This window comes from Amycolatopsis sp. 3B14 (assembly GCF_050958625.1).
In the GTDB taxonomy this organism is placed as follows: Bacteria; Actinomycetota; Actinomycetes; order Mycobacteriales; family Pseudonocardiaceae; genus Amycolatopsis_E; species Amycolatopsis_E thermoflava.
The window spans coordinates 56,364-110,978 of sequence record NZ_JBHZEN010000016.1 but is presented as its reverse complement, the minus strand read 5'-3'; the positions used below and the strand labels follow the sequence as shown (position 1 = coordinate 110,978).

The 54,615-nt window shown below is 73.1% G+C and carries 55 protein-coding genes and 1 tRNA gene (2 of these 56 running past the window's edge); 29 read left to right on the top strand and 27 right to left on the bottom strand.

The window, feature by feature from the left end; translation table 11 throughout:
* Positions 1-591 carry the 3' portion of an inorganic phosphate transporter gene (locus tag ACCP09_RS09080; protein ID WP_123683740.1) on the top strand. The gene continues 531 nt to the left of window position 1, outside the view, so 591 of the gene's 1,122 nt are visible here — the last part of the coding sequence; the start codon falls outside the window, past its left edge; the stop codon is at positions 589-591.
* An 11-nt stretch (positions 592-602) separates the two neighbouring features.
* On the top strand, positions 603-827 hold the full coding sequence (locus ACCP09_RS09075; protein ID WP_027932252.1) for a hypothetical protein: 225 nt from the start codon (positions 603-605) through the stop codon (positions 825-827).
* On the opposite strand, the gene ACCP09_RS09070 is transcribed toward ACCP09_RS09075, so the two are convergent.
* Genes ACCP09_RS09070 through ACCP09_RS09060 form a run of 3 tightly spaced genes read right to left on the bottom strand, consistent with a single transcriptional unit; the run spans position 806 to position 2,027 of the window.
* Complete coding sequence (locus ACCP09_RS09070; RefSeq protein WP_433744914.1) at positions 806-1,162, bottom strand: VOC family protein; 357 nt, start codon at positions 1,160-1,162, stop codon at positions 806-808. The two genes, ACCP09_RS09075 and ACCP09_RS09070, sit on opposite strands and share 22 nt — an antisense overlap.
* Before the next feature lie 53 nt (positions 1,163-1,215).
* Positions 1,216-1,821, bottom strand: a complete 606-nt coding sequence (locus tag ACCP09_RS09065; RefSeq protein ID WP_123683738.1) for a hypothetical protein — start codon at positions 1,819-1,821, stop codon at positions 1,216-1,218.
* On the bottom strand, positions 1,818-2,027 hold the full coding sequence (locus ACCP09_RS09060) for a hypothetical protein (protein WP_027932249.1): 210 nt from the start codon (positions 2,025-2,027) through the stop codon (positions 1,818-1,820). The genes ACCP09_RS09065 and ACCP09_RS09060 overlap by 4 nt, the downstream gene beginning before the upstream one ends.
* Before the next feature lie 27 nt (positions 2,028-2,054).
* Between ACCP09_RS09060 and ACCP09_RS09055 the strand changes: the two genes are divergently transcribed.
* The 3 genes from ACCP09_RS09055 to ACCP09_RS09045 are packed head-to-tail and all read left to right on the top strand — an operon-like array spanning position 2,055 to position 5,146.
* A complete protein-coding gene (locus tag ACCP09_RS09055; RefSeq protein ID WP_123683737.1) occupies positions 2,055-2,777 on the top strand; it encodes a dienelactone hydrolase family protein in 723 nt (240 codons plus the stop codon).
* Between the two features lie 42 nt (positions 2,778-2,819).
* On the top strand, positions 2,820-4,499 hold the full coding sequence (locus ACCP09_RS09050; protein ID WP_433744910.1) for a sensor histidine kinase: 1,680 nt from the start codon (positions 2,820-2,822) through the stop codon (positions 4,497-4,499).
* Positions 4,496-5,146, top strand: a complete 651-nt coding sequence (locus ACCP09_RS09045) for a response regulator transcription factor (RefSeq protein ID WP_433744907.1) — start codon at positions 4,496-4,498, stop codon at positions 5,144-5,146. The genes ACCP09_RS09050 and ACCP09_RS09045 overlap by 4 nt, the downstream gene beginning before the upstream one ends.
* Positions 5,147-5,148: 2 nt before the next feature.
* Here the strand turns inward: ACCP09_RS09045 and ACCP09_RS09040 are convergent, their stop codons facing one another.
* Entirely contained in the window at positions 5,149-5,907 is a 759-nt protein-coding gene (locus ACCP09_RS09040; protein ID WP_433744904.1) for an ABC transporter permease, read from the bottom strand.
* Positions 5,904-6,818, bottom strand: a complete 915-nt coding sequence (locus ACCP09_RS09035; RefSeq protein WP_433744901.1) for an ABC transporter ATP-binding protein — start codon at positions 6,816-6,818, stop codon at positions 5,904-5,906. The genes ACCP09_RS09040 and ACCP09_RS09035 overlap by 4 nt, the downstream gene beginning before the upstream one ends.
* Before the next feature lie 89 nt (positions 6,819-6,907).
* Between ACCP09_RS09035 and ACCP09_RS09030 the strand changes: the two genes are divergently transcribed.
* Entirely contained in the window at positions 6,908-7,687 is a 780-nt protein-coding gene (locus ACCP09_RS09030) for a hypothetical protein (protein ID WP_027932245.1), read from the top strand.
* Here the strand turns inward: ACCP09_RS09030 and hrpB are convergent.
* The gene (gene hrpB, locus ACCP09_RS09025; protein WP_433744897.1) at positions 7,675-10,038 is read right to left on the bottom strand and encodes an ATP-dependent helicase HrpB; all 2,364 of its coding nucleotides are present in this window, start codon (positions 10,036-10,038) and stop codon (positions 7,675-7,677) included. The two genes, ACCP09_RS09030 and hrpB, sit on opposite strands and share 13 nt — an antisense overlap.
* A gap of 119 nt (positions 10,039-10,157) precedes the next feature.
* Here hrpB and ACCP09_RS09020 point away from each other — a divergent pair, with 119 nt between their 5' ends.
* From ACCP09_RS09020 to ACCP09_RS09010, 3 genes are all read left to right on the top strand, one after another.
* Positions 10,158-10,664 (top strand): MauE/DoxX family redox-associated membrane protein, encoded by a 507-nt coding sequence (locus tag ACCP09_RS09020; protein ID WP_378361857.1) that lies wholly within the window; start codon positions 10,158-10,160, stop codon positions 10,662-10,664.
* A gap of 5 nt (positions 10,665-10,669) precedes the next feature.
* On the top strand, positions 10,670-11,449 hold the full coding sequence (locus ACCP09_RS09015) for a DsbA family protein (RefSeq protein ID WP_378335205.1): 780 nt from the start codon (positions 10,670-10,672) through the stop codon (positions 11,447-11,449).
* A gap of 103 nt (positions 11,450-11,552) precedes the next feature.
* A tRNA-Ala gene (locus ACCP09_RS09010) sits at positions 11,553-11,625 on the top strand.
* A 216-nt stretch (positions 11,626-11,841) separates the two neighbouring features.
* Here the strand turns inward: ACCP09_RS09010 and ACCP09_RS09005 are convergent.
* On the bottom strand, positions 11,842-12,432 hold the full coding sequence (locus tag ACCP09_RS09005) for a TetR family transcriptional regulator (protein ID WP_123683730.1): 591 nt from the start codon (positions 12,430-12,432) through the stop codon (positions 11,842-11,844).
* A gap of 105 nt (positions 12,433-12,537) precedes the next feature.
* On the opposite strand from ACCP09_RS09005, the gene ACCP09_RS09000 reads away from it, so the two are divergent.
* Together ACCP09_RS09000 and ACCP09_RS08995 are read left to right on the top strand one after the other, a co-directional pair.
* Positions 12,538-13,521 (top strand): SDR family oxidoreductase, encoded by a 984-nt coding sequence (locus ACCP09_RS09000; protein ID WP_433744893.1) that lies wholly within the window; start codon positions 12,538-12,540, stop codon positions 13,519-13,521.
* Between the two features lie 53 nt (positions 13,522-13,574).
* On the top strand, positions 13,575-14,651 hold the full coding sequence (locus ACCP09_RS08995) for a winged helix DNA-binding domain-containing protein (RefSeq protein WP_433744891.1): 1,077 nt from the start codon (positions 13,575-13,577) through the stop codon (positions 14,649-14,651).
* 140 nt (positions 14,652-14,791) lie between these two features.
* On the opposite strand, the gene ACCP09_RS08990 is transcribed toward ACCP09_RS08995, so the two are convergent.
* Positions 14,792-16,378: a LuxR C-terminal-related transcriptional regulator gene (locus tag ACCP09_RS08990; RefSeq protein WP_433744888.1), complete on the bottom strand. Its 1,587-nt coding sequence runs from the start codon at positions 16,376-16,378 to the stop codon at positions 14,792-14,794.
* Between the two features lie 143 nt (positions 16,379-16,521).
* Between ACCP09_RS08990 and ACCP09_RS08985 the strand changes: the two genes are divergently transcribed.
* Genes ACCP09_RS08985 through ACCP09_RS08975 form a run of 3 tightly spaced genes read left to right on the top strand, consistent with a single transcriptional unit; the run spans position 16,522 to position 18,845 of the window.
* The gene (locus ACCP09_RS08985) at positions 16,522-17,100 is read left to right on the top strand and encodes a response regulator transcription factor (RefSeq protein WP_433744886.1); all 579 of its coding nucleotides are present in this window, start codon (positions 16,522-16,524) and stop codon (positions 17,098-17,100) included.
* A 56-nt stretch (positions 17,101-17,156) separates the two neighbouring features.
* Positions 17,157-18,107, top strand: a complete 951-nt coding sequence (locus ACCP09_RS08980; protein WP_433744883.1) for a C40 family peptidase — start codon at positions 17,157-17,159, stop codon at positions 18,105-18,107.
* 27 nt (positions 18,108-18,134) lie between these two features.
* Positions 18,135-18,845 (top strand): response regulator transcription factor, encoded by a 711-nt coding sequence (locus ACCP09_RS08975; protein ID WP_433744880.1) that lies wholly within the window; start codon positions 18,135-18,137, stop codon positions 18,843-18,845.
* Between the two features lie 5 nt (positions 18,846-18,850).
* Here ACCP09_RS08975 and ACCP09_RS08970 read toward each other — a convergent pair whose 3' ends face one another.
* From ACCP09_RS08970 to ACCP09_RS08960, 3 genes are all read right to left on the bottom strand, one after another.
* On the bottom strand, positions 18,851-19,501 hold the full coding sequence (locus ACCP09_RS08970) for an NADPH-dependent F420 reductase (RefSeq protein ID WP_123683723.1): 651 nt from the start codon (positions 19,499-19,501) through the stop codon (positions 18,851-18,853).
* 113 nt (positions 19,502-19,614) lie between these two features.
* Entirely contained in the window at positions 19,615-20,187 is a 573-nt protein-coding gene (locus ACCP09_RS08965) for an RNA polymerase sigma factor (RefSeq protein WP_167499014.1), read from the bottom strand.
* A 239-nt stretch (positions 20,188-20,426) separates the two neighbouring features.
* A complete protein-coding gene (locus tag ACCP09_RS08960; protein ID WP_433744876.1) occupies positions 20,427-21,152 on the bottom strand; it encodes a hypothetical protein in 726 nt (241 codons plus the stop codon).
* 373 nt (positions 21,153-21,525) lie between these two features.
* On the opposite strand from ACCP09_RS08960, the gene ACCP09_RS08955 reads away from it, so the two are divergent.
* From ACCP09_RS08955 to ACCP09_RS08945, 3 genes are all read left to right on the top strand, one after another.
* The gene (locus ACCP09_RS08955) at positions 21,526-21,702 is read left to right on the top strand and encodes a hypothetical protein (RefSeq protein WP_157360637.1); all 177 of its coding nucleotides are present in this window, start codon (positions 21,526-21,528) and stop codon (positions 21,700-21,702) included.
* A gap of 111 nt (positions 21,703-21,813) precedes the next feature.
* Entirely contained in the window at positions 21,814-22,086 is a 273-nt protein-coding gene (locus tag ACCP09_RS08950; RefSeq protein ID WP_433744873.1) for a hypothetical protein, read from the top strand.
* Positions 22,087-22,156: 70 nt separating this feature from the next.
* Complete coding sequence (locus tag ACCP09_RS08945; protein ID WP_123683719.1) at positions 22,157-22,546, top strand: hypothetical protein; 390 nt, start codon at positions 22,157-22,159, stop codon at positions 22,544-22,546.
* Here the strand turns inward: ACCP09_RS08945 and ACCP09_RS08940 are convergent.
* On the bottom strand, positions 22,543-23,379 hold the full coding sequence (locus tag ACCP09_RS08940; protein WP_433744870.1) for a helix-turn-helix transcriptional regulator: 837 nt from the start codon (positions 23,377-23,379) through the stop codon (positions 22,543-22,545). The two genes, ACCP09_RS08945 and ACCP09_RS08940, sit on opposite strands and share 4 nt — an antisense overlap.
* 86 nt (positions 23,380-23,465) lie before the next feature.
* Here ACCP09_RS08940 and ACCP09_RS08935 point away from each other — a divergent pair, with 86 nt between their 5' ends.
* Both ACCP09_RS08935 and ACCP09_RS08930 read left to right on the top strand, forming a co-directional pair.
* The gene (locus ACCP09_RS08935) at positions 23,466-24,347 is read left to right on the top strand and encodes an SDR family NAD(P)-dependent oxidoreductase (protein WP_378361664.1); all 882 of its coding nucleotides are present in this window, start codon (positions 23,466-23,468) and stop codon (positions 24,345-24,347) included.
* Between the two features lie 48 nt (positions 24,348-24,395).
* Positions 24,396-24,908 (top strand): hypothetical protein, encoded by a 513-nt coding sequence (locus ACCP09_RS08930; RefSeq protein WP_433744866.1) that lies wholly within the window; start codon positions 24,396-24,398, stop codon positions 24,906-24,908.
* On the opposite strand, the gene ACCP09_RS08925 is transcribed toward ACCP09_RS08930, so the two are convergent.
* Complete coding sequence (locus ACCP09_RS08925; RefSeq protein WP_433744864.1) at positions 24,901-25,659, bottom strand: class I SAM-dependent methyltransferase; 759 nt, start codon at positions 25,657-25,659, stop codon at positions 24,901-24,903. The genes ACCP09_RS08930 and ACCP09_RS08925 overlap by 8 nt on opposite strands.
* Positions 25,660-25,724: 65 nt before the next feature.
* On the opposite strand from ACCP09_RS08925, the gene ACCP09_RS08920 reads away from it, so the two are divergent.
* Complete coding sequence (locus tag ACCP09_RS08920) at positions 25,725-26,081, top strand: peptidase inhibitor family I36 protein (RefSeq protein ID WP_027932157.1); 357 nt, start codon at positions 25,725-25,727, stop codon at positions 26,079-26,081.
* A 104-nt stretch (positions 26,082-26,185) separates the two neighbouring features.
* Positions 26,186-27,730, top strand: coding sequence for a substrate-binding domain-containing protein (locus ACCP09_RS08915; protein ID WP_433744861.1), 1,545 nt, complete (start codon positions 26,186-26,188; stop codon positions 27,728-27,730).
* 33 nt (positions 27,731-27,763) lie between these two features.
* Here the strand turns inward: ACCP09_RS08915 and ACCP09_RS08910 are convergent, their stop codons facing one another.
* Together ACCP09_RS08910 and ACCP09_RS08905 are read right to left on the bottom strand one after the other, a co-directional pair.
* Positions 27,764-28,111 (bottom strand): DUF1801 domain-containing protein, encoded by a 348-nt coding sequence (locus ACCP09_RS08910; RefSeq protein ID WP_433744858.1) that lies wholly within the window; start codon positions 28,109-28,111, stop codon positions 27,764-27,766.
* A gap of 11 nt (positions 28,112-28,122) precedes the next feature.
* A complete protein-coding gene (locus ACCP09_RS08905; protein ID WP_433744855.1) occupies positions 28,123-28,674 on the bottom strand; it encodes a DUF998 domain-containing protein in 552 nt (183 codons plus the stop codon).
* Between the two features lie 77 nt (positions 28,675-28,751).
* Here ACCP09_RS08905 and ACCP09_RS08900 point away from each other — a divergent pair, with 77 nt between their 5' ends.
* Both ACCP09_RS08900 and ACCP09_RS08895 read left to right on the top strand, forming a co-directional pair.
* Complete coding sequence (locus ACCP09_RS08900) at positions 28,752-29,072, top strand: YciI family protein (protein WP_433744852.1); 321 nt, start codon at positions 28,752-28,754, stop codon at positions 29,070-29,072.
* Positions 29,069-31,015 (top strand): sigma-70 family RNA polymerase sigma factor, encoded by a 1,947-nt coding sequence (locus ACCP09_RS08895; RefSeq protein ID WP_433744849.1) that lies wholly within the window; start codon positions 29,069-29,071, stop codon positions 31,013-31,015. The genes ACCP09_RS08900 and ACCP09_RS08895 overlap by 4 nt, the downstream gene beginning before the upstream one ends.
* A gap of 115 nt (positions 31,016-31,130) precedes the next feature.
* On the opposite strand, the gene ACCP09_RS08890 is transcribed toward ACCP09_RS08895, so the two are convergent.
* The 6 genes from ACCP09_RS08890 to ACCP09_RS08865 form a co-directional block, all read right to left on the bottom strand.
* The gene (locus ACCP09_RS08890; RefSeq protein ID WP_433744847.1) at positions 31,131-32,141 is read right to left on the bottom strand and encodes a lanthionine synthetase LanC family protein; all 1,011 of its coding nucleotides are present in this window, start codon (positions 32,139-32,141) and stop codon (positions 31,131-31,133) included.
* 10 nt (positions 32,142-32,151) lie between these two features.
* Complete coding sequence (locus ACCP09_RS08885; RefSeq protein WP_167344602.1) at positions 32,152-32,310, bottom strand: hypothetical protein; 159 nt, start codon at positions 32,308-32,310, stop codon at positions 32,152-32,154.
* A gap of 26 nt (positions 32,311-32,336) precedes the next feature.
* On the bottom strand, positions 32,337-34,697 hold the full coding sequence (locus ACCP09_RS08880) for a hypothetical protein (protein WP_433744844.1): 2,361 nt from the start codon (positions 34,695-34,697) through the stop codon (positions 32,337-32,339).
* Positions 34,690-35,613, bottom strand: a complete 924-nt coding sequence (locus tag ACCP09_RS08875) for a thiopeptide-type bacteriocin biosynthesis protein (RefSeq protein WP_433744841.1) — start codon at positions 35,611-35,613, stop codon at positions 34,690-34,692. Before ACCP09_RS08875 ends, ACCP09_RS08880 begins: the two co-directional genes overlap by 8 nt.
* A gap of 220 nt (positions 35,614-35,833) precedes the next feature.
* Entirely contained in the window at positions 35,834-38,182 is a 2,349-nt protein-coding gene (locus ACCP09_RS08870; protein ID WP_433744838.1) for an acetyl-CoA acetyltransferase, read from the bottom strand.
* Positions 38,183-38,227: 45 nt separating this feature from the next.
* Positions 38,228-38,638, bottom strand: a complete 411-nt coding sequence (locus tag ACCP09_RS08865) for a VOC family protein (protein WP_123683706.1) — start codon at positions 38,636-38,638, stop codon at positions 38,228-38,230.
* Between the two features lie 99 nt (positions 38,639-38,737).
* On the opposite strand from ACCP09_RS08865, the gene ACCP09_RS08860 reads away from it, so the two are divergent.
* Positions 38,738-39,355, top strand: coding sequence for a hypothetical protein (locus ACCP09_RS08860; RefSeq protein WP_027932146.1), 618 nt, complete (start codon positions 38,738-38,740; stop codon positions 39,353-39,355).
* Here ACCP09_RS08860 and ACCP09_RS08855 read toward each other — a convergent pair.
* Complete coding sequence (locus ACCP09_RS08855) at positions 39,349-40,221, bottom strand: sigma-70 family RNA polymerase sigma factor (RefSeq protein ID WP_433744834.1); 873 nt, start codon at positions 40,219-40,221, stop codon at positions 39,349-39,351. The genes ACCP09_RS08860 and ACCP09_RS08855 overlap by 7 nt on opposite strands.
* Before the next feature lie 19 nt (positions 40,222-40,240).
* Complete coding sequence (locus tag ACCP09_RS08850) at positions 40,241-42,508, bottom strand: SpoIIE family protein phosphatase (RefSeq protein ID WP_123683703.1); 2,268 nt, start codon at positions 42,506-42,508, stop codon at positions 40,241-40,243.
* 144 nt (positions 42,509-42,652) lie between these two features.
* Here ACCP09_RS08850 and ACCP09_RS08845 point away from each other — a divergent pair, with 144 nt between their 5' ends.
* Together ACCP09_RS08845 and ACCP09_RS08840 are read left to right on the top strand one after the other, a co-directional pair.
* Complete coding sequence (locus ACCP09_RS08845; protein WP_433744830.1) at positions 42,653-47,173, top strand: HAMP domain-containing protein; 4,521 nt, start codon at positions 42,653-42,655, stop codon at positions 47,171-47,173.
* A gap of 64 nt (positions 47,174-47,237) precedes the next feature.
* Positions 47,238-47,621 carry an STAS domain-containing protein gene (locus tag ACCP09_RS08840; protein ID WP_027932142.1) on the top strand — a complete coding sequence of 128 codons (384 nt, stop codon included), beginning with the start codon at positions 47,238-47,240 and terminating at the stop codon, positions 47,619-47,621.
* A gap of 62 nt (positions 47,622-47,683) precedes the next feature.
* On the opposite strand, the gene ACCP09_RS08835 is transcribed toward ACCP09_RS08840, so the two are convergent.
* Complete coding sequence (locus tag ACCP09_RS08835; protein WP_027932141.1) at positions 47,684-48,604, bottom strand: LysR family transcriptional regulator; 921 nt, start codon at positions 48,602-48,604, stop codon at positions 47,684-47,686.
* Positions 48,605-48,827: 223 nt separating this feature from the next.
* On the opposite strand from ACCP09_RS08835, the gene ACCP09_RS08830 reads away from it, so the two are divergent.
* Together ACCP09_RS08830 and ACCP09_RS08825 are read left to right on the top strand one after the other, a co-directional pair.
* Positions 48,828-50,045 carry a Glu/Leu/Phe/Val dehydrogenase dimerization domain-containing protein gene (locus ACCP09_RS08830; protein WP_433744825.1) on the top strand — a complete coding sequence of 406 codons (1,218 nt, stop codon included), beginning with the start codon at positions 48,828-48,830 and terminating at the stop codon, positions 50,043-50,045.
* Between the two features lie 327 nt (positions 50,046-50,372).
* Entirely contained in the window at positions 50,373-50,876 is a 504-nt protein-coding gene (locus tag ACCP09_RS08825; RefSeq protein WP_433744822.1) for a nitroreductase family protein, read from the top strand.
* Between the two features lie 4 nt (positions 50,877-50,880).
* On the opposite strand, the gene ACCP09_RS08820 is transcribed toward ACCP09_RS08825, so the two are convergent.
* Positions 50,881-51,669 carry an ABC transporter ATP-binding protein gene (locus tag ACCP09_RS08820; RefSeq protein ID WP_017987202.1) on the bottom strand — a complete coding sequence of 263 codons (789 nt, stop codon included), beginning with the start codon at positions 51,667-51,669 and terminating at the stop codon, positions 50,881-50,883.
* A 61-nt stretch (positions 51,670-51,730) separates the two neighbouring features.
* Between ACCP09_RS08820 and ACCP09_RS08815 the strand changes: the two genes are divergently transcribed.
* Entirely contained in the window at positions 51,731-52,624 is an 894-nt protein-coding gene (locus tag ACCP09_RS08815) for a LysR family transcriptional regulator (RefSeq protein WP_433744818.1), read from the top strand.
* Between the two features lie 638 nt (positions 52,625-53,262).
* On the opposite strand, the gene ACCP09_RS08810 is transcribed toward ACCP09_RS08815, so the two are convergent.
* Together ACCP09_RS08810 and ACCP09_RS08805 are read right to left on the bottom strand one after the other, a co-directional pair.
* Positions 53,263-54,057: an SAM-dependent methyltransferase gene (locus tag ACCP09_RS08810; protein ID WP_433744815.1), complete on the bottom strand. Its 795-nt coding sequence runs from the start codon at positions 54,055-54,057 to the stop codon at positions 53,263-53,265.
* 37 nt (positions 54,058-54,094) lie between these two features.
* Positions 54,095-54,615 carry the 3' portion of an FAD-dependent monooxygenase gene (locus ACCP09_RS08805; protein WP_433744812.1) on the bottom strand. The gene runs 625 nt beyond the window's last position, so the window shows 521 of its 1,146 coding nt (coding positions 626-1,146); its start codon lies off the right edge, out of view — the gene reads right to left on this strand; its stop codon occupies positions 54,095-54,097.

Here is a 54,615-nt window from a genome sequence, read left to right as displayed (position 1 = left end):
CTGTCGGCGTCGCTGGTCTCACTCGCGCACGGCACGAACGACGCGCAGAAGACGATGGGGGTCATCACGCTCACGCTGATCTCCTCCGGCGCGCTGGCCGCCGGGTCCGGGCCGCCGCTGTGGGTCGTGCTCAGCGCCGGGCTGGCGATCGCGCTGGGCACCTACATGGGCGGCTGGCGGATCATCCACACGATGGGCCGCAAGATCACCGACGTGCAGACACCCCAGGGGTTCGCCGCCGAGACCAGCGCGGCCGCCACGATCCTGGCGTCCTCGCACCTCGGGTTCGCGCTGTCCACCACCCACGTCTGCTCGGGCGGCATCATCGGATCCGGCGTCGGACGACGGCTGGCCGAGGTGCGCTGGAGCGTCGCGGGCCGGATGGCGCTGGCGTGGCTGCTGACCCTGCCCGCCGCGGCCGCCGTCGGCGCGGTCGCGGCGAAAGTCGCGACCATGGGCACCGTCGGCACCGTGGTCGTCGGCCTGGTGCTGGTCGCCGCGGCGCTCGGCATCTGGCTGTGGTCGCGGCGCAACCCGGTGACGCCGCAGTCCGTGGCCGAGCCCGAGCAAGCCGTTCCCGTGGCGGTCTGAGGAGGCTTTCCGTGCACATCGACTGGGCTGCGCTCGGCAGCGTGTTCGTGACGGCACTGGCGGCGGTGGCCGTGGTGACCGGGCTGTTCGCGGTCGGCGTCCGCGGTGTCGCCGCCCGCGCCGACGCCAGGGAGACGGGCGCGAGCGGCACGGCGGGGGCGGTGACGGCGGGCGTGTGCTTCGCCGCGTGCGCGGCCGTCGTGCTCTACGGCATCTACCTCATCGTCGCGGCGTGAGCGAGCACGTTCACCACTGAGCCGCTCGGATCGGCGACGAAGAAGCGCCGCACACCCCACGACTCGTCGGTGAGCGGGTAGACGACGCGCAGGCCCCGGGCGACGGCTTCGGCGTGGGCCGCGTCGACGGCGTCCGGAGTTCCCACGTCGACGCCGAAGCGCGGTTCGGGCGACCCGGGCCGCTGGACGATGATCTGCGCGGCCGGGTTGCCGGGCGAGCGCAGGTTGAGCACCGGGTCCTCCATGGCCACCTCGAGGCCGAGGACGCCGACGTAGAAGTCCCGCACCGGGGCGGGGTCCGTGGTGGTGAGGTAAGGCACTATCCGCTGGATCATGCCGTCCATGGTCGCGCCCGCGGAGGGCCGCCGGCTTGGACGAATGGGAACGGTCAGCGCAGGTGGTCCGGCAGCGCGGCCAGCCGCTCCGGCGGCAGCAGGTCGCGCACCTTGGTGATCCTGGCCGGGTCGTCGAGCAGCGCGGCGACCTCGGGCAACGCGGCGTCCGGGATGAACTCCAGGCTGGTCACGATCGTCGCGTCCGGCAGGTGGTCGACGAACCGGGCGATGGTGATCCAGTCCCGCCGCCTGCTCAGCTCGCGCGCGACCGCCACGACCACCCCCGCGGGCAGCTTCGCGATGATCCCGTGCGCCCGCCGCGGGTCCAGCTCGGCGGCCACGTCGGCGAGGAAAGCCGGGGACAGCCGCCCGGCGATCTCCGCTCCGCGGGAGGGTTCCACCAGCCCCGCGATGCGCGCGGCGAGCAGCGGCCCGAACACCCGCTCGGCCATCTTGGCCAGCACCGGGATGGGCAGCAGCTTGCTCGCGCCTGCCATCCGCTCCAGCACGCCCAGGTGCGCGTCGAACAGCACCGTCGTCGCGCGTTCCCGCAGCTCACGGAGGTCCTCGACCGGCACATCGGCGAGGTAGCCGAGGCGTTCCGCACCGACTCCGAGCACGCGGGCGAGCTTGCGGATCTCCGCTTCCTGGGGCGTCACAGGCCGACGGCCTTCCGGACGGCGGGCCGCAGCAGGGCGGGCACGAACTTAAGCGCGTCGTTGCCCGCCTTGGCCAGCGCCGCCGCCTGGCGGCGCCGGGCGGCGCGCACGGCGTCGGCGAGGTCCTGCTGGTGGGCCGGGTCCAGTGCGGCGACGCCCGCGGGCGGTTCGGCGCCGAGCTGCTCGGCCAGGGTGCGTTCGGCCATGCCGATCATCATGCCTAATGTCGCGGCATGACACAGGACATCGAAACGTCACGGCTCACCGTCAACGGCCTCAACGCCTACCTCGCGCGGCCTGCCGGCGGCAGCGAGTCCGGGATGCTGCTGTTGCCGATGGTCACCGGCATCGGCGAGCAGTTGCGCGAGTGGGCCGAGGCGATCGCCGCGATCGGAGTCACCGCGCTGGTGTGGGACCCGTTCCACGGCCCGAGCAGCGACGACACGTCGATTCCTGACCTGCTGGCGAAGATGCCCGAACTCGACGACGCGGTCGCGCTGGACGAGCAGACGCAGCTGCTGGACCACCTCCTCGGCGAGCTGGGCTGCGTCAAGGCGGGCGTCATCGGGTGGTGCCTCGGCGGGCGGTTCGCCCTGATCCTGGGTGGCAAGGATCACCGCGTGGCGAACGTCGTGGCCTACCACCCGACGGTGCCGGGGGAGACGCCGCCGAACCACACGATGGACGCGATCGCCCACGCCGGGCTGATCACGGCGCCGGTGATGACGATGTACCCGACGGCCGACGAACTGGTCCCGCGCTCGCGCTTCGACGAGCTGCAGTCGGCGTTGCAGGCGCGGGACACCGGCCCGAGCCTGATCCACGTGTACCCGGCCGCCGAGCACGGCTTCGCCAACAAGACGCGGCACGGGGAGCCGGTCAACGCCGAGGCGTTCGCGATCTCCTGGCCGCAGGTCCTGGAATTCATCCGGGTGACCACGAAAACCTGTCTTTAGATAGATACCGTCCCTCCACCTTGGTCGGTACCGTTCCCTCCCGTGGGGAGATTCTGGGGAAGAACAGCGGAGGTGCTCGCCGGGGCGCCGGTCGTCGCCTTGCTGCTGTACGAGAGCAGGCGCAACGCCCAGCCGTGGGAGCTGATCGGCGGGATGGTGGCGATCGTGGTCGCGGTCGCCACCACCCGGCGCAGCCCGTGGCTGTCGCTGACCGCCGCGGTGGCATCGAGTCTCGCCATGATGTTCAGCTTCGGCGGGCGGGTTCCGGTGTGGCCGGTGCTGCTCATGGTGCCGTTCGCCTGCCTGGCCGGGCGGCGGATGGAGTCGGTGCGCCCCGCGCTGGTGACGTTCCTGACGGTCGGGGGCATCGGCGTCCCGCTGTCGCTCGCGATCGGACGGCACGCCATGGCCGACTGGGGCGCGGTGATCGGGGTGATGCTGTTCGCCGCGGTGTTGCCATGGCAGCTTGGCCGGTACATCCGCACGCGGGACGACCTGGTGCGCTCCGGGTGGCAGCGTGCGGAGGAACTTGAGCTGCGGCAACGGATCGTCGCGGAGGAGGCGCGGCTGCGCGAGCGGGCGCGCATCGCGAGCGACATGCACGACTCGCTGGGCCACGAACTGAGCCTGATCGCCCTGCGCGCGGCCGCACTGGAGATGTCGGGGAGCGCGGAAGCCAAGGCACTGCGCGAAAGCGCCGCCGCGGCCACCGAGCGGCTGCGCGAGATCATCGGCCTGCTGCGCGAAGACGCCCCACCGGTCGACCCGGTCCTGGGAGGCGTCCCGGCGCTGGTCGAGCGCGCGCGGGCGTCCGGACTGGACATCGAGTTTTCGGAAGAGGCGGTGGTTGCCGGGGAAAGCGCCGGCACCCCAACGCAGGCTGCTTCATCGCGAGCGGTCGCCCCGCCGCAAGCCGATGCCACTTCGGGCGGCGGCGCCGTTCCGGGCACCGATAGCCCACCACCGGCTCCCAGTGAATCGTCCTCTTCGGACGGACCAACCGCAGAACCACCGATGGTCGAGCGCGCCGCCTACCGCGTGGTCCAGGAGGCGCTCACCAACGTGACCAAGCACGCCCCCGGGGCGCGGGTCGCCGTCACCATCTCCCGCGCACATCAGGAAACCGTCGTCCGGGTGTGCAACGGGCCGCCGCCCGCCGGGCCGTTGCCGGGTACCGTTTCCGGGCGCCAGGGGCTCGAAGGGTTGCGGGAGCGCGTCCGGTTGCTCGGCGGCACCCTCCGGGCCGGACCGCTCGACGGCGGTTTCGAGGTGGTGGCCCGGCTCCCACACGCCTCCGCGCCTGCGCCCGTCCAGCCCGTGCAGTCCGAGTCCGCCCGCCGGCACGTCCAGGCCCGGCGCGAGGTGCGCCGGCGGCTGCTCGCCGCGTTGATCGTGCCGCCGTCGATCATGGCGGGCCTGCTCGGCTTGGTGGGCACGGTCTACCTGTACGAGTGGCAGACCTCCGTGCTGGACCCCGCCGACTACGAGCAGCTGCGCCCCGGCCAGGTCCGCGCCGAAATCGCTGCCGTCCTACCGCAACGGCAACGCGGCCCGCACGTCAGCGAGCCCGCGCCGCCGGGCCTGACGTGCGAGTACTACGGCACCGGCCGCAGCATCACCCAGCTCCGGCTGGACGCCTACCGGCTCTGCTTCGCGGGCGACCGGCTCGTGAGCAAAGAACTCCTGACCGACGACAGTGACCGAGGAGAGGTGCCGACGTGATCCGTGTGCTGCTGGCCGACGACGAGGCCATGATCAGGGCCGGCGTCGCCGCCATCCTGTCCGCGGACGACGACATCGAGGTCGTCGCCGAGGCGGGGGACGGCCGGGAGGCCGTCGAGCAGGCCCGGCGCACCCGCCCGGACGTCGCGCTCGTCGACATCCGCATGCCCCGCCTCGACGGCCTCGCCGCGGCCGAGGAGATCCACGGCCTGCTGCCCGGCACCGGCGTCATCATGCTGACCACCTTCGGCGAGGACGCCTACATCGAGCGCGCCCTCGCCGGTGGCGCCAGCGGGTTCCTGCTGAAGTCCGGCGACCCCCGCGAACTGCTCGCCGGAGTCCGCGCCGTCGCCGACGGTGCGGCCTTCCTGTCACCCAAGGTCGCGCAGCGGGTGATCGCCCAGCTGTCCGGCGACCGCATGTCCCGGGCCGCGGTGGCCCGGGACCGCATCACCGTCCTGACCGCACGCGAGCGCGAGGTGCTCGCTCTCGTCGGCGCTGGACTGTCCAATGCGGACATCGCCGAGCGGCTGTTCGTGGTCGAGGGCACCGTGAAGGCCTACGTCAGCACGATCCTCGCCAGGCTCGACGTCCGCAACCGGGTCCAGGCGGCGATCATCGCCTACGAAGCGGGGCTGGTCACATGAGTTCAGGCATCCCGGCGCCGCAGCACTTCGTGCCCCGCGGCGAGCGCGGCGGCCGCCCACGCGGCGAGGATCAGCAGCCCGGCCCACGACGGGTACGGCGGGACCAGCCCGGAGACCGGGTTCGGCTGCCCGGACGGCACGAGCGCGGCGGCGCCCGCGACACCGGGCATGAAATTCACGACCCCGAGCCCCAGCGAACCGGCCACCATCGCGGTCATCAGCATCACCAGGAACGCCACCGTGATGCTGCCCGCCACGCTGCGCAGTGCCGTCCCGATCCCGAGGCTGAGCAAACCGGTGAGCGCGAAGAAAGCCCCGTTGGCCACGCACGCCTGGATGATCTCGCTGGTCGACGCGGCACGCCCGAAGCCGTCCATCAACGGCGTCGCCACCGCGATCGCCACCGCCGCGGCCACCACGCCGAGCACGAACAACACCGGAGCCAGCACCGCGCCCTTCGCGGTCAGGAACCGGCTCCGGACGGGCACCCACTGCAACGTCCCGCGAATGCTGCCCGTCGCGTACTCGCCCGCGATGAACAGGCTCGCCAGCGCGATCACCGCGAATTCGGCGAGGTAGAAGCTCCCGCCCGCCACCAGATCCGGCGCGGACTCCTGGGTGCCGCGGTTGTAGGCAACGGAAGTGGCCGACGGCAGCACGAACACCAGCATCAGCACCACCGCTCCGGCCAGGCCCCAGAACGTCGAGCGCACGGACCAGAACTTGACCCACTCCGAGCGGATCGCCGCGGTCGTCGTCATCGCACACCAGCCTTCCGCGCAAAGTCCGCGCCGTACTCGACCGCGTCCGCGGTCAGTTCCATGTACGCCTGCTCCAGTGACGCCCGCTCCTCGCTCAACCCGTGCAGCCGGACGCCCAGCTCGAAGGCCAGGTCGCCGATCGACTCCACGGTCGCGCCGGTCACGAGCACGGAGTCGCCCTCGACCCGCGCGCCGGGCAACTGGGCGGCCAGGCGCGCACGGCCCGCCGGTTCCGCGCACCGCGCCCGCACCACCGAGCCATCGGCGAGCAGCTCACCCAGCGGCGCGTCGGCCAGCAGGCGTCCCTTGCCGATGACGAGGAGGTGGTCGGCGGTCAGTTGCATCTCGCTCATCAGGTGGCTGGAGACCAGGATCGTGCGGCCCTCCGCGGCGAGCGAGCGCATCAGCTGCCGCACCCAGCGGACCCCGTCCGGGTCGAGACCGTTCACCGGTTCGTCGAACAGCAGCACTCCGGGGTCACCGAGCAGCGCCCCGGCGATGCCGAGCCGCTGCCCCATGCCGAGCGTGAGCTGGCCGGCCCGCTTCCCCGCGACGTCCGACAACCCGACGGTGGCCAGCACCTCCTCGACACGGCGGTCCGGGATGTCGTTGCTGCGCGCCATCGCCAGCAAGTGCTTGGCCGCCGAGCGGCCCGGGTGGAGTGCCTTGGCGTCCAGCAGCGCGCCCACCGTGCGCAGTGGCCACCGCAGGTCCCCGTACCGCTTGCCGTCCACGAGTGCCTCGCCGGAGGTCGGGCGGTCCAGCCCCAGCACCATGCGCATCGTGGTCGACTTGCCTGCGCCGTTCGGGCCGAGGAACCCGGTCACCGTGCCCGGCCGCACCGCGAAGGTGAGCTGGTCGACGGCGGTTCTCCCGCCGAAGCGCTTCGTCAGCGCGCGTACCGTGATCATGGGGTCGACGTTAGGAACCCGACACGCCGGGACGCATCGGCCGAAGGGCACCCACGCCCCTGCACTTTCGGCAGGGCAGAATGCGCCCCATGATTTCCCGGCGCAGGGTGAGCCCGCTCGACGTGGCGATGCTGGCGCTGGCCGTCGTCTCCGTCGGCCTGGTCGTCTACGTCACGTTCTTCCCGCACTCGCCCGAGACGGCGCACAGAATCTTCGTCATCGACACCTCGATCTGCGGGGTGTTCCTGATCGAGTTCCTCTGGCGGTGGTCGCGCGCCGGGTGGGACAAGCGCTTTCCGCTGCGCAACTGGTACGAGATCCTCGGCATGATCCCGATCGCGCACCCCGCGTTGCGCAGCTTCCGCCTGCTGCGGATCGTGATCGTGATCGTGCGGCTGGCGCGCACGGCCGACCGCGCGTTCGGCGAACTGTTCACCCAGCGGCTGGTCGAGCGCATGTCCCGGCCGATCGTGCTGGCCATCAAGAAGCCGATCACCATCGCGGTGCTCGACGAGGTGGTCAAGGTCATCGAGACCGGCAACTACCCGGAAAACCTGGCCAGGTCACTGGGCGAGAACCGGGAGACGTTGCGGGCCATCATCACCGAGAAGATCAAGGACGACCCGCAGGCCGGCAGGCTGTCCCGGCTCCCGTTCCACGACGAGATCCTCCAGTCCCTTGTGGACACCACGATGCGGGTCATGCTCGAGGTGCTGATCGACCCGCGGACGGAAGCGTTCTTCGCCCACGTCGTGCGGGAGAACCGCGAGCAGATCCGGCAGGCGGTGGTGCTCGGCCTGCACGAGGGGGAGGACGAGGAGCTCGAGCGCGACCTGCCTGCCCGGCCGGAGCGGTCCTACGGCGCCTGAGGATCCGCCGGCCAGGCGTGTTTGGGGTAGCGCCCGCGCAGCTCCGCCCGCACAGCCGGATAGCCGTTCGCCCAGAACGACTCCAGATCGCCGGTGACAGCGGCGGGCCGGCCGGCGGGGGAGAGCAGGTGCAGCACCACCGGCACGCGCCCGTCTGCGACCTTCGGGGTTTCCCGCCACCCGAACGCGAGCTGCAGCTTCACCGCGAGCACCGGCCGTCCGGTCGAGTAGTCGAGCCGCAGCCGCGCCCCGGAGGGCACCTCGATCCGGTCCGGCGCCAGCTCGTCCAGCCGCCCGGCCTCCGGCCAGGGCAGCAGACGGCGCAACGCCGAGGCGGTGTCGATCCGGGCGAGGTCGGCGCGACGGCGAGCACGGGACAGCTCCGGCTCCAGCCACTCGTCCACTCTGGACAACAGCGCGGCGTCGTCCACGGCCGGCCACGGGTCGCCGAGGACGTCGTGCAGGAAGGCGATCCGCGCCCGCAGGCGCTCGGCCTCGGCCGGCCACGTCAGGACGTTCCCGTCGCGGAGGCCGGTCAGCAGGGCCTCGCGCACGAGAACGGGGTCCGGGTCCCGCAGCGGCCGCTCACGCAGGACGATCGCGCCCAGCCGCCGGACCCGCCGCGCCACCACGTCGCCGTTCCAGGACACGTCGTCGTGTTCGGTCACCAGGTTCGGGGCAGCCCGCACCGCGAGCTCTTCGTCCGCGCGCGCCGCGAGCCGGATGACGCCGTGCGCGCGGCCGGGGTCACGCGTCGCCTCGGCAACGGCGAGCCATTCCGCGTCACCAAGCCCACCGCCGGCCGGCAGCTCGGCGGCGGTGCCACCGGCCATCAGGTAGACCGGCGAATCCGGCCCCCGCCGCCGGGCGAGCCGCTCCGGGTGGGCGAGCGCGACGACCAGCGCCGGGTCGGGCGCGTCCGGGCCGCCGGGCACCAGCCGCTCCAGGCGCCGGACCTCTGCGTGCCAGCGTGATCCGCGGTCCTCGCGCAGGCGGCGCAGCTCGGCCTCGACGTCGGTGAGCGTGCCACCGGCGTCCATCAGCGCCACCACCTCGGCTGCGCACCGGGCGCCGACCTGGGCGGCCCCGTCGAGCAGCGCGCGGGCGAGGCGCGGGTGCAGGCCCAGCTCGGCCATGCGCCGGCCGCGTTCGGTGACGGTGTCGCCGTCCAGGGCGCCGAGCGTGCGGAGCAGGTCCTGGCCGGCGGCGAGCGGCCCGTCCGGTGGCGGATCCCACCAGGACAGACCGGCGCCGTCGGGCGTCGACCAGCAGGCCAGCTCCAGCGCGAGCCGGCCCAGCTCGGCGGTCCGGATCTCCGGTTCGGGGTACGCGGGCAGGCCGGCCTGCTCGTGCTGCGGCCAGCAGCGATACGCCCGGCCGGGCGCCTCCCGGCCGGCTCGGCCAGCCCGCTGCTCGGCCACGGCCGCTGACACCCGGACGGTAGCCAGGCCGGGCAGGCCGCGTCGATGGTCCACCCGGGGCACGCGCGCCTGCCCGGAGTCGACGACCGCCCGCACACCCGGCACGGTCAGGCTCGACTCGGCCACCGCCGTCGCCAGCACCACGCGGCGGCGGTCGCCGGGACGCAGCGCCGCGTCCTGCCTGCCGGGCGCGAGCCGGCCGTGCAGCGGCAGCACGTCCACGCCCGGGAGGTCGAGCATCCCGCTGACCCGCGCGATCTCGCCCACCCCGGGCAGGAACGCCAGCACGTCGCCGTCGCCGTCGGCGAGCGCCCTGCGCACCGCCCGGGTGACGCACGCCTCGATCCGCTCGCCGCGGGCGGGCGGGACGTAGGTCGTCTCGACCGGGTACATGCGCGCCTGCGCGGTCACCACCGGCGCCCCGCCGAGCAGGTCCGCGAGCCGCCCGGAGGCGACGGTGGCCGACGTCGCGAGCAGCCGCAGGTCGTCCCGCAGCCCGGCACGGACGTCCAGCAGGAGGGCGAGCAGCAGGTCGGCGTCCAGGTGCCGCTCGTGGCACTCGTCGAGCAGCACGGTCGCCACACCGGGCAGTTCCGGGTCGTTCTGCACCCGCCGGACCAGCAGGCCGGAGGTGACCACCTCGACGCGCGTGCGCTTCGACACCTTCCGGTCGCCGCGCACGGCGTAGCCGACGGTCTCGCCCACCGGTTCGCCGAGCAGCGCGGCCATCCGGGCGGCCGCCGCGCGCGCGGCGAGGCGGCGCGGCTCCGCCACCACGACGCGGCCGTCCGTCCGGGTCATCAGGTCCAGCGGGACGAGCGTCGTCTTGCCGGTCCCGGGCGGTGCGACCAGCACCGCGGTGCCGTGGCCGGACAGCGCGGCGGCGAGTTCGCCGAGGACCGCGCGGACAGGGAGATCGGGCAGGTTCATGGCGTGAGCAACCGTAGACGGTGGGCGGTGGCTGAGTCCCTCGTCACCCGGACGTATGGCATTCGCGCGCTGGCCCCGGAACTCACAGGTTTCTCAGGGCAGGCCGCTAGCCTGGGTCCGTGTTCCGCCCGTCCCCCTCCGTGCTCGACGCCGTCGGCACCCTCGTGCGGCTCGGCCTGGCCGCGGTGTGGCTGGTCTCCGGGATCGCCAAGATCAGCGATTCCGGGCAGACGTACCTGGCCGTCAAGGCCTACGACGTCCTGCCCGACGCGCTGCTGCACCCGGTGGCGACCGCGCTGCCGCTGCTGGAGCTGGTCCTGGGCGCCTTCCTGCTGCTCGGGCTCGCCACGCGCTGGGTGGCCGTCGCTTCGGCCGTGCTGCTGCTGGTGTTCATCGCCGGGGTGGCCCAGTCGTGGGCGCGGGGCCTGACCATCGACTGCGGTTGTTTCGGCGGCGGTGGCGAGGTGGCGGCGGGGCAGACCCGGTACCCCCAGGAGATCGCCCGTGACGTGGGCTTCCTGGTCCTGGCCTGCTGGCTGGTCGTGCGCCCGGCGAGCCGGTTCGCGCTGGACGGCTGGCTCCGCGGCGGCGCGCCGCAGGCCGAGCTGGAAAAAGAGAGGATCTGAAGAACGTGGGTGGAGCGGAACGGTCCGCGCGCAAGCGCCGCCAGCAGCAGTCCGCGGCGGCCAAGGCGGTGACCCAGGCCCGCGGTGGTGGCGGCCCCAGCCGGAAGACGATCGTGTCGGTGGTCGCGGTGGTGGTGCTGGCCGCGGTGGTCATCGGCGGGGTGATCTGGACGAACGCGTCGAAGAACGAGACCGAGGGCACGACCATCACCCCTCAGACGGCGTCGGCGGCGCTGGACACCGCGGACGAGCGCCAGGGCGCCACGGTCGTCTCGGGCAAGGCCGACGCCAAGGTGAAGCTCGACATCTGGGCCGACTTCCTGTGCCCCTACTGCGCACAGCTCCAGCAGAAGTACGGCACGCAGATCGAGGACCAGATCAAGGCCGGGAACGTGCAGGTCACGTACCACATGATCCCGCTGCTGAACAACCGGTCGGACCCGGCGGGCTACTCGCTGGACTCGGCGAACGCCTCCCTGTGCGCCGCGGACCAGGGCAAGTTCACGCCCTTCCACGACAGCCTGTTCGCCTCCCAGCCGGAGGAGGGCAAGCGTGGCTACGACAAGGCCCAGCTGATCAAACTGGGCCAGGACCTGGGCATCACCGCGCCCGAGTTCGCGACGTGCGTGAACGGCGGCACCTACAACCAGCAGCTCGACGACGCGCTGACCGAGGTGTCGAAGGACCCGAACTTCCAGGGCACCCCCACGGTCATGCACAACGGCCAGGTCATCAACTGGACGCAGGACGGCTGGCTGACGAACCTGGTCAACCAGGCCGGATGAGTCGCCGCGGGGGGCGGTCCCGCATGACCGACCCCCCGCGCAACGGCCATCCCGGTGTCATGTAAAGTAGTCGCAGACGAGATGCGGAGTACAACTTCGCTCCGGGGCTATGGCGCAGCTGGTAGCGCACCACACTGGCAGTGTGGGGGTCAGGGGTTCGAGTCCCCTTAGCTCCACTCGATCGAAGGCGCATTCCGTTCGACGGGATGCGCCTTCGCTGTGTTCAATCCTCGTAATTCCTTCTGGGGCGCAGCCCTCAGACCCCGCTCGGGGCGGTTCCCGGCCCCCCATCGGTGTTTTTCCGTGTTCGAGCAAGGTTCCTTGAGATCGCCCGATCTGCTCACGGTGGCAGGCCGGGCGATTGTTGTTTGGTGACCCGTTGTGGATCAGGGTCAGCTCTCGGTCCGAGCCAGTCCCGATGGGACGGCCGTGATGAGAGCGCGCAGATCGTCGAACGCCCGCTGCAGACACACGGCCAGACGCTGGGCGGGGTCGTCGATCCAGGCTTGGACCGCGTGCTGGTAGGCGGCCCAGCCGGTGCGGGCGGTCAGGTCGGCCAGTCCGTCGCCGAGACCGCGCTGCCGCAACGCCTCCGCCACTGCGTCCGTCAGCCACGCGTGCTTGGCCAGCTCACGTTCGCGCAGGGCCGGCGTCGCCGCGATGATCTTCCACCGCGGCTCGGCGAACGCGCGGTTGTTCTCCAGGTTCCGCGCGGATTCGCGGAAGGCGTGCAGCAGTACCTCGAACGGCTCCAGCCCCTCAGGCGCCTCGGCCACTGCTCGCTGCAGCGTGGCTCGCAGGTCTGCTTCGCCGTCGAAGAGCACCTCGCGCTTGTCCGGGAAGTGCCGGAAGAAGGTGCGCTCGTTGACCCCGGCCCGTGCGGCGATCTGTGCCGCCGTGGTCTGGTCGAACCCGCGTTCCCGGTACAGCTCCAAGGCGGCCTGTCGCAGGCGGCGACGGGCTTCTGCTCCACTCCGTGGCACCTTGCGAGGCTACCCCATTACGTCAGTGACTGGCGTCACGTTGCGTCAGTGACTGGCGCTACGCGTAACGTAGTGCCAGTCACTGACGTTACCTGGGGAGTTTTGATGCATGTCTTCGTCACCGGTGGCACCGGGCAGACCGGTCCCGCCGTCGTCGCCGAGCTCGTCGCGGCCGGCCACACCGTCACCGGCTTGGCGCGCTCGGCCGCCGCCGCTGCCCGGTTGGAGTCGCTGGGCGCCGCACCACACCGCGGCAGCCTGGACGACTTGGACAGCCTGCGAAGCGGCGCGGAAGCTGCCGACGGCGTCCTGCACATGGCCTATGGCGGGGACTACGCCGATCCGGACGGCCTGATCCGCCGCGACTGCGCGGCCATCGAAGCGCTCGGTCAGGCACTGGCCGGGTCCGGCAAACCGTTCGTCAGCACGTCGGGCACGTTGGTGACCAAGGCCGGCCGGGTCAGCGCCGAGCAGGACGCGCCGGACCCCGATTCCGTTGCCGCCTTTCGCATTCCGGGTGAGCAGGCCTGTCTGCGCTTCGCCGATCGCGGGGTCCGAGCCAGCGTCGTGCGACTCGCGCCGACCGTTCACGGACCAGGTGACTACGGGTTCATCCCGGCGCTCATCGCGGCCGCCCGCAGGTCTGGCGCCTCCGCCTACATCGGCGACGGCGCCAACCGCTGGCCGGCCATCCACCGCGCCGACGCCGCCCGCCTCTTCCGGTTGGCGCTGGAGAAGGCTCCCGCCGGCAGCGTGCTGCACGGCGCCGGCGAAGGCGCCGTCACGATCAAGAGCATCGCGGAGGAGATCGCGCAGGTCCTCGGCATCCCCACCGCCTCACTGACCCTCGACCAGGCCACCGAGCACCTCGGAAACCCGTTCCTGGCCACGTTCTTCTCCCTCGACGTGCCGGTCTCCAGCCGGCACACCCAGGCGATGCTGGGCTGGGCGCCGACGCACGCGACCTTGCTGGAGGACCTCAAGACCGGCGACGACTTCGACCCCGAAGCCAGCAAGCGCGCGGAGGAAATCTGGTTGCCCCACTCGGGACACGCCCGCGAGGTGCGGCCGGTCGAGTGGCCGAGGTGAGTGGTCGCTGAAAAAGGACACAACCTGACCGCTTCCCCTGGGATCATGCCGCGGTGACCACTTTGGACAGCAGAGCCCTCAACCGGGCGACGTTGGCTCGTCAGTTGCTCCTCGAGCGGGCCGACCTGCCCGTCGTGGACGCGGTGTCGCACTTGTGCGGCTTGCAGGCCCAGGAGCCGCAGGAACCGTTCGTCGGGTTGTGGTCGCGGCTTCGGGGCTTCCGGCCGGCCGCCCTCGACGAGTTGCTGACCGGCAGGCACGTCGTGCGCACGCACCTCATGCGCCGCACCATTCACCTCGTCACGGCGGACGACGTCCGGGCCTGGCGGAGCCGCCACGACGCGATGCTGCGCCAGCGGGTGTTCGGCGTCTACCGCCGCGAGTTGGACGGCGTGGACCCCGGCGAAGTGGCCGCGGCCGCACAGGCGGAGCTGGCCCGTGACGAGCCGCGCACGATGGCCGAGATCGGGCGGGCGCTCGCCGGGCGCTGGCCGTCCGCGGGGCCACGGCCGCTGGGTGAACTCGCGATCGCCGCCCTCGTGCCGACGGTGCAGGTACCACCCCGGGGGTTGTGGCGCGCCAAGGCCGGCGTCCGCAACGTCCGGCTGTCCTCCTGGCTGGGACGCGACGTCGACCCGCTCCCCGAGGACGGCGCGGACCCCGTCGGACAGGTGCTCGCGCGCCGCTACCTGGCCGCCTTCGGTCCGGCCACCGTGGCCGACCTGCGGGCCTGGAGCGGCCTCGCCGGCCTTCCCACCGCGGTGGCCGCCATCCGCGACGAACTGGTCGCCTTCCGCGACGAACACGGCCGCGAACTCCTCGACCTGCCCGGCGCGCCGCGCCCCGACCGCGGCACACCCGCCCCGGTCCGGTTCCTGCCCGCGTTCGACAACGCGATCCTCGGCTACCAGGACCGCAGCCGGATCATCGACGACGCCCACCGCAACCTGTCGGTGGCCGGCGAGCGCGTCGTACTGGTCGACGGCCGGGTCGCCGCCACCTGGACCGTCGAAGCGGACACCGTGACCGTCACGCCGCTGCGCCGTTTCACCCGCGCCGAGCGGACCGGGGTCGACGAGGAGGCCCGGCACCTCACCGCGTTTCTCACCGACGCAGTCCGAACTCGCTGACCGGCCCGCGTCATGTCGGCGACCCTCGCCCGGTCTGAGTGGTGCGGGGGGCCGCGAAGCTCGCCGGCGGACGCCGTCCGGCTCTGGGGTCGAAGGGGGTGGGACGGGTGGTGTTCCCGGCGAGCGTGCGCGGTTCCGGCTCAGAGCAGGCCGAGCTCGTAGGTGCGCATGATCGCCTCGTCGCGGTTGGAGGCCCCCAGCTTCCGGTAGACGCTCTGCAACTGGGAGCGGACCGTCGCCACGGAGACGACGAGGCTGCGGGCGATCTCCTGCGGCGAGTGGCCCTGCGTCAGCTCGGTCAGGACCTTGTGCTCGCGGTTGGTCAGCGCCACCAGGTCGATCCGCTCCGGGAAGAGCGGCCGCGCACGGGCCAGGCGGGCGGCCGCGGACTCTGTCAATTCGACCTCGCCGAGGAGTTCCGCGCGTTCGGCCGCGGGCAGCGTCGCCAGGGACGCCACCTCGTCCGGCTCGCGGACCGCGGACAGCATCCGGACGGCGCCGCGGGCGGCTTCCCGGTCACCCATCCGGAGCGCGGCCACTGCGTGCACGAGCAGCAGCTGGGCCTTGTCGCGGCGCGGTGTGCCCGCGTCCCACACGCTGTGCGCGGCGATCGCCCTGGCCTGCCGGTGGTCGCCCGCCAGCAGGTGCAGCCGGGCCGACGGGACCGCCAGCCAGGCAGGCACCGCGGCCGTTTCGCGGCGGAGCATCCGCAGCGCGCGGTTGCCCTGTCCGGCGGCGATCAACAGGTCGGCCCTGGCGCGGTCCAGCACCTGCTGCGCGATGCCCGGTCCGGCGGTGGCGTGCCTGCTGATCCGGATCCGTTCGAGCTGGTCCAGCCCGTCCGCCGGATCACCGAAGTGCAGCGCCGCGGCGCCGGCCAGGGCCGCCACGAACGGCCACACCTCGATCGGCTTGGTGCCGTCGCCGGTCACCGCCAGTGCGGCCGCCACGCCGTCCCGGTCGTGCCGGTCGAGTGCGAGCCAGCCTTCGGCGATCGTCGCCCCGACGGTGCCGAGGAAGGCGACCGACGGCATCGGCGGCGGGTACGACCGCATCGTCCTGATCCACCGGGCGGCCGCCTCCTGCTGGCCCTGGTGCGCGAACACCATGGCCAGGTTCGCCGCGGCGTTGATCCCGGCGAAGTGCGTGAGCGGCTCGGCCCGCGCCTGCTCGTGCGCCAGCTGGTAGAGAGCGGTGGCGCCGTCGAGGTCGCCGGCCAGCGAGCGGGTCAGACCCCGTTGCAGCGCAAGCCATCCCGGCCGCAGGGTGGACCGTTCCCGCGGCAGCGGGCGGAGTTCGTCCACCCGCCGCGCGAGCTCGTCGCCGAGCTCGTCCGCCTCGTCCAGGCTGCCCTGCGCCCGCAACTGGATGAGCTTCGCGGTGCCCAGAGCAATCAGCGTGGCAGGCGGGACGTCCGCGGTCAGGTTGAACTCGGCGGCCATCCGCGCACCCACTTCCATGTAGCGCCGGAGGAACGCGCGCAGTTCCGGGTCCGCGGGGCCGGCCAGCGCGTCGCCGTTGGTGAGCCAAGCGATGACCAGCCGTGGCCTGCCGTGCAGGACTTCGGGCGGGACCGACCCGAGCGCGGCGACGAGCATCGCGGCCAGGTCAGCAGGCAACGCCAGCCAGTGCCGGTCACAGAAGTCCTCCAGCTCGTCCCAGTCCTGCGCGCCGACGATCCGGCGCAGTTCTGCGGGGAACTCGTCGAGCGAGCTGCGGTCGTGCACTTTTCGGATAGTAATCACCGCGGGAAACGACATTGCTGGAAGCGCTTACTGCTACTGACAGTGTCCCAGTGGTTCACCCGCCCGGAACACCCAAGATCAACTAATCTCGTGTCACCAGTCGGAATACACACAGGAGTTGGTGGATGCCCGCGGCCGCCCTCGTCGCGATGTACGTCGGGGAGGATCCGGCTCGCGTGCGCGCGCTGCGGTCGGCCCAGCCGGGAGGTCCGGCGCCCCGGTGGGAGATCGCGGGCCCGGGCGTCGCGGGTCTCCGCGCGGTGCGTCAGTCCGATCCGGACATCGTGATCGTCGACGGCGACGTGGACGACCACCCCTTGTTGTGCCGCGAGGTCCGCGCGGCGGCGCCGTCCGCGGTCGTGCTGCTGCTGGCCGAGGACACCCCACCGCCGCCCGGCGTGGACGGTGTCATCAGCTGGACGTTGCTCCGCAACGGCCTGCCGGGCAACGTCTTCGGCGCGCTCGCCGAGGTTGCCGCGGTAACCAGGGCGCCCGGAGACCGGGTGACCGGCCTGACGGCGCAGGAGATCGCGGTCCTGGAATGCGCGGCGCACGGGATGACGGCGGACGAGACCGCGCCCGAACTCGGTCTCACCCCGGGCGCCGTCCGCTCCGCCCTGCGCACGGCGAAGACGAAGTTGCGTGCGTCGTCGCGGGCGCACGCGGTGGCGGTCGCGATCCGGGCCGGTCTCTTCCCGGCCTGATCCGCGGCCCCGCGTCAGGTTCGGCCGGGCCGGCCGGTCTGTTCGGTGTGGTCAGGATGACGCTGCTGGTCGTGGTGTGGCTGACGGCCGTCCTCGGGGCCGCGCCGGCACTGGCCGCACCGCACCGCGACGCGGACAACGCGTACCAGGAACTCCGGCGGGCCCAGGACGAACTCGCCGCCGTGCAGGTCGAAGTGAGCGGCAAGGAAGCCGAACTCGGGGCGGCTGAGCGGAACCTGTCTGCCGCGTGGGCCGGCAGCGGGTCCACCGGCGAGGCCTTGCGCGCGGCGCGGTCCGCTGCGGCGGAGGCCCGGTCGCGCGTGTCCGGTTTCTACTCCGGGGTCTCCGCGGAGTTCCGCCGCGGCCGGGAGTTCGCGGTGCTGGACAACCGCGCCCCGCTGGACTACCGGGCCGCCCTGCCCCTGCTGGATTTCGTCGCCGCCGACCAGTTCGCCGCGGTGCGGGCGGCCGACGAATCCGTTCGCCAGGCCGAATCCGCGGTCACCGCGTCCGCGGATGCCCTGGCACAGGCCGAGGCCGCCCGCACCGCGGCGGCCGACGCGCTCGCCGCCGCCGGAGCACGGCGGGATGCCGCCCTTCGCGGTGTCCAGGACGCACAGCGCCGGGTGGACGCGCTGCCGCCGGTCGCCGAGGGCGATGCCGGGAACGTGGTGCGGTTCGCGTTGGCGCAGCTCGGCAAACCGTACATGTGGGGCGCAGAGGGACCCGGCAGTTACGACTGTTCGGGTCTCGTGCTTGCCGCGTTCCGGTCCGTGGGCCTGACCGTGCCGCGCACGAGCGCGGCGCAGGCGGGGGTGGGTGTTCCCGTGCCTCGGGACCAGGTGCGACCCGGCGATCTCGTCTTCTTCTACCAGCCCGTCAGCCACGTCGCCGTCGCGATCGACGGATCGCGTGCGGTGCACGCGTCCCGTCCCGGTGAGCCGGTCCGGATCGCGGAGATCGACGCGATCGGCCCGGTCACCGGGATCCACCGGCTGCTGCGCTGACAACCGCAACCAAGAGGAGGAACAATCTTGTCCACGACTTCCGCCGTCCACGGCAGAACCGGCATCCGCGTCGCGGTGGCCGACTCGCTCCCGCTGTTCCGCGAGGGGCTCTTCGCGCTGGTCCGGCGCAGCACCACGATGCGGTGGACCGGGCACGCGGGCACCGCGCCGGACCTGCTCCGCCTGGTCGAGCACGCGCACCCCGACGTCGTCCTCCTCGGGGCGGGCGTGAACCGCCAGCCGCAGCTCATCCCGTTGCTGACCGGGGTGCGGAACGCGGTCGCGGTGGTGGTGCTGCTGGAGCCCGGCCAGCTGAACCGCGCCCACCTCGGCGAGTTGCTGCGCGCCGGGGCGCGCGGGGTGGTCGCGCGCGCCGCCGACCCGTTGCGCATCACCGAGGCGATCACCGCCGCGACCCGGCAGATCCACGTCGACGGGCAACTGCGGGGACTGTTGCTGCCGCGGGAGGTCGCGGGCGAGGAACCCCTCCCGGTCACGCCGCGGCCCGCTCTGAGCGGGCGCGAGTACCAGGTGCTGCAGCTCATCGCCGAAGGGCTCAGCACCACCCAGATCGCGGCGAGCCTGCTGCTTTCGGTGGAGACGATCCGGACTCACGTCCGCGGCGTGCTGCGCAAGCTCGCCGCGCGGGACCGCACCCACGCCGTCGCCCTCGCGTTCCGGGCGGGGTTACTGGTCGTGCCTGGGCAGCCCGACGGCGAGCGGCGGCAGGCGTCCTGACGCCCTCAGGCGTGCAGGACCCCGAGGTTGAAGTTGGTGTGCCCGAGGGACCTGCTCAGCCGCTGCCGCAGCGGGAACAGCATCTCCATCGACCGCGCCCCGGTGATGTCGCCGAGGTCGACGATCGCGTCCGCGGGCCAGCCGAACTCGCGCAGCAAGCCGGTCACCATCGTCTTGGCCTGCCTGCTGTCGCCGGCGAGGAACGCGACGTGCCCGCCGGGCACGCGCTTGGGGTTCACCATCACCGACGGGCTCACCGTGTTCAGCGCCTTGACCACCCTGGTGTGCGGGAACAACGCCTGGATCTCCTCACCGAGGCTGCGCTCGCCGGTCCGCATCAGGGGCGGGTCCGCCGCCGGGTCGCTGACCGGGTTCGCCACGTCGATCAGCACCTTGCCGGCGAGTTCGGCCTCGCCTGCCGCGCGCAGGGCGTCCACAGTGGCCGTTCCGGCGGTGGCGTTGACCACGATCGACGCTGATCGCGCCGCCTCCGCGTAGGTGCCGGACCGTGCCAGCTCGCCGGCCGCGCGGACCCACCGGCTGATGTGCGGCTGCCCGGGGTCGCGGCTCCCGATCACGACGCGGTGCCGGAGTTCCACCAGCCGCGCGGCCAGGGTGCGACCGACGATCCCGCTGCCCAGCACCGAAATCCGCACCGGGTTGGTCCTCCGTGGCCGTCGACGGGAATGCGCTTTCTCTTCCGGTATACCTGCGCCGGGAAGTCCGGACAATGCGGACGGTTGATGAAACGCGTGATGAAATCCGGCGGTCACGAATCGCGGGACGCGAGGAGTTCGTATTGCCGCCGCAGCGCCGTCCGCGCCCGCCACAGTAGCGAGCACGCGGCGGCGGGCGCGATGCCGAGCTCGGCGGCCACGTCCTGCGGGCGGTGTCCGAGCACCTCCACCATCCAGAGGACCTGGCGCCAGCGGGCGGGCAGGGCCGTGAACGCCTCCGCCAGGTTCCGGTCGCCCTCCAGTTGCTCGTCCAGGGACGGAGTCCTCGGCTCGACGATGACCGGGGAGAGGCCGGCCGCGACGGCGCGCCCGTTCCGCGCGCCGAGGTCGATGGCCAGGCGGCGGACCGTGGTCCGCAGGTAGGCGGGAAAGTTGGTGGCCGGGCCGCCGCCGCCCTCCAGCGCCAGCATCGTCCGCACCAGCGCGTCGGCGGTCAGGTCCTGCGCGTCCGCCGGGCAGCGGGCTACCGAGGACGCGTATCTCAGCACCGCGGCCTGGTGTCTGCGAACCAGGACCGCGAACGCTTCGCGATCACCCCCACGAGCCTCCCCGAGCAGATCGTCGTCCGACATGCCGGCCAGCTCCCGCGTCGCGGTGTCACCCATCAGCCCCTCCTCCATGCACTTCCAGGTGAAGAATGCAACTACAGGTTTGGCGAACCGATTGGGTGAACTCGGACTACTGAGAGCGGATCATTTCGCGTTCTGTGCGCTCAACGGGTGATTGACGGGTTTTACGGATAACAGCTGTGCTGGGCGGGCCGATACGGCACGACCGCATCCGGGGCCTTATCACGAAACGGTAACGCTACTCCATTTTTGCGCGCGGAACCGCGGTTCGTTGCTCAGATGAGCGGTTCGTCCACGAGGGACGGGAAGAGGTCGAGCAGCCATTCGGCCTGTCGAGCGGGATCGGCGCCCCGCGGCCACCCGGCGATCGACACCGTGAGGCTCGGCGCCCCCGGCAGGCCGCGCAGGAGCTCGCCGAGCTGCTCGGCCCGCTCCGGGCTCGTCACCAGCACCGCGATCTCGCACGGGCCGACCGATCCGGCGGATTCGCGCGGGCCCAGGTGCGGCCGGAGGTGGTCGGCGATCGTCGTCCGCGCCGACATCGTGGACCAGGGCGCCGCCGCCGGTTCCCACCGCGCCACCACGACGTGCGGGTCCACGTCGGCGTAGCCGGGGGAGGTCAGGTCGTGTACGAAGGCGGAGCGGGTTCGCAGCCCCGTCACGGGATCGGTGGCCTGCGCGAGGAGGGCGTCGCGGGCGACGATCTCCCGTAACGCGCGGGCGGCGGCGGCCACCAGGTCCGCGGGGGCGGGCCCCAGGGCGGCCCCGGGCAGGCACGAGGCGAGTGCGTCCACGTCGCGTTCGAAGTCGCCGTCCGTGGCGGCCGAGCCGAGGCGCTGGTCGGCCAGGTCGCGGAGCGCGGGGAGCAGGCCGCTGCCGGTCAGGCACGCCTCGACGACGGCGGGCGCCGCGTCGGTTTCCCAGGTGAGGTCTGCGGGCCAGCCGAGTTCGTGTGAGCGCGCCCGCCAGGTGGTCAGCAGCGTCGTCACCGCCGCGGACACCGCGTCTCCCGCTGGTCGTGAGGTCCGTTCACGTTCGTTGTCGTCGTGACGGTGCGCCGGCGGGCTCTCCACTACCGAACCACCCCTCGCGCGATCCACCTCGAATCGCCCGTGATGCTACTCACGGTGTGCGTGGCCTGTCGAGGTCAGGCCGGGACCGTGGTCAACGCTGGTTCCACGGGGAGCAGGCCGAGCGCGAGCGCCTCCTCCCGGCTGCCCGCCTGGAGCTTGCGGTACAGATCGGGCACCTCGGGCAGGCGGCAAGGTCACTGACCGAGTAGGTGACCGTCGTCGTGCCGGCGTGATTTCTGGCTTTCCCGACACGATCAGTTGATCAAGGTTTCGGGACGGCGCTGCGGACGATCATCATCGGGTGGGTGGGAACGACGCGTTGCGCGCCTTCTTCGCGCGGTGTCGTGAGTACGGCATCGACGTGCAGGAAGCCCGGCGTGCACTGGCCCGTGCCCGGACCGACGTGCGAGCCGGGCGGGTCCTCGAGGTCGACCCCTACAAGCTGGCGTGGCGGCGGCTGCGGCGCCGCAACACCTGACGGCCTCCGGCTGTGACCCGGGTCGCATCCGAACGTGTCGGTCGGTTCCGCGACATGGCGGCCGGGGCTGCGCCGTCTCCACACCGGAGGAACGAACCCGAGGGGGCACGGATGATCTGGCGCGGCAGGGTGCGGGTGACGAACGGGTCCGCTGTGCTGCGGTGCTACCGCCGCACCGTGTGCGGGTGCGGGCGCAAGCAGCGCAGGCTGCAGGTGTTCGGCACGCCCCTGCACGACGAGACCGGCGCTGTCCGTTCGCCGCGCAGCCTTCGGCGCGCCCTGCGTGCCGCGGCACGGGCGTGGCAACCGGACCGGACCTGCGACGCGTGCGCCCGCCGGTCACGAGCCGGCGTTCCGGACCGGAGCAACGTGACCGTGCGCTGACTCGCCCGGCGGAACCGGGCGCGATGCCGGCGCGTCCAGGTGAGGACAGCCCACCCGCGGAAGGATTTCCATGGCTCAGCCGTATCCCGTCCCGCCGCCGCGTCGCCGGTGGCCGCTCGTCGTGACCGCACTCGTGGTGGGGCTCGTGGTCGGCGCGGGAATCGTCGGGCTGGTCTGGATCGGGTCCGGGCCGGGCGCCGCCGCGGCCGACGCCGACGCTGCCTGCGCGGCAGTGGCGCGCACCACGTCGCTCGAGCCCGACACCCAGTACGCCGGCTTCCAGCGCTGGGGCGCGGCGTCGCAGCTCGCGGCCGCGGCGGCCGAGCAGGAGCCGCGCTACCAGGCCCTCGCCGACGCGTTGAAGGCGCCGCTCGAGATCGTCATGCGGACCTTCGAGGCGTCCGGACCGCAGTTCGACGCGGCGATGAACCGCGCCAGGTCCGTCTGCGACGACCTCTAGGACGTGGTCAGCGGTCGCCCGCCGGTCACCCGCAGCAGGTCCAGCTTGCCGTCGTCCGCGCTGCCGGCCGCCGTCGTGTAGGTGACCACCCGCAGGTCCGCGCCCGGCACCAGCAGCACGTCGCAGTCGAACAGGATGTCGCCGACCTCGGGGTGCGTGACCGTCTTGCGTTCGGACTCGTGGACGGCCGCCGTGGTCTGCGTGTCCCAGTACCGGGCGAAGGCGCGTGAGGTCCGGCGCAGCTCCCGCACCAGGCGGTCGAGCTGGGCGTCGGCCGGGTAGCGGGACACGGCGTCCTTCAGGTCGGCCACGAGCGACATCGCGAACGCCTCCGCGCCGCGCTCCGGCCGCACCGGCGGGGCGGCGCCGGTGAAGACCGCCCGCACCAGGTTGCGGTCGGGCCCCGGGTCGCCGAACAGGGCGGACCACGTCGCGTTCCACCAGACCAGCGTCCAGTCCGCGGCGAACACCCCGATCGGCACGTCGCCAAGGCGCGCGACGAGCCGCTGGACGCCCGGGGGCACGTGCGTGTTCACCGTCCCGTCCTGCGGCGGCAGGAGGCCGGCCGCGCGGTAGAGCTGGTCCCGTTCGGGCCGGGACAGCTGCAGTGCCCGCGCCAGCGCGCCGACCACCTGCGCCGACGGGTTCTTCGCGCGGCCCTGCTCCAGGCGCAGCACGTAGTCCACCGACAGCCCGGCCAGCTGGGCGAGCTCCTCGCGGCGCAGGCCGGGAGCGCGGCGGCCGGTCGTGACGGGCAGGCCGGCGTCGGCCGGGGACAGGCGGTCGCGCCAGGCGCGCACCAGCCTGCCGAAACCGGAGTGGGGGACAGCCACGGGTCCATTCTGTCCGCTCCCAGCCGGATCAGCCTGGGTACTGCTGGTCCCTGGCTGATGTCCGCGCCGGGCGGGACGGTGGTCGCATGAGCCACACCATCGTCATGACCGGCGCCAGCCGCGGCATCGGGCGCGTCGCCCTGGACGAGATCCGCCGGCGGGACCCCGATGCGCACGTGGTCGTCGTCGCGCGGACGGACCTCGGCGACGGCACGGTGACCGCGGACTTGAGTTCGCTGCGCAGCGTCCGGGACGCCGCCACCGCGATCCGCGACCGGCTGGACCGCGGCGACCTGCCGCCGCTGCGCGCGTTCGTGGGGAACGCGGGCATCCAGCACACGAACGCGCTCACGACGGGGCCGGACGGGTTCGAGTCGACCTTCACGGTCAACGTGCTCGCCAACCACGTGTTCGTCCGCGTGCTGCAGGACCGCTTCGCCACGCCAGGGCGGGTCGTGATCACCACCAGCGACACCCACTTCGGCGACTTCCGGCACAACCTGGGTCTCGTGCCCGGCCCGGTGTGGCGGTCCCCGGACGTGCTCGCGCGGCCCGGCGCATTCCCGGATCCGTCGAGCGCGGCCGCCGGGCGCACCGCGTACTCGACGAGCAAACTGGCCACCATCCACCTGGTGCACGAGTACGCGCGCCGGCTGCCGCCCGGGGTCGCCGCGGTGGCGTACAACCCCGCGTTCGTGCCCGGCACCGGACTCACCCGCGACGCCGGTCCGGTCGTCCGGTTCGCGGTGCGCCGGATCCTGCCCGCGATGACCTGGACGCCGTGGGCGACCAGTCCCGCCGCCGCCGGCCGCCACCTCGCCGACGTCGTCCTCGGGACGATCGACGCACCGAGCGGGTCCTATGTGGACCGTGGTGCGGTGGTCCCGTCGTCCCCGGAGTCCTACGACCCGCGGCGCGAGCGGGAGCTCTGGGATGCGGCCGAGCGGCTCACCGCGGTCGGGGTGTAACCTATTTGACTGCTCGGAAAGCCTTGCGCCGCAAGCTAAACTGCGCGCATGGGAGTGAAGGCGAAGATCGGGACCGCCGGGGCGGCGCTGGTGGTCGCGGCGGGTGTGGCGTGGTCGCTGGGCCCCGGGCTGGACGGGCTGAGCGACGACGCGCCGGCGATCGCGCTCGGGATCGGCGCCCGGCCGCCCGCGGTCGCGCCGCCTGCCGAGACGCCCGCGGTCCCGTCCGCGCCGGAGGTCCCCCGGCCCGTGCCGGACCAGGTCGGCGGAGTCCTGCCGGTGAACCGGCCGGGCACGGCGGCTCCGCTGGTTCCGCTGCCGCCGATGCCGGGGCCCGCGGTGCCGGGCACGCCGGTGCCCGGGATGCCAGCGCCCGAAGTGCCGCCGGGTGCGCCGCAGCAGCCGGGGGAGCCGTCCGCGCCCGCGGAACCCACCTCCCCGACGCCCACCCCGTCCCCGGCGCCCCCACCGGACGCGACGCCGACCCAGCCGGCGGGCGGCTGCGTGTCGGACACTCGGCTGGGTTCGCTGATCTGCGGGATCGCGGGCGCGCTCAGCTGATCGCTGTCCCGATCACCAGGCGGTAGCCGACGTCCAGCGAATCCCGGTCCAGGAGGTCGCGGTGCCGGCGCTGCCACGCGCCGGAGCCGAGGTCCTCGGCCAGTCTGCCCACCGCGGGGCGAACCACGTCCGACGGCAGCGCCGCGACGCCGGACATGCCCGCCCGCACGTCGTCGTCCAGGTAACTGTGCGGGCGGCGCCAGTAGGCGGCCAGGAAACCGTCGGTGCAGTCCCACGGGACGGGGACCGGCTGGACCACCACCCGCCGGTCGGGGCCGCTCAGCCCGCGGACCACCGCGTCCAGGTTCGCCAGGCCCCGTTCCCGCTCGGCGATCTCCGGCAGGTACTCGCGGACGAGCCAGTACCGCGCCATCACCTCGACGTCCCACGTGAACACCACCTGCCGCCGGGACACGCGGCGCAGTTCGGCCAGCCCGGCCGCCGGGTCGCGCCAGTGGTGCACGGTCAGCACGGCGAGCGCGGCGTCGAACCGGTCGTCGACGCAGGGCAGGTGCTCGGCGACCGCGCACACGGCCGGGGCCGAGCCGGGCGGTCGCTGGCGCAGCATCGTCGCCGACGGCTCGACCGCCAGCACGCCCCGGCCGTCCGGTTCGTACGATCCGGCGCCCGCGCCGACGTTCAGCACCGTCGCGGCCGCGCCGAGCGCGGCATGCACCTGGCGGGCGATCCGCGGATCCGGCTGCCGCACCGCGGAGTAGCCGCGGCCGAACGAGCGGTAGGGGTCAGCCATCCCGGCACCCTAGCTCGATGCGGTGATGAGCGCGTCGATCCGGGGGACGCGGGTATCGCCGAGCCATGCGTGCATCGGTGTTCCTCGCCGTACTGGCGATCGCGTTCGTGCCGGCCACCGCTGCGGCACAAGAGGTTTCCACGTTCGACGGCCGCGACTGCCCGCGGGACAGTCTGTGCCTGTACCGGGACCACGGCTTCACCGGCGGCGGTCTGGCCCTGCGACCGGGTGACCGGATCGGCGACCTGGCGACCTACGACCTCGCCGACCGGATCTCGTCCTGGACCAATGACACCGGCGTCACCTGCACCTGGTACGAGAGCCCCGACTTCTACGGCAGGGCGCACGAAATGCTCGACGGCTACCGCGTCGACCTGCCCGGCCCGGAGGACGACACCCCCTCGTCGGTCGCCTGCGGCTGACGCCCGGATGAACAACTGCCGAACAGCTCGGGGAGAAGTGATCTTCCGGCTCGCGCTCGCACAAGATGGGTGTCTCGTCCTGTGTCCCCCGCGCGGAGGCCCGGTTGTCCAACTTTCCCTGGGAAATCGTCCTGGCCGTGCTGGCCCTCGTGGTGCCGGTGTTCGCGTTCCTGTGGGAGTTCGTGTTCGTCGGGCGCAAACGGCTCGGCTACCGCGTGCAGGTCGACACCACCGCGCGGCAGGAGGTCGCGGCCGAGAACGCGGGCGCGCTGCAACGCCTCGACGACAAGGACGGCAAGGCGCTGACCGACCCGTCGTTCGTGCTGGTGCGCATCGAAAACACCGGCACGACGAACATCGACAGCCAGGACTACGCCGTCCTCGGCAACGTCCAGGCCGGCGTGAAGATCAACTTCCCGGACCGCCGCGTCGCCGGCATGGTCGTGACCGAGCTGAGCGACGACTTCCTGCGTGAGAACTTCGGCGAGAACTCCGGTCTCGGCGTGGACAACATCGTCGACAGCGACGGCCGCAACGTCGGCGTCATCCAGCTGCCGAAGGTGCCGCTGAACCAGGGCCAGCACTACAAGGTGCTCGCGGTGCTCGACCGCGCCGGGCCGAAGGTGAAGAAGTGCCCGGACCCCGAAGTGATCGCCGGCATCAAGGGCGGTGTGCGCAACGGCGCGATCCGGGAGACCAAGAGCCGCACCGGAATCCCGCGCTGGCTGACCGTCCTGGTGTACCTGCTGGTGTCGGTCGCGCTCGCCGAACCGTTCGTGATCGGGCTGGCCACGCAGGACCCGCCGCCGCTGGACTGCGCCTCCGGATCGCTCACCGTCACCGGCTCGACCGCGTTCGCCCCCGTCGTGCGAGAAGCCGCGGACTCCTACGGCCGCACCTGCCCCGGTGCGAAGTTCACCATCGAGATGAGCGGCAGCACCGACGGACTGGAACGGCTCAACGAGGCCAAGAGCGGGGACGTGCTGGCGTTCTCCGACGGGGTGAAGGGGGACCGGTCGCCGCAGTTGCTGCCGCGGCCGATCGCGTTCCTGCTGTTCACGATCGTCATCCACCCGGACGCCGGGGTGCGGGACCTGACCGCGGCGCAGGTGCGCGACGTGTTCGCCGGGCGCGTCCGGAACTGGCAGGAGCTGGGCGGCGCGGACCAGGAGGTGCGGATCGTCGACCGGGAAGCGCTTTCCGGCACGCGGACGACGTTCGAGCAGCAGGTGCTCGACGCGATCGAGCCGGGGGAGAACTCCAACGACTGCGTCGAGCCGCGGCGCCCGGGCACCGGCGCCGACGTGATCCGCTGCCGCCGCAACGACACCGAGTCGCTGCTCGACGCCGTGGCCGCGACGCCGGGCGCGATCGGCTACAGCGAACTCGGCGCCGCGGCGAAGCGGGCGGACGTGCGCACCGTCTGGATCGACGGCCAGCAGGCGAGTGTGCAGGGCGCCGACCACGGCGTGTACCCGTTCTGGCAGACCGAGTACGCCTACACCTACGGCGAGCCGAAGGCCGACTCGCTCGCGGCGAGCTTCCTGCGGTACCTGACGAACCAGGTGGGTGCCGACATCGTCCGCTCGCACGGCGACCGGCCCTGCGCCGAGCTGGCGAACCCGGTGCTGTGCCGTCCGCAGACGTGACGGAGCGCCGGGCGGGGTCGCCCGGCGCTCCGCTCAGGATTCGAGTCCGGCAGCCTGCTCGAGCCAGTTCGCGAACAGTTCGTCGTCGATCTCGGCGGGTTCCCGCAGCTTCACGCTCGCCATCCCGCGCGCTCCCGGCTGCAGCCGCCCGGACGGGTCCGTGATCTCCTGTCCGCGCCAGAAGCCGAACGTGACGTGCTTGGGGTAGGCCTTGACCAGGCACACCGCCTGCTTGCCGGGCGCGGGGCCGAGGCTCCACACCGGGTGGCCGTGCCACACGGCGCCCGTTCCGGGCAGCGCGGTCTCGATCAGGCCGAGCAGGCGCTCGGCGATCTCGCGCTGGGTGGCGGGCAGCTTCTCGACGTATTCGGTGACAGTCATGGCAAGACCTTTCAGCGGAGACGGGCGGCGACGACGGAGATCCACAGCATGGCGGCGATGGCGCCGACGGCGAGGGTGAGCGAACCGGCGGGGCCACCGGCCATCGCCCAGCCGTCGCCGACGAGCAGCGCGGTGCCGGCGAGGTGCGACAACACCGCGTCGCGACCCGAGAACCGGCGTCCCAGCACGTAGCAGGCGGCGATCAGCGACGCGAAGGTCACGGTGCCGGCGATCATGTGCCCGACGCCGTGCCAGGACAACCCGACCGCGTCCATCGGGAGGACCCCGGCGGCGACCAGGCCGACGCCGGCCGCCAGCACGAGCCGTGGCGCCCACCGGCCGGGCAGCCCCTTCGCGCCGGCCACGGTGAGGACGCCGGCGACCACGAAGTTGGCGATCTGCAGCCAGCCGAGCGAGCCGGTGCTCAGCAAGCTGAGCGGCTGCCGGGTGAGGTCGAAGCCGTCGCGCGTGGCGGCCTGGGCCAGGGAGACGGTGGCCCACAAGGGGCCGGCGACGGCCAGCGCGGTCGGACGGGACGCGGTGGGCCGGAGGGCGGTGGTCATCTCGGGTTCCTTTCTCGGATGCTCACCCACACGTCGTTCGGGCGATGTGACAGGGAATGCGCCGCTAAGCTGGGCCGATGCGATACCTGATGATGCAGATGGCGACCGGTCGGGCGCCCGACGAGAAGCTGTTCGCCGAGATGGGCAAGTTCATCGAGGAGATGACCGCCGCCGGTGTGCTGCTGGCGACCGGCGGGCTCGACCCGGCAGGCACGCGGGTGACCTCCGAGGGCGACGAGATCACCGTGACCGACGGCCCGTTCACCGAGGCCAAGGAGTCGGTCGGCGGCTTCGCGCTGGTCGAGGTGCAATCCAAGGAGGAGGCCGTCGAGCTGGCCCGCCGCTTCCGCCGGATCGTGGGGGACGGTGAGAGCCGGATCCACCAGGTGTTGGGGTGACCGACGTCCGCCGCACGGTCGACGCGGTCTGGAAGCTGGAGTCGGCGAACCTCGTCGGCGGGCTGACCCGCCTGGTGCGCGACGTCGGTCTCGCCGAGGAGCTGGCCCAGGACGCGCTGGTCGCGGCGCTGGAGCAGTGGCCGTCGTCGGGCGTGCCGGACAACCCGGCCGCGTGGCTGATGACCACCGCCAAGCGTCGCGCGATCGACCACCTGCGGCGGACCGAGCGGCTGGAGCGCAGGCACGAGCAGCTCGCGCGGGAGCTGGCGCAGCCGCGGGACGTCGAGCACGACGACGTGCTGCGGCTGATGTTCCTGTCCTGCCACCCGGTGCTGCCGACCGAGCAACGGGTCGCGCTGACCCTGCGGGTGGTCGGCGGACTGTCGGCGGCGGAGATCGCGCGAGCGTTCCTGACCACCGAGCAGCAGGTCGCGCAGCGCATCGCGGCGGCGAAGCAAACGCTTGCCGGAGTGCCGATCGAGCTGCCCGAAGGTGCCGCTTTGGTCGAGCGGCTGTCGTCGGTGCTCGGTGTGGTGTACCTGATCTTCAACGAGGGCTACTCCGCCACCGCCGGGGACGACCTGATACGGCCCGGCCTGTGCCAGGAGGCGCTGCGGCTGGGCCGCCTGCTGGCCGAGCTCGCGCCGGACGAGGCCGAGGTGCACGGGCTGGTCGCGTTGATGGAGATCCAGGCCTCCCGGTCGGCCGCGCGCACCGGGCCGCACGGAGAACCGGTGCAGCTGCACGAGCAGGACCGCGGGCGCTGGGATCCCTTGCTGATCCGGCGCGGGTTCACCGCGATGCTGCGGGCGCGCGACCTCGGCGGGCCGCCGGGGCCGTACGTGCTGCAGGCGGCGATCGCGGTGTGCCACGCGCAGGCCCGCACCGCGGCGGACACCGACTGGCGGCGGATCGCGGTGCTCTACGACGCGTTGGTCCGGTTGCTGCCCACGCCGATCGTGCGGCTGAACCGGGCGGTCGCGGTCGGCCGCGCGCACGGCCCCGCGGCCGGGCTCGCGCTGGCCGACGAACTGCTCGCCGACCGCGCGCTGCGGGACTACCACCTGCTGCCCAGCGTGCGTGGCGACCTGCTGGCCGAGCTGGGCCGGAACGCCGAGGCGCGGGTGGAGTTCGCGCGAGCCGCGGCGCTGGCGAAGAACGCGGCCGAGCGCGACTTCCTGCTGCGGCGCGCGGACGAGTTGGGTCCCGAGGCGCCGGTGGCGACGCTGGGGCGGGCGGCGGCGGACTTCCTGGCGCGGGACGACCTGGACGCCTCGACGCTGCGGTCCTACGGCCAGACCCTGCGCCGGTTGTGCCTGGCGCTGGGCGACCGGCGGCCGCTGGAGTCGCTGACCGGGGACGACGTCACGGGCGTCTTCGAGGTGGCGTGGGGCGATGCGGCGGCGAAGACGTGGAACCGGCACCGGTCCGCGGTCCGGTCGTTCGGGGCGTGGGCCGGGCGGCCGGAACTGGGTGCCGGCTTGGAGCGGCGCGCGGAGAGCCGGTCGCGCGTGCCGGGCCTCGCCGACGACCAGCTGAGTCGCTTGTGGACGGTGGAGGCGCCGGTGCGGGAGCGGACGTTGTGGCGGTTGCTGCACGAGTCGGCCGCCGGGGTGCGGCCGGTGCTGTCGCTGAACGTGGAGGACCTGGACCTGGCGGAACGCCGGGCGCGGGCGGGTGCGCGGTGGGTGACCTGGCGGTCCGGCACGGCGCGCCTGTTGCCCGAACTGCTCGGCGGGCGCACCCGCGGCCCCTTGTTCCTGGCGGACCGCCGCCCCGGCCCGGCACGCATGCGGCCCGCGGCGGACCTCTGCCCGGACACCGGCCGCGGACGGCTGTCCTACGAGCGCGCGGAGTACCTGTTCAAACAGGCGACGCGCGCGCTGGACCCCGCCGGGCGCGGCTTCACGCTGCGGCAACTGTGGTCGGCGCGGGGCGCGTAGTGGTGGGCCTGCACGGCTGGGGCGGGTGATGTTCGTTGGTCGGGCGCGGCTGCACGTCTTCCGGTCACCGGCGCCGCTCATGAGCGGTGGTTGAGGTCGGGCCTGCGATGGAAGTTCAGGCCAAGGCCAGCAACGGCAGCCACTCCCGATTGGCACCCTCCGCCGTGAGCAGCGCGGCCAGCACTCCGATGGCTCCGGTGAGCAGGCTGAGGTCCGCCATCGCGAGCACCTCGGGCAGCCGCGCGTGCAGGAACCGGAGCAGGCGGTCCCGCAGGACGCCGCCGACGGGGGAGCGTCTCGCGAAGGCGTCGGCGATCAGCAGGACCCCCGCCGCGCCGTGGCAGAGGCTCAGCGGGTTGTCGCTCAGGTGCACCTCCTCGTCGTACGCCGCGCACAACGTGTCCATCGCCCGCAGGCCGGCTTCCGCGAACGAGCCGCCCGCCGTCCACAGTGCCCACGAGATCCCGGGCGTGCCGTAGCACCACGCCTGCCGCCGCACCACCGCACGCCGCGCGCCGTCCGGGCGGGACCGCCACGACACGACGCCCAGTTCGTCCGTCTCCTGGTGCTCGACCAGCCACGACGCCAGATCCGGCGCCCCGCCCGGCCCCAGCACGGCCAGCGGGCCCGCCACCCCGTGCGCCAGCCCGGTGACGACCCCACCCCGCGCCCACGCCGGCGCGGCCCCGCCGATGCGGAAACCCTCGGGCACAGCCAGTGCGAGCAGGTGTTCCCGCGCCGCCTGCGCGCCGGGCAGCACCGCCAGCAGCCCGGCCGGTCCGGAAACCAGGTCGTAGTCGGCGAACCCGACGTCGCGCGACCGCCAGCGGCCGCGCGCCGCCAGCCGCGCCGCGGTCCGGTCAGCGAGCGGCCCCAGCGCGGGATCGACCCGCGCGGCCAGGCGCAGTCCGGCCAGGACCGCGGCGAACCCGCCGTGCAGGCCGGCGCCCGAGCAGCGCGGGATCGCCCGCAACCAGGCCCGCAGCGCCGCCCGGCTCGCCGGGTGGTCGCCGAGCAGCGCGGCGAGCACGGCCGCCCCGGCATCGGGTGCGGCCGTGCTCGCTTCCTGCTGCTCGGTCCAGGTCGTGAGGACCGTGGCGGCGGCGCCGGTCAGCTCCCGCGCCATCCCGTACCGGTCAGCACACGAACCAGCTCGACTCTTCGTCACCGCAATACCCGCTGCACAGCAGCAGGGAGGGCGGCTTACCGGTTTCCGGGTCCCCGGAACTGCTGATCCGCGCGTCCAGCCGCTCGACCAGACCGTCCAGTTCGGACAGCTCCAGCGTGGACTCCATGATGAACTCCTTCCGTTGGTTTTCCTCTACCCACCGACTGCGGTGGTCTCGGGGGCGCGCCGCGCGCGCCGGGTGGTGATCCGCTGCCAGGCGGCGGTCACGTCGTCGGCCAGCCGGCCCGGCGAGGCGCCAAGCGGCAGCCGCACCACGACCTGCGCCGCTCGCCGCGACCCGTCCACATCGGACACTGTCAGGTCGTCGGGAGCGGGCAGCATCTCCTCCAGCACCAGGCCGCCGACCGCGGGGTCGGCCAGCATCCGGTCGAACACCCGCAGCGTGGCGACGCTGTCCAGGTCGACCGGCTGGGACCGGCGGCCGTCGCGGGCGAACACCCACCGCGGCGCGCCGGTCGCCAGCCGCACGTTCGCCAGCGCCCGCATCCGCGCGAACCGGTCGCCGCCCGGCTCCGGCAGCAGGTCCCGGCCCGCGAACACGGTCGCCGGGGCGATCACCAGGTCCGGGTCGGCCAGCAGGCGCGGCGTGCGGGCGCGGCCGGGGAACGCGGCGCGCGGATCGCCGAATCCGTGCGACACCGCGAGCCGCCGGGCCGGGGACGCGGCGGTGAGCAGCGAAACCACCAGGTCCCACGGCGGTGGTGGCCGCCGGGTCGCGTGGTAGACCGGCCACAGCACCTGGCCCGCGCGGTCCTCGGCGATCACCCCGCGCGCGTCGCGGCGCAGCGTGATCTCGTCCAGCGGCAGGTAACGGCGCATCCCGGCCGGATCGTCCACATAGGTCGCCGGGTCGGCGTCGCCGGTCCAGGTTCGCGTGTAGCGCGGGCGGCGGACGGTGTTGGCGCCCTGGCTGCCCTGCGGCGGCACGAGGACCTCGACGAGCTCCGCGCCGCACCGGGCCGCGGTCTCGGTCAGGAACGCGCGGTGCGCGCTGACCTGCGGGACCTCGCCGTGCAGGCTCTGCAGCGCGGCGGCGAACCGCGCGTCCGTCACGCCCGCCGGGGTGACGGCCTCCAGCACGGCCCGGCCTCCCGGCAGCGGGCGGAGCAGGCAGTCGACCGGCCACGGCGACGGCCGCGCGGGCGGTGCGCCGAGGTAGTCCAGCACGGCCGGGCCCAGCTCGATCTCGCTTTCGCCGGCGTGCCGGGCCATCCACTCGCACAACCGCTGGTAAGTGGTCCGCGGCCGCGGTTCCGGCCACGCCGAGCCGGGCAGGGCGGGCCGGGACGGTTCGCCGGAGTCCAGGGCCTGCGCGACGATCTCGGACAGCGGCCGCGGCTCGGGGCCGACGAGGTCGAGCGCCGGGTGCGACCGGCGGTCGGCGATCACCGCGGCGAGCCGTCCCGCGTGGGCGACCAGCTCGGGCAGCCGCGACGGCACCGCGACGCCGCCGTGTGCGCGCCGGTAGACGTCGGTGAACCCGGAGCCGGGCCCGGCGGCGACCCGCCAGCGGTGCAGCCGCCCGGTCGGCGCCGACGACACCTGCACGAGCCCCAGCTGCGCCAGGTGCCGCAGGAACTCGCGCAGCACCGGCTTGCGCCGCGCGTCCGGCGCGAGCAGCGTGACGACGTCCCGGGTGCGCATCGCCCGCGCGCCGAGCACCCGGCACAGCGCGTCCACCACCGGCGTGCGCCGGATGTCGCCGCGGCGCACCGCGTCCGGCCCGTCGTGGTCGGCGACGTGCCAGCACAGCCGGTCGCCCTCCGTCCACCGCAGTGCCGTCAGGCTCAGCCACGCGTCCGGCAGGATCGGGGCCGCGGTCAACCTGCGGCGGTCCTCCTGGATGTTGCTGAGCCGGTGCACGGCGTGGTCGCCGACCGTCAGCGGCCCCGGCCCGGTCCCGGCGAGGGCGACGTGCGCGAGCCAGCCGCGCGGGGTGGTCTTGAACGCGGCCCGGAACAGCAGCCGCAGCAGGTGGTCGGCGCGTTTGCGCAGTGCTTTGCCGGTCCACGGCTCACCGGCGGCGAGCCGGGCGCGGATGTCCTCGACGACCCCGGGCGCGGTGGCGGCGACCATGCGCGCCGCCTCGGGGTCGCCGCTGATCAAATCCCACACCAGGCCGTGGTGCATCCGCGCGGTCTGTTCGACCGCGTCGTGCAGCGCGGCGGTCTCGGCGGCCAGCGCGTCGCCCCACTCGGCGATCCGCGCCAGCGGCCGGAAGTCCAGGTCCCCGGGCTGGACGAACTCGCCGCGGTGCAGGCGGCGCCGGACGTCGAGCGCCTGCCGCCGCGCCTCGCGCGGCAGGGCCGGGACCAGCTCCACGCCGATGCGCTCGGCCACGTCCGCGGCGCACGCGCGGTAGGCGGTCTCGGCGCGGATCAGGTGACGCATCCGTTCGGTCAGGTCGGGCGTGCCGAGCGCGGCGGGCAGCGCCGCGGGCAGGCCCGCGACCCTCACCAGCACGGGATCACCGACCAGGGCGGGATCAGTCATCGCCTGCCGCCAGTGACTCGGCGATCAGGACCTGCCTGCCGAAGCTCAGCTTCCCGCGGTTCCAGTGGAACACCACGTAGTAGCAGGCCGCCTCGCGTGGGCCGACGCGTGCGCCGTCCGCGGTGAAGTAGTGGGCCCACCACCCGTCGAGCAGCGGCCGGACCTCCTCGGCGTGCCGCTCGGCCAGCCGCCGGGCCGGCCCCGGCACGGTGGCGGCCAGCTCGTCCGGGTGGTTCCACCACCGGCGCAGGCCGGCCGCGGCGACGGCGGTGTCGACCGGCTCGGGGTGCCGCCGCCCGGTCTCGCGGACCCGCGCCCACACGTCCCGGTCCTCCCAGCCGGCGATCCGCAGCCCGTCGAACACGCCGCGCAGCATCAGCATCGACAGCGCCCACGGCGGGCAGCCGGACGGGCGGGTGTGGTGGTCGAGCCAGGTCAGCGAATCCACGGTGAACAGCCGGTGCGCCCACGCCATCGACGCGGGACCGCCGAACAGGTGCGCCTCCGGCTCGTACACCGACGGCACCGCCCTCGTCACCAGGCCGATGTCCTGCCACAGCCGGATCCGCTTGCGCAGCAACGCTTCCACGTGCTCGGCCTGTCCGGGCGCGGGAGCCAGGCGCAGGCGCAGCCCCGGCGGCTTGTGCATCACGAAGAAGTCGTCGATCGTCTGCTGCCACAACCAGACCCGGGCCAGCGCGGCGATCGCGCCGTGCAGTTCCGGCAGATCCGGCGTTTCCAGGCCCCACTGCACCCACCGGTCCTCCTCGGCGGCGAGCGCGGCCGCGCCCGCGGTGAGGAACGTGGTGAGCTCGCGGCTGGTCCGCCCCTCGGACAGCGCGCTGACGCAGTCGGCGAGGAAATCCCGCATGGGCACGGACTTCTCCCGCAGGCGCACGGTCGCAGGCACCGTCATCTCGCCTCCCGAAAGGAATTCTCGAAACGGTTTCCGGAAATGCGGAAATCCATATTCAGTCTGTGCCGGGAGGTGGACGGCGGAAAGTGCGGGAACGGCTTTTCGCCGGGTCGAACGACCCCTGAACGTGGTGACCTGGCAAACCGCGTCCGGCGCCGGGACACAGGGTCACGGCAACCGGACGCGGTTACTCACACCGGTCAGCACGGAACCGCTCGGGTCAGCGGTTTCGCCACACCGGCTTCCTTTTCTGCGCGAACGCCGCCGGTCCTTCGAACGCGTCCTGGCTGACGAGGAGTTCGTCGAGCGCGGGCGAGGGGTGCCGGACGGCTTCCACGGTGTCCGCGAACCCGTCCGCCTCCGCCATGATCCGCAGCGAGGTGCGCACCGACGTCGGTGAGCCCTCCAGGATCGCGGCGGCCACCTCGCGCGCGACCGCCAGCGCCTGCCCGGCCGGCGCGACCCGGCTGACCAGGCCGTAGGACTCGGCCTCCGCGGCGGACAAGCGCCTCCCGGTGAGGATCACGTCGCCTGCGACCTTCGCCGGGATCGCGCGCGGCAGCCGGACCAGCCCGCCCGCGGCGGCGACCAGGCCGACCCGGACCTCGGGCAGGCCGAACTGCGCGGTCTCGTCGGCGACCACGAGGTGGCAGGCGAGGGCGATTTCGCAGCCGCCGCCCAGCGCGAACCCGTTGACCGCGGCGATCACCGGCTTCGGCATGGATTCGCGGCTGGTGACCCCGGCGAACCCGTTCTTGGGCACCCACATCGGTTTGCCGCTCGCGGAGTAGACGAGGTCGTTGCCGGCGGAGAACGCCTTGTCGCCGGCGCCGGTGATGATCGCGACCCACAGGTCCGGGTCGGCGAAGTAGGCGTCGAACACCTCGTCCAGCTCGGCGTTGGCGGGCGGGTGCAGGCTGTTGCGCGAGTCCGGGCGGTTGATGGTGACTTCGAGCAGGTGCCCGTCGCGGCGCACCAGGATGTGCTCGTAGTCGTCGCGGAAGCCCGGCGAGCGCGGCGGGAACAGTTCGTCCATCCGCTCGGCCGTCATCGTGACCCGGTTGCCGAACCCGAACGAGCGCACGTGGATCTTGCTGCCGATCGGCTCGCCGTCCAGCAGGCGGCCGAGCGTCTCCTCGTCCTTGGTGGAGGCGAGGAAGCGGCGGCCGTCGTCGAGCCGTCCGATGACCACGGCGCTGCCCGCGGCATGCTGGACGGTGTAGGTCTCCAGCGTGGCCCAGCCGTCCGGGTGCACCGCGGTCGGCACCGCGGGGCGGGCGTCCAGCTCGGCCTGCAGTTCGGCGCTGCGGCCGGGGCGCCACGGCGCCGGGGTCGTGGAGTACACGCCGGCGGAGTACTTGGACAGCATGCCGCCGTTGGCGCCGACCAGGCCGAACGCCCCCGGCTGCGCGCGCAGCCGCACGACGGTCTCGGCGATCGCGTGGGTCGAGTAGTTGTTGCCGGGGCCGCCGAAGAACGGCAGGCCGCCCGTGACGGTGAGGCCGCGCGGGTCGTCCGGGGCCAGGCCGAGCCCGTCGCAGACGGCGAACACGGCGACCGGGAAGCAGCTGTACAGGTCGATGGTGGCCAGGTCGCCGACCCCGATGCCGGCGAGGTCCAGCGCGTGCCGCACCGCCAGCACCGCGGCGGGCGAGCCGCTCAGGTCCTCGCGCTCCAGCAGCGGCTGTTCCTCCAGGTCGGCGTGACCGTGCAGGAACACCCACTTCTCCTCGGGCACGCCGAGCCGCCGCGCGGCGCCCACTGACATCAGCAGCACCGCGGCGCCCTGGTTGACCTGCTCGCGGGCGATCAGGAACCGCGTGTACGGGTCGGCGATCGGGCGGTTGCGCTCGGTCGGCGTCGCCAGCTCGCGGGCGTCGCGCCGCACCGGCGCGGCGGCGTGCGGGTTGGCCGCGGCGACCGCGGTGAACGGCGCGAACAGCTCGCCCATCGCCAGCGCGTAGTCCTCGCGGGACAGGCCGAGCCGGGCGCGGCGGGCGTTTTCGAACAACGCGTACTGGCTGGTGGGTTCGAGCAGGCCGTGCGCCAGCATCTGGCGGTTGGCCAGGCCCTTCAGCCCGAACCCGCGGTCCTCCAGGTCGCCGTCGACGTGCTCGGTGAAGTCCGGCTTGTCGTCCGCCTGCTGCAGGTGCCGGACCGTGGAGATGGCCTCCGCGCCCGCGATCAACGCGACCTCGGCCCCGCCCGCGGCGATCGTCCCGGCCAGTTCGGTGACCAGGTGCTGGGGCGACTGGCCGCCGGTGACCTCCAGGATCGCGCGGGCGGGCGCCGCGCCGATGCGGTTCGCGACCGAGCGCGGGAAGTTGTCCGACCGGCCCAGCGGCGAGTGCGAGATCGGCGTGGAGATCTCGAACTGGCGGATGCCGGCGACGGTGTCGACGGCGGACGCGATGTCGCCGGGGTCGGCGCCCGTGTCGGCGAGGGCGTCCCGGGCCGCCGCGGCCGCGAGCTCGACCGCGGACAGCCCGCGGTAGCCGGGGTCGTCGATGCGCTCGGACGCCTGGCCGACGCCGACGAGGACCGGCGTCCGGTGATCGAGAGAGGTCATACCGAACGGTAACCCGGCGGCGCGCTCCCGATCACCGGTCCCGGATCACGAACTTTGCGCGATGTTGACCATCCACGAGACACCGAACCGGTCCAGGCACGCGCCGAACTCGTCGCCCCACATCTGCTTCTCCAGCGGGACGGTGACCGTGCCGCCGTCGGACAGCTTGTCCCAGTAGCCGCGCAGCTCGCCGGCGTCGTCGCCGCTGAGGCTGATCGACATGTTGTTGCCGGGCTGGTGCTCCATGCCGGGCGGGGTGTCCGAGGCCATCAGCGTGAACCCGCGCTCGGTTTCGAGCTGGGCGTGCATGACCTTGTCCGCGTCGGCGCCCTCCATGCCGCCGAAGTCGCCGAAGGTGTTGAGGTTCAGCTCGCCGCCGAAGACCTGCCGGTAGAACTCCATCGCCTGCCGCGCGTCGCCGGCGAAACTGATGTACGGGTTGAGCCGCGAAGCCATTTCGGGTCTCCCTCCATCGCGAAGGGGGCCAATCCTCGCAGACCGCCCTGCCTGCGACAACACCCTGCGGGGTAGGAAAAACTCCGCCAGAATCGGCCCGTGACCGGGTCGGTTTGGTACGTGGGTTACGGGTCCAACCTGCACGCCGCGCGGCTGCGGTACTACCTGGAGGGCGGCACGCCGCCGGGCGGGCGGCGGTCGTGCCCCGGGTGCCGTGACCCGCGTCCGCCGGAGCGGATCGTCCCGCACTCGATGCCCGGCGGGGTGTACTTCGCGACCGAGTCCGCGACGTGGGGCGGTGGCCGCGCGTTCTACGACCCGTCGTTGCCGGGGACGGCGGCCTGCCGGGCGTACCTGCTGACCGTCGGGCAGTTTTCGGACCTGGCGGCGCAGGAGATGTACCGCGCACCGGACGGCGACCTGGACCTGACGACCGTGCTGTCGGCTGGCCGCGACGTGCTGGGGCCGGGACGGTACGAGACGTTGCTGCACGTGGGCGACCTGGAGGGGTTCCCGGTGCTGACGTTCACCGCTCCGTGGGCCGCCGACGAGGTGCCGTGGAACCCGCCGTCCGCGGTGTACCTGCGGATGCTCGGCGACGGGTTGCGGGAGTCGCACGGCTGGCCGCGGCCCCGCGTGGCGGAATACCTGTGCGGCCTGCGCGGGGCGGCGGGCTTCTGGTCCGTGGACGAGGTGGCAGACCTGCTGGCTCAGTAGGCCAGCTCGGCGAGGCGCTCCGGGTCGGAGATGATGTCGATCGCCGCGATGAGGTCGTTCACCACGGTGAACGCGAAGAGCGTCTGCGGGCGGCCGTCGCGCAGGATGAGGCGGCCCGCGACGCCGTTGACCAGCACCGGGACCGGCTGCCCGCCCTGGCCGGACTGCCGGAAGGTGAGCGCCTGCCCGGCCACCGCCTCGGCCCCGCGCACCAGCCGGGACGCGCTCGCCGGCAGGGCGGCGGCCTCGACCCGCAGCACCACGTCCGGGTCCAGCACGCTGACCAGCGCGGCGAAGTTCCCGTCCCGCGCGGCGGCGAAGAACGCGTCCACCACCTCCCGCTGCCGGGCCACGTCCCCATCCGGCACCGTCGGGCTGCCCTGGATCCGCCGCCGCGCGCGGCTCGCCAGCTGGCGAGCCGCCGCCGGGGTCCGGTCCACGATCGGGGCGATCTCGTCGAACGGCAGCGCGAACATGTCGTGCAGCACGAACGCCAGCCGCTCCGCCGGGTCGAGCGTGTCGAGCACGACGAGCAGCGCCAGCCCGACCGAGTCGGCGATCAGCGCCTGCTGCTCGGGGTGCGAGCCGTCCTCGGGGACGATGACCGGGTCCGGCAGGCGTTCCGGGTACTCCTCGCGGCGCGCCGACCGCGACCGCAGCATGTCCAGGCACACCCGGCCGACCACGGTCGTCAGCCAGCCGCCGAGGTTGCGCACCTCGCCTGCGTCGCTGCGGCTGAGCTTCAGCCACGCCTCCTGCACCGCGTCGTCGGCCTCGGTCAGCGAACCCAGCATCCGGTACGCCACCGCCCGCAGGTGCGCCCGGTGCGACTCGAACCGCTCGGCCAGCCACTCGTTCTCGGTCATACCGCTCTGACGGATCCCGTCACGCCGGTGTGACCGGCTCGGACACCCGGATCACGATCAGGCACGAGTCGTCCTCGGTGTCGGACGTCGCCTCGGCCAGCAGCTGGTCGCTGATCCGCTCCACGTCCGTGCCCGCGTGGCAGGCCGCGGCGGCCAGCCGGTCCAGGCTGTCGTCGAGCAGCACGCCGCGCCGTTCGATCAGCCCGTCGGTGAACAGGACCAGCGTGTCCGCCGGCCGCAGCTCCAGCACGGACTCCTCGAACCGCGCGGTCGGCCGCGCGCCGAGCAGGATGCCGCGCGGCAGGGGCAGCTGCTCGGTCACCCCGCCGCGCACCAGCATCGGCGGCAGGTGGCCGGCGCGGGCCCAGGTCAGCGTCCGGCTCTCCGGGTCGTACAGCCCGCACAACGCGGTGCCGGTGACGCCGCGGTTCACCGTGAACGTCGTCGTGTTCAGCCATTCCAGCAGTTTTCCCGGGCTCGCCCCGGTCACCGCCAGCCCGCGCAGCGCGTTGCGCAACGCGATCATGCCGGTGGCCGCGCCGATCCCGTGCCCGGCGACGTCGCCGATCACGAGCAGGATCCGCCCGCTGGGCAGCACCGTCGCGTCGTACCAGTCGCCGCCGACCTTGTGCTCCTGCGCCGCGGGCCGGTACCGGACCGCGACGTCGAGCCCGTCCATCTCCACCGGCCGCGCCGCGGACGGCAGGATCGCCTGCTGCAGCTCCCGGGCGATCCGGTTCTGCTGCTGGGCCTCGTGTTCGGTGTCGGCGAGCCGGTCGCGCGTCGCGGTCAGCGCGACCTGGCTCTGGTACTGCGCGGACAGGTCCTGGTAGATCCCGCGCACCGCGACCAGCTGCCCGCTCTCCGACAGCACCGGCTCGCCGTGCGCGCGGATCTGCCGGTGCGTGCCGTCCGGCCGGATCAGCCGGAACACCGTCGCGGCCTCCTGACGCGCCAGCAGCGTGGTCTGGAACGCCTCGGCGATCGGCAGGTCCTCGGGGTGGACGTAGGTGCACAGCTCGTCCCACGCGACCGGGCCCGCCGACGTCGGCAGCCCGAACAGCTCGAAGGTCTGCTCGGTCCACGTCATCTCGCCGGTGAGCACGCTGTGCTCCCAGCTGCCCAGCCGGGCGATGTGCTGCAGGTTGTGCAGCAGTTGCGCCAGCCTGTGGTCGTCGTGGCCGACGGTCAGCCCGATGCGCACCCCGTCCAGGAACCGGGTGATCCGCACGTCCACCGTCGCCGGGGTGGCCGCGCCGCCGGTCCGCGCGACCAGCGGGACCGGCCCGAGCCGCGCGGTCGCGCCGGTGGTGAGCACCTCCACCGCGCGGTCGGCGAGCCCGTACGCGCACAGCAGCGGGTACGCCCTGGTCAGCCCGCGGCCGATCAGTTCCGCGGGCTGCCGCCCGTGGGGGTCCTCGAAGTCCTCGCCGACCTGCGCGATCTCGAAGTCGGTCACCTGGCCGGACTCGTCCGAGCGCGGCCGGGCGAACAGGCCGGAGTCCAGCAGGCCCACCGTCGACGGCAGCGCTCCCGCCGGTTGCGTGCTGAGCACGATTTCCCGGCCGCACAACGCGGCGAGCGCGGTGAGCCGTCGCTTCTGCTCCGGCGGGAACAGCGGCAGCGGCGCGGCCCAGACGAACTCCACGACACCGGCGATGCTGCGCGCGGTGGTCACCGGGACCACCGCCCGCGCCCCGCGCCGCTCGTCCGCCAGCAGTGGCACGGCGGGGGCGAATTCCACCTCGGGGATCCAGTGCGGACGCCGTTCCCGCGCCGCGCGTTGCGGCAGGCAGTCCATCAGCACCGGGAGGTGCCGCCAGCGGCTGGCCTCCAGCAGGTCGAGTCCGCTGTGGCCGGCGAGGCCCAGGGCGCCGTCCGGCCGCACCTGCCACACGGCGACCGCGGCCGCGCCCGCGGTGCGCCGGACTTCCTCCAGCAGAGCGGAATTCTCCGCGGAGGCGTCGGGCAGCCGGGCGAAGTCGGGAGCGTTGCCGGGCTCGGCGAGCGTCCGCGGCGGCCGGACCGCGCCCGCGACCAGGTCCGCGGCCAGCTCCGCGACGGTGATCCCGGTGCGCGTGGCGAGTTCGGCGAGGTGCGTGGCGGCCTCGGCGGGGGAGTAGCCGAGCCGTTCGACGAGGATGCCTTCGGCGACCGGGACGAGCAGCCCGCCGTCCCGTTCGGCGCGCAGCCGTTCGATTTCCTGCTGCTGGCATTCCACGACGGCGGCGAGCCCGGCGACTCGCGGATCGAGGTCGCTGGTCTGCGGCGGGTACTGGGCCGTCACTCGAGCCCCTCGGTCGCGGTGGGCGGACGAAACAAGTCTAGTGAAGTGGCGCTGGGATACGTGTCGCGCTACCAGTAGATTCCTCTTCTGCGGGGATTGTTCGCAAGAGCGGTTCCCAGAGCCTCACGGAATCGGAGTGCGCTGATGGCTGAGAGCCGGACCGCCCAGGCCAAGCGGGACCCGGGCCGAGGCGGTGAACGGGAGCTGGCCGATCCCCGGTTGCAGCAGCTGCTGGCCGGGCTGACCGCGGTGCGCGACGGCGATTTCGGCACGCGGCTGCCGCAGGTCGGCGACGAGCTGATGGACGAGATCGCGGCCGTCTTCAACGGCATGGTCGACCAGCTGTCGGTGTTCACGTCCGAGGTGACGCGGGTGGCGACCGAGGTGGGCACGGAGGGCAAGCTCGGGGGCCAGGCGCGGGTGCCCGGCGTGTCCGGGACCTGGGCGGACCTCACCGATTCGGTGAACGCGATGGCAGGCAACCTGACCGCTCAGGTGCGCGACATCGCGCAGGTCGCGACCGCGGTGGCGAAGGGCGACCTGTCGCAGAAGATCACGGTGGACGTCCAGGGCGAAATGCGGGAGCTGAAGGAAACCATCAACACGATGGTGGACCAGCTTTCGTCGTTCGCCGACGAAGTCACGAGAGTGGCCCGCGAAGTCGGCACCGAAGGAATTCTGGGCGGCCAGGCGGAAGTGCCCGGCGTTTCCGGAACCTGGAAGAACCTCACCACTTCGGTGAATTTCATGGCGGGAAATCTCACCGATCAGGTGCGCAACATCGCGCAGGTGACCACCGCCGTGGCGCGCGGCGATCTGTCACAGAAGATCATGGTCGACGCGCGCGGGGAAATCCTGGAGCTGAAGAACACCATCAACACGATGGTGGACCAGCTTTCGTCGTTCGCCGACGAGGTCACCAGAGTGGCCCGCGAGGTCGGCACGGACGGCAGGCTGGGCGGTCAGGCGCAGGTGCCCGGCGTCGGCGGCACGTGGCGGGCACTCACCGATTCGGTGAACTTCATGGCGGGCAACCTCACCGACCAGGTGCGGTCGATCGCCTCCGTGGCCACGGCGGTCGCCGACGGTGATCTGTCGCAGAAGATCACCGTCGACGCGCGCGGCGAGATCCTGGAGCTGAAGAACACCATCAACACGATGGTCGACCAGCTGTCGGCGTTCGCCGACGAGGTCACCAGAGTGGCCCGCGAGGTCGGCACCGAGGGCCGCCTCGGCGGTCAGGCGGACGTGAAGGGCGTGTCGGGCACCTGGAAGGCGCTCACCGAATCGGTGAACGTGATGGCCGCCAACCTGACCGACCAGGTGCGGTCGATCGCCGACGTGACCACCTCCGTCGCCAAGGGCGACCTGACGCAGAAGATCCGCGTCGACGCGCGCGGCGAGATCCTCGAGCTCAAGGAGACCATCAACACGATGGTCGACCAGCTGTCCGCGTTCGCCGACGAGGTCACGAAGGTGGCCCGCGAAGTGGGCACGCACGGCAACCTGGGCGGGCAGGCCAACGTCCGCGGCGTGTCGGGCACCTGGAAGGACCTGACCGACAACGTCAACGGGATGGCGTCCAACCTGACGAGCCAGGTGCGCTCGATCGCGCAGGTGGCCAGCTCGGTGGCGCAGGGCGACCTGTCGAAGAAGATCACCGTCGAGGCCAAGGGCGAGGTCGCCGCGCTGGCCGACACGATCAACACGATGGTCGACACGCTCGGCGCGTTCGCCGACGAGGTGACCAGGGTGGCCCGCGAGGTCGGCACCGAAGGGATCCTCGGCGGCCAGGCCCGCGTGCCCAACGTCGCGGGCACCTGGAAGGACCTCACCGACAACGTCAACTCGATGGCGAACAACCTGACCAACCAGGTGCGCAACATCGCCCAGGTGACGACCGCCGTCGCGGACGGCGACCTGACCAAGAAGATCGACGTCGACGCCCGCGGCGAGATCCTCGAGCTGAAGACGACGATCAACACCATGGTCGACACCCTCGGCTCGTTCGCCGCCGAGGTGACCCGCGTGGCCCGCGAGGTGGGCAGCGAGGGACGGCTGGGCGGCCAGGCCGAGGTCGAGGGCGTGTCCGGCACCTGGAAGCGGCTCACCGAGAACGTCAACGAGCTGGCGGGCAACCTGACCCGCCAGGTGCGCGCGATCGCCGAGGTGGCCAGCGCCGTCGCCACCGGCGACCTGACCCGCTCGATCTCGGTCGAGGCGCAGGGCGAGGTCGCCGAGCTCAAGGACAACATCAACTCGATGGTGCGGTCGCTGCGCGAGACCACGCACGCGAACCAGGAGCAGGACTGGCTCAAGACCAACCTGGCGCGCATCGCCGGGCTGATGCAGGGCCACCGCGACCTGGCCACCGTCGCCGAGCTGGTGCTGGACGAGCTGGTGCCGCTGGTGAACGCGCAGCAGGGCACGTTCTTCCTGAGCAGCGGGCAGAACGGCAGCGGGCGGCTGCGGCTGATCGCCACCTACGGCGCGCACTCCACCGAGGAGCTGGTGCGGGAGGTGGAGGTCGGTCAGACGCTCATCGGCCAGGCGGCCCGCACCCGGCGGCCGATCATCGTCGACAAGACCCCGCCCGGGTACGTGCGGATCTCCTCCAGCCTCGGCGAGGCGCCGCCGGTGAACCTCGTCGTGCTGCCGGTGACGTTCGAGGACCGCACCCTCGGCGTGATCGAGCTGGCGTCGTTCGAGCGGTTCACCCAGGCGCAGCGCGACCTGCTGGACCAGCTGGGCGAGACGATCGGCGTCAACGTCAACACGATCGTGGCGAGTTCGCGCACGGACTCCCTGCTCGAAGAGTCGCAGCGGCTCGCCGCCGAGCTCCGGGTCCAGCAGGAGGAACTGCAGCGCTCGAACGCCGAGCTGGCCGAGAAGGCGACGCTGCTGGCCCGCCAGAACCGCGACATCGAGGTCAAGAACACCGAGATCGAGCAGGCCAGGCGGGAGATCGAGGAGCGCGCCGAACAGCTCGCGCTCGCCTCGAAGTACAAGTCCGAGTTCCTCGCGAACATGTCGCACGAGCTGCGCACGCCGCTCAACAGCCTGTTGATCCTGGCGAAGCTGCTCGCTCAGAACCCCAGCCGCAACCTCACCGCCAAGCAGGTGGAGTACGCCGAGGTGATCCACTCGGCCGGTTCGGACCTGTTGCAGATGATCAACGACATCCTCGACCTGTCCAAGGTGGAGGCCGGGCGGATGGACATCCACCCGGAGCCGTTCGCACTGAACCAGCTGCTGGACTACGTCGAGGCCACGTTCCAGCCGCTGACCGCGGAGAAGGGGCTGACCTTCGCGGTCACCGCCGACCAGGACGTGCCGCGCGAGCTGGTGACCGACCAGCAGCGGTTGCGGCAGGTGCTGCGGAACCTGCTGTCCAACGCGGTCAAGTTCACCGACCACGGCCGGGTCGAACTGCGCGTGCGGATGGCCCGCGACGAGGAGCTGCCCGCAGGCACCAGCGGCCCGGTGGTGGCGTTCGCGGTCACCGACACCGGCATCGGCATCGCGAAGGAGAACCTGAGCGCCATCTTCGCCGCGTTCCAGCAGGCCGACGGCACCACCAGCCGCCGCTACGGCGGCACCGGGCTCGGGTTGTCCATCAGCAACGAGGTGGTCTACCGGCTCGGCGGCGAGATCCGCGCGGAGAGCGAGCTCGGCGAGGGCAGCACGTTCACGTTGTTCCTGCCGCTGGGCAAGCCCCCCGGCGACGGCCTGCCCGCGCCGGTGGCCGCCGAGGTCGAGGTGCCCGAGCCGGCGGCGGAGGTCTCACGTGAGACGCCCGGCAAGCGGCAGGTGCTCGTCGTCGAGTCGGCCGGCACCGGGCTGCTGTCGCTGCTGGCGAGCAGCGCCGCCGCCGACCTCGCCGACACCCACGGCACGGTCACGGTCGCCACGGTGAGCACGGCGGAGCAGGCGACGAACGTCCTGCTCAGCCGCCCGCACCACTGCGTCGTGCTGGACGTCAGCCTGCCCGAGGGCGGCGCGTTCGCCGTGCTGGACGCGCTGGCCGACCACCCCGACCTGCGTTCGGTCCCGGTGCTCGCGCACCCGTCCCGCAAGCTGACGCCGGACCAGGAGAGCCTGGTCCAGACCCGCGCGGCGATGCAGCCGCTGGAGCTGCTGCCCTCGCTGGACGAGCTGCGCGAGCGGATCGCGCTGCACCTGTCCGCCGACCAGCCGGACGACGTCATCCCGCTGACCCAGCCGCGCTCGCCGCTGTCGTCGCTGACCCGGCCGGTCGACGACCGGCCGGTGGACGAGCCGTTGCGCGGGCACAAGGTGCTGATCGTGGAGGACGACCCGCGCAACGTGTTCGCGCTGCGCGGCGCGCTGGAGAGCTACGGGCTGGACGTGCGGCACGCGGTGAACGGGCGCAAGGGCATCGACGTGCTGCTCGCCGAGGACGGCATCGAGCTGGTCCTGATGGACGTGATGATGCCGGAGATGGACGGCTACGCGGCCACGGCGGCGATCCGGGAGATCCCGCGGTTCGCCGACATGCCGATCATCGCCGTCACCGCGAAGGCGATGCAGGGCGACCGGGAGAAGGCGCTCGCGTCCGGGGCCAGCGACTACCTGACGAAACCGGTCGACGCGGAGGAGCTGCTCCAATGCCTGCGGCGGTGGCTGCCGGAGGTGCGGGCCTGACCCGGGCGGCGGATCCGGCGAAGGAGGTGTTCCGCCGGGGCGCGCGGGAGTGGAGGATGAGTGCGTGCAGGCACCCGATCCACTGAACCCGCGCGATCCGGCCGGCGACCCCGTCGACGGCGTCGCGGTCGCCGTCGAACGGCACGGCAAGGCCGTCGTGGTCCAGGTCAGCGGCGAACTCGACCTCCTGACGACGCCGCGGCTGGACGACGCGGCGAGCCAGGCGCTGCGCGAGCAGCCGTCGCTGCTGGTGCTCGACCTGACGGGGGTCACGTTCCTGGGTTCGGCCGGCATGGCCTCGCTCGTCGCCGTGCGGCAGGCCGCGGGGGACGACCTGCCGATCCGCCTCGCCGCCGCGGACCCGGTCGTGGTGCGCGCGATGGAGGTCGTCGGCCTCGACGAGGAGTTCCCCCTCTACCCGACGTGCGAGGACGCGCTGGCCGGCTGACCGGCGAGCAGCCTGCGCCGTCCCGGCCCGCGGCACTGCGGTCGAGGCCGGGGAAAGCCCTTTCACGGCAGCGGCGCCGCCGCGCCCAGCCCCTGCTCCGCGGCCGCCGCGCGGACCGCGTCGATCACCAGCTGCAGGGACGGCCGCGCGGACGCCGTGCGGTGCGCGATCGACACCGTGCGCATCGGCGGTTCGGTCAGCGCCAGGATGTCCACCCCGGGCGGCCGCAGCGACAGGCCCAGGTCCGACACCAGCGTGACCCCGAGCCCGGCGGCCACCATCGCCAGCGCGGTCGCCTGCTCGCCGACCTCGTGGTTGATCTTCGGCTCGAACCCGTGCCGCTGGCACGCCAGCCGCACCGCCCGGCCGAAGTGCGAGCGTGGCCCGGCCAGTATCCACGGGTGCTCGGCCAGCTCGGTCAGGCTCACCGTGCTGGCAGGCACCGTGCCGCCCGGAACCGCCGCGTGCAGCCGTTCGACCGCGATCACCACCCGCGTCAGCGCCGGGTCCCACGGCATCGGGTAGTCGGAGTAGTCGATGACGAACGAGAAGTCGAGCGCGCCGTCCCGCACCGCGCCCGCGGTTTCCTCCGGCGCCAGCTCCTTCGTGCGCACCTCGATGCCCGGGTGTTCCCGAGCCAGCGCGGACAACGCGAACGGCAGCAACCCGGACGCCACCGACGCCCACACCCCCGCGGTCAACCGCGCGGTGACGCCCTCCTGAGCCTCCTCCAGAGCCATGGTCGCCCGTTCGACGGACTTGAGGATCTCCTCGGCGTGCTCGGTCAGCACCACGCCCAGCTCGGTCAGCTGGACCCGCCTGCCGAGCCGCTCGAACAGCTTGGCCCCGACGTCCCGTTCCAGTTGCGCGAGCTGCTGCGAGACGGCCGATGCGGTGTAGTGCAGGGCGGCCGCGGCCGCGGTGACCGTCCCGCGGCGGTGCAGCTCCCGAAGCATCCGCAACCGGTGCAGCGACAGCTCCATGCCGCCCAGGGTAGGTAAGGATCACCTGCTGTGCAGGGAACGTGAACGGAACCGTGCATGATCCCTAACTGGACGTCTCCGGGAAGCCTGCCGCACCCTGGTGTCAGCGGGAATGGATCTCCCGATTCCACCCAGACCGGCGACCGAAGCCACCGCGCGTGGCGGAGGCCGGCTGTGCTGCGCCCGGAATCGGCGACAGGCTTGGAGGGGACAGTTGACCACGATGCAGGATCCGCGGGGGCTCGCCGGCGAGCGGACCAGCCCGCGCACGCAAGAGCCGATGCTGCGGCTGACCTGGACCGACCCGGTCACCGGCACCCACGGCTACCTCGTGGTGCACACCCTGGTTTCCGGCCTGGCCACGGGCGGCACCCGGATGCGCGCCGGCTGCACGATGTCCGAGGTCGAGGACCTGGCGCGCGGCATGGCGGCCAAGACCGCGACGTTCGACCTGCCGGTGGGCGGGGCGAAGGGCGGGATCGACTTCGACCCGAAGGACCCGGGGGCCGTCGGGGTGCTGGAGCGGTTCTGCCAGGCGATGCGCCCGTGGCTGGACGCGCACTGGGTGACCGCCGAGGACCTCGGGGTGCCGCAGCACCTCATCGACGACGTCTTCGAGCGGCTCGGGCTGGAGCAGTCGTACCACGCCGCCATCCGCCGTTCGCCCGATCCGGCGCGGACGCTGCGGCGCGTGCACGCGGGGTTGAACGCGCCGGTGCCGGGCGGGCTGCTGCTCGGTGACGTGGTCGGCGGTTACGGCGTCGCGCAGGCCTGTCTCGGCGCGGCGAGCGCGTGGGGCTGGGAGCCGGCCGCCACGACCGTGGCGATCCAGGGCATCGGCACGATGGGCGGTGGCGCGGCCTGGTACCTGCACGAGGCGGGCATGCGGGTGGTCGCCGTCGCCGACGCGGCCGGGACGCTGTACGACCCGGCGGGGCTGGACGTGCCCGCGCTGCTGGAGCTGCGGGACGCCTACGGCGAGGTGGACCGCTCGCGGCTGCCCGGCTCGGTCCGGCAGCTGGCGCGCGACGCGGTGGTCGGGGTGTCGGCGGACATCCTGGTGCCGGCGGCGATTTCCTACGCGCTGACGCCGGACAACGTCGCGGACGTCGCGGCGAAGGTCGTGGTGGAAGCGGCCAACGCGGCGACGACGCCCGAGGCCGAGGCGATGCTCGCCGCCCGCGGTGTCCCGGTGGTCCCGGACTTCGTGGCGAACGCGGGCGCCGCGGCGTGGGCGTGGTGGCTGCTGCTGGGGCAGGTGGGCGCCGACCCGGTCGACTCGTTCCACCGGCTGCAGACGGAAATGCGGTCGAAGGTGGCGCTGCTGCTGGCCGCCTGGTTCGCCGACGGGGTCCCGCCGCGGACGACGGCGGAAGAACTGGCCGCGGCGAACCGCGCCGCGCGCCTCGCCGCTGGCGATGCTGGGGTCACGATCCCCTGAACGCGCTGAAGGGCGGGGCGAACCGCGCTGAACTGGCGACGTCGGGCCGCGATTCCCGGAACACGCTGAAGGGCCCTTCGCGACGGTGCGAAGGGCCCTTCACTGCGTGTCGACACGTTAGTTCCGGCCTGGTTCGCCGACGGGGAGGTGAACCAGGTCCGGTATCCAATCGGCGATTGCGGCCTTCGGAGCCGCCGTCGGCGGGACCGTAGGGCCTGGACCTCGTAGTGCCCGGGCACCTCGGGGTCTGCCCCATACAGTGCCCGATGGCTCAGGCCGGATCCAGGGCCTAAGGTCCCTTTTCACTCGTCCGGCATGCTCTCGGCCATGGACCACCCGCTGCGCGCCATCCGCGCCACCCGAGTGTTCGCCGACCGGCCGGTGCCCAGGGACCTCGTCGTGGACCTGGTCGAGACGGCGCGCTGGACCGGTTCCGCGCGGAACCGCCAGCCGTGGCGGCTCGTCTCGGTGACCGACGCCGCGGTGCGGCACGCGCTGGCCCGCCTCGGGCAGTACGCGCTGCCGCTGTCGGCGGCCCCGGTCGCGCTCGTGTTGCTGTCCGATTCGGAAGCCGGTGCGGACACCGAGTTCGACCTGGGGCGGCTGTGCCAGACACTCGTCGTGGCGGCGCACTTCGCCGGACTGGGCAGCTGTCCGGTCTCGTTGTACCCCAAGGCCAACGCCGTGGAGGCGGCCGCGCTCACCGGCCACGGGCACCCGTGGCGCGCGCACCACGCGCTCGCGCTGGGCTGGCCGGGGGAGCGCCTGCGAGGCCGGTCCGCCGTGCCGGTCGGGCGCAAGGCGCTGGCGGACGTGTTCTCGGAGTTGTAGCCCGTCAGACCAACGGCTCGGCGCGGGCGGTCCAGCGGCCTTCGGTGCGGGTGATGCGCACGGGGTGGTCGAAGCATTTGCTGATGTGGTCGGTGGTCACCACGTCGTCCGCCGTCCCGGACGCCAGGCACTGGCCTTCGCGCAGCAGGAGCGCGTGCGTGGTGCTCGCGGGCAACTCCTCCAGGTGGTGGGTGACCAGCACGGTCGCCAGCTCCGGGTGGTCCCGCCGCAGAGCGTCCACACTGGACAGCAGTTGCTCGCGCGCTGCGACGTCCAGGCCCGTCGCCGGTTCGTCGAGCAGCAGCAGGCGCGGCGACGGCATCAGGGCGCGGGCGATCAGCGCCCGGCCGCGTTCGCCCTGGGACAGGGTCGGCCAGCGGGCGTCGCGTTGTCCGGCGAGGCCCAGCATCCGGATCAGGCGCTCGGCGCGTTCCCGCTCCGCCGCGGCCGGCTGCCAGCGCGGCACCAGTTCGGTCGTGTTCGTGAGCCCGGTCAGGACCACCTCGAACACCGACAGCGGCGAGGTCAGCGGGTGCCGCGGGTTGATGTGCCCGAGGAACGACCGCAGCTTGCGCATGTCGACCCGGCCCAGCCGGTGTCCGAGCACGTCGACCGTCCCGCGTGTCGGGTGGGTGAGCGCCCCCAGCAGCCCGAGCAGTGTGCTCTTGCCCGCGCCGTTCGCGCCGAGCAGCGCCCAGTGCTCGCCCTCGCGCACGGTCAGCGAGATCGACCGGAGCAGGTACCGGCCGTCGCGGACGAGATCGACATCGCTCACCTGCAGCACGGGCGTCATGTCCGCACGGTACCAAGTCCTCAGACGTCTGATGAAAACGGACATCCGATAACCTCCCGGAATGGATCGGGTGGAGACGCGAGAACTCGCCTACTTCGTCGCCGTGGCGGAGACCCTGCACTTCGGTCGCGCGGCGGAAGGGCTGGGACTGGCCCAGCCTGCTCTGTCGAAGGCCGTGCGGTCGCTGGAGCGGCGGCTGGAGGTCACGTTGTTCGACCGCACGAGCAGGCGGGTCGAACTCACCCCGGCCGGCGAGGTCCTGCTCGACGAGGCGCGGAAGGCGCTGGCGGCCGTCGCGGCGGCGGCCCGGCGCACGCAACGGGCCGGGCGTGGCGTGCCCTACCTCGCCCTGGCCGCCAAACCCGGCGGCGACGCGGGGCTGCTGCCGCCGATCCTGCGCCGCTACGAGAGCGACCCCGCCGCGGTGCCGGTCGAACTCGTCACCGCGCACGAGGACAGGGTGTCCCTGCTGCGCGACGGGCGCGCGGACGTCGCCCTGCTGCACACCCCTTTCGACGACGCGGGTGGGTTGGAGACGGATGAGCTGCGCGCCGAGCCGAGGTCGGCGCTGCTGCCGCCGGAACACCGCCTGGCGCGCCGGTCGATCCTGCAGCTGAGCGACCTGCGCGGCGAGCCGGTCGGGCGATGGGCGGGTTACCCGGACGACGGTGGTGTCGAGGTGACGGACCTGGCGAAGCTGCTGCGCGTGACCTCGCGCGGGCGGGCCGTCGCGCTGCTGCCGCAGTCGGTGCTGGACGCGCTGGACCACAACCTGGTGACGGTGCCGGTGGTGGACGCCGCCCCCGCCCGGCTGCTGCTCGCCTGGCCGCAGGGCACCCGGTCACCCGCGATCTCGGCCCTGGCCAGGGCGGCGCGCGAGGTGGCGGCGGAACACCGCACCGCGGCCAAGCCGGTGCGCGCGGCAGGCATGGCGGCGCGGGTGGGCGGACGCTGACGCGGCTCGCCGGGCCGGAGCTCCGGACGGCAGGCCGGTTGCGCCCCCGGCGGGGACGGCGGAGTCGGCGACCGCTGTTTCGGCTTGCCGCGCAGGTCCCACGTAGGCACCCGCTCGAGCAGCAGGGTGCTCGCCTGCCGCACCATCGGCCGGGGCGGCGCGGGAGGTGGCCGCGGAACGCCGCCCAGGCCAGTGCGTGCCCCACGCCCGGTGAGGATGGCTGAGTGGGTGGGCGCTGGTTCGGTTCGTTGGCCAGGTCCTACCTTTGGCCTGGGCTGAAGCTGGGCAGCGGGGTGCTCGCCTGCCGTAGGGCGTCGGCCATGGGCGGTGCGGGAGGCGGTGGACTCCCGCACGCGGCCAGGGGGTAGCGCCTCGGCAGGCATGGCCGAGTGGGTGGGCGCTGGTTTGGTTCGTTGGCCAGGTCCTGCCTTTGGCCTGGGCCGAAGCCGAGCAGCAGGGTGCACGCCTGGCCGCAGGGAGTCGGCCGGGGTGGCGGCGGCACGCCGCCCAGGCCGGGCGCGCCGCGCGCCCGCCGGGCATTCGGCATGCGCGATCAGCGTTGGCCGAGGCGGCACGCCGCACGAAGACCAGGCGCGCGCGAATCTCGCGCCGTCCCGACGCTGCGTCGCGGCCCAGGGCTAAGCCCCGCTGAGCACCCGCCCGACGGCGCCGAGCAACACGGCGCTCGCCTGGTCGCCCGGGTCCGGGAGGTAGCCCCGCGGCGGGTTCCAGTGCGTGCCGAGCACCAGCCCGGGCGGGACGAGCTCGGTGCCGTCGAACAGCGCCGCCACTTCGGCCCGCCCGCGCACCTGCGCGGACTGCCGCACCTTGGCGTTGTAGGTGTCGCGCACGTCCTCCTGCTTGCGCTGCAGCCCTTCGTCCTCCGGGGTCGTGATGTGCGTGAGCGCCAGGTAGCTGCCCGGCGCGAGCCGGTCGAGGTAGCGCCGCACCAGGGGGCGCACGTCGCCCGGCACGAAGGGCAGCACGGACACCATCAGCAGCCCCACGGGCTCGCCGAAGTCGAGCAGCCCGGCCCGCTCGAAGATCGCCTCCGGCTCGCGCGCGTCGGCCAGTAGGCAGGCCGCGTCCGGCTCCCCGGCGAGCAGGTCGTTGCTCACCTCGACCGTGCGTGGATCCAGGTCGACGTAGACCACCCGCGAACCTGGCGCGTACCGCTGGGCGATCTCGTGCACGTTGCCCGCCACCGGGTAGCCGGAGCCGATGTCCAGGAACTGCCGGATCCCGTGCCCGGTCATCCAGCGGACCACGCGCTGCAGGAAGTCCCGGTTGTAGCGCGCGACGCGCCCGGCGAGCGGGAAGATCTTCTGGGCCGCGATCGCCACCTCGGCGTCGCATGGCAGGTGGTGGTGCCCGTTCAGGTACCAGTCGTACACGCCCGCGGCCGTCGCCGTGGTGCGTTCCTGCTGGGTCATCGGCGATCACCACCGGTCCGGCGTGCTGCGAACCCGCTCAGTCTGGCACGGCGGTCAACGGTCCGGGAGGGCTCCAGCGAGCGGCGGCGGTGGCCGCGCGGACCGACAGCCCGGCCGGCATGAGCCGGAGCACCGCGTTGCGTGCCGCGACGGCAAGCGGGTTCTTCAGCTGGGCGCCCAGCCGCCCGGCCTGGTCGGACCGGCGCGCGATCGCCTGGCTGCGCGGGCGGCGTTCGCGGTCGTACACCCTCAGCGCGTCGTGGACCGACGCGTGCCGGACGGTCGCGGCGGCGAGCACGACCGCGTCTTCGACGGCCTGGCAGCCGCCCTGGCCCAGGTACGGCGACATGGCGTGGGCGGCGTCGCCGAGCAACGCGACCCGCCCGCGGACGTACGTCGGCAGGGGAGTGCGCAGCGCGAGCAGATCGTGCTGGAGGAACCGCTCGCCCGGCGTCGCCTCGATCAGGCTCGGCAGCGGTTCGGGCCAGTCGCCGAAGTGGCACCGCAGGAAGGCTTTCGGGTCCGCGGGCCGGACACCGCCCGGCGACTCGCACGCCA

Coding starts and splice junctions, on each gene's coding strand:
- ACCP09_RS08890 (WP_433744847.1), bottom strand. CDS start 32,141: ATGGCGCGGGAGCTGACCGGCGCCGCCGCCACGGTCCTCACGACCTGG.
- ACCP09_RS09035 (WP_433744901.1), bottom strand. CDS start 6,818: ATGATCACGGTACGCGCGCTGACGAAGCGCTTCGGCGGGAGAACCGCC.
- ACCP09_RS08910 (WP_433744858.1), bottom strand. CDS start 28,111: ATGACTGTCACCGAATACGTCGAGAAGCTGCCCGCCACCCAGCGCGAG.
- ACCP09_RS09030 (WP_027932245.1), top strand. CDS start 6,908: ATGATTTCCCGGCGCAGGGTGAGCCCGCTCGACGTGGCGATGCTGGCG.
- ACCP09_RS08810 (WP_433744815.1), bottom strand. CDS start 54,057: ATGACCCAGCAGGAACGCACCACGGCGACGGCCGCGGGCGTGTACGAC.
- ACCP09_RS08920 (WP_027932157.1), top strand. CDS start 25,725: ATGCGTGCATCGGTGTTCCTCGCCGTACTGGCGATCGCGTTCGTGCCG.
- ACCP09_RS08935 (WP_378361664.1), top strand. CDS start 23,466: ATGAGCCACACCATCGTCATGACCGGCGCCAGCCGCGGCATCGGGCGC.
- ACCP09_RS08930 (WP_433744866.1), top strand. CDS start 24,396: ATGGGAGTGAAGGCGAAGATCGGGACCGCCGGGGCGGCGCTGGTGGTC.
- ACCP09_RS08885 (WP_167344602.1), bottom strand. CDS start 32,310: ATGGAGTCCACGCTGGAGCTGTCCGAACTGGACGGTCTGGTCGAGCGG.
- ACCP09_RS08835 (WP_027932141.1), bottom strand. CDS start 48,604: ATGGAGCTGTCGCTGCACCGGTTGCGGATGCTTCGGGAGCTGCACCGC.
- ACCP09_RS08950 (WP_433744873.1), top strand. CDS start 21,814: ATGATCTGGCGCGGCAGGGTGCGGGTGACGAACGGGTCCGCTGTGCTG.
- ACCP09_RS09070 (WP_433744914.1), bottom strand. CDS start 1,162: ATGATCCAGCGGATAGTGCCTTACCTCACCACCACGGACCCCGCCCCG.
- ACCP09_RS09040 (WP_433744904.1), bottom strand. CDS start 5,907: ATGACGACGACCGCGGCGATCCGCTCGGAGTGGGTCAAGTTCTGGTCC.
- ACCP09_RS08900 (WP_433744852.1), top strand. CDS start 28,752: ATGCGATACCTGATGATGCAGATGGCGACCGGTCGGGCGCCCGACGAG.
- ACCP09_RS08870 (WP_433744838.1), bottom strand. CDS start 38,182: ATGACCTCTCTCGATCACCGGACGCCGGTCCTCGTCGGCGTCGGCCAG.
- ACCP09_RS08965 (WP_167499014.1), bottom strand. CDS start 20,187: ATGGGTGACACCGCGACGCGGGAGCTGGCCGGCATGTCGGACGACGAT.
- hrpB (WP_433744897.1), bottom strand. CDS start 10,038: ATGAACCTGCCCGATCTCCCTGTCCGCGCGGTCCTCGGCGAACTCGCC.
- ACCP09_RS08945 (WP_123683719.1), top strand. CDS start 22,157: ATGGCTCAGCCGTATCCCGTCCCGCCGCCGCGTCGCCGGTGGCCGCTC.
- ACCP09_RS08820 (WP_017987202.1), bottom strand. CDS start 51,669: ATGACGCCCGTGCTGCAGGTGAGCGATGTCGATCTCGTCCGCGACGGC.
- ACCP09_RS09060 (WP_027932249.1), bottom strand. CDS start 2,027: ATGGCCGAACGCACCCTGGCCGAGCAGCTCGGCGCCGAACCGCCCGCG.
- ACCP09_RS08825 (WP_433744822.1), top strand. CDS start 50,373: ATGGACCACCCGCTGCGCGCCATCCGCGCCACCCGAGTGTTCGCCGAC.
- ACCP09_RS08880 (WP_433744844.1), bottom strand. CDS start 34,697: ATGACTGATCCCGCCCTGGTCGGTGATCCCGTGCTGGTGAGGGTCGCG.
- ACCP09_RS09000 (WP_433744893.1), top strand. CDS start 12,538: ATGCATGTCTTCGTCACCGGTGGCACCGGGCAGACCGGTCCCGCCGTC.
- ACCP09_RS08980 (WP_433744883.1), top strand. CDS start 17,157: ATGACGCTGCTGGTCGTGGTGTGGCTGACGGCCGTCCTCGGGGCCGCG.
- ACCP09_RS08875 (WP_433744841.1), bottom strand. CDS start 35,613: ATGACGGTGCCTGCGACCGTGCGCCTGCGGGAGAAGTCCGTGCCCATG.
- ACCP09_RS08815 (WP_433744818.1), top strand. CDS start 51,731: ATGGATCGGGTGGAGACGCGAGAACTCGCCTACTTCGTCGCCGTGGCG.
- ACCP09_RS08855 (WP_433744834.1), bottom strand. CDS start 40,221: ATGACCGAGAACGAGTGGCTGGCCGAGCGGTTCGAGTCGCACCGGGCG.
- ACCP09_RS08925 (WP_433744864.1), bottom strand. CDS start 25,659: ATGGCTGACCCCTACCGCTCGTTCGGCCGCGGCTACTCCGCGGTGCGG.
- ACCP09_RS08985 (WP_433744886.1), top strand. CDS start 16,522: ATGCCCGCGGCCGCCCTCGTCGCGATGTACGTCGGGGAGGATCCGGCT.
- ACCP09_RS08865 (WP_123683706.1), bottom strand. CDS start 38,638: ATGGCTTCGCGGCTCAACCCGTACATCAGTTTCGCCGGCGACGCGCGG.
- ACCP09_RS08830 (WP_433744825.1), top strand. CDS start 48,828: ATGCAGGATCCGCGGGGGCTCGCCGGCGAGCGGACCAGCCCGCGCACG.
- ACCP09_RS09055 (WP_123683737.1), top strand. CDS start 2,055: ATGACACAGGACATCGAAACGTCACGGCTCACCGTCAACGGCCTCAAC.
- ACCP09_RS08845 (WP_433744830.1), top strand. CDS start 42,653: ATGGCTGAGAGCCGGACCGCCCAGGCCAAGCGGGACCCGGGCCGAGGC.
- ACCP09_RS08905 (WP_433744855.1), bottom strand. CDS start 28,674: ATGACCACCGCCCTCCGGCCCACCGCGTCCCGTCCGACCGCGCTGGCC.